This is a genomic window from Paenibacillus sp. SAFN-117, assembly GCF_051966115.1.
Lineage (GTDB): Bacteria > Bacillota > Bacilli > Paenibacillales > NBRC-103111 > Paenibacillus_L > Paenibacillus_L residui.
The window spans coordinates 1-57671 of record NZ_JBQCLK010000027.1 but is presented as its reverse complement, the minus strand read 5'-3'; the positions used below and the strand labels follow the sequence as shown (position 1 = coordinate 57671).

At 49.6% G+C, this 57671-nt stretch carries 51 protein-coding genes (1 of these 51 running past the window's edge); 11 read left to right on the top strand and 40 right to left on the bottom strand.

What is annotated here, in order from left to right; genetic code table 11:
- On the bottom strand, positions 1-347 hold the 5' portion of the coding sequence (fosB, locus tag ACTHRH_RS17525) for a metallothiol transferase FosB (RefSeq protein WP_440416805.1). Its footprint begins 82 nt before the window's first position; only the first 347 of its 429 coding nucleotides appear in the window; its start codon is at positions 345-347; the stop codon falls past the left edge of the window.
- 330 nt (positions 348-677) lie between these two features.
- Between fosB and ACTHRH_RS17520 the strand changes: the two genes are divergently transcribed.
- Positions 678-1274, top strand: coding sequence for a hypothetical protein (locus ACTHRH_RS17520; RefSeq protein ID WP_379286369.1), 597 nt, complete (start codon positions 678-680; stop codon positions 1272-1274).
- Positions 1275-1423: 149 nt separating this feature from the next.
- Positions 1424-2182 carry a (S)-benzoin forming benzil reductase gene (locus tag ACTHRH_RS17515; RefSeq protein ID WP_440416803.1) on the top strand — a complete coding sequence of 253 codons (759 nt, stop codon included), beginning with the start codon at positions 1424-1426 and terminating at the stop codon, positions 2180-2182.
- A 369-nt stretch (positions 2183-2551) separates the two neighbouring features.
- Here ACTHRH_RS17515 and ACTHRH_RS17510 read toward each other — a convergent pair whose 3' ends face one another.
- A complete protein-coding gene (locus ACTHRH_RS17510) occupies positions 2552-2872 on the bottom strand; it encodes a hypothetical protein (RefSeq protein WP_225312782.1) in 321 nt (106 codons plus the stop codon).
- A gap of 153 nt (positions 2873-3025) precedes the next feature.
- Positions 3026-4756 (bottom strand): hypothetical protein, encoded by a 1731-nt coding sequence (locus tag ACTHRH_RS17505; protein WP_144940429.1) that lies wholly within the window; start codon positions 4754-4756, stop codon positions 3026-3028.
- A 327-nt stretch (positions 4757-5083) separates the two neighbouring features.
- On the opposite strand from ACTHRH_RS17505, the gene yqeK reads away from it, so the two are divergent.
- Entirely contained in the window at positions 5084-5698 is a 615-nt protein-coding gene (gene yqeK / locus ACTHRH_RS17500) for a bis(5'-nucleosyl)-tetraphosphatase (symmetrical) YqeK (protein WP_440416800.1), read from the top strand.
- A gap of 181 nt (positions 5699-5879) precedes the next feature.
- Complete coding sequence (locus tag ACTHRH_RS17495; protein ID WP_440416798.1) at positions 5880-6794, top strand: stalk domain-containing protein; 915 nt, start codon at positions 5880-5882, stop codon at positions 6792-6794.
- A 45-nt stretch (positions 6795-6839) separates the two neighbouring features.
- On the opposite strand, the gene kapB is transcribed toward ACTHRH_RS17495, so the two are convergent.
- The 5 genes from kapB to ACTHRH_RS17470 all read right to left on the bottom strand — a co-directional run bounded on the left by kapB (position 6840) and on the right by ACTHRH_RS17470 (position 9788).
- A complete protein-coding gene (gene kapB / locus ACTHRH_RS17490) occupies positions 6840-7235 on the bottom strand; it encodes a sporulation phosphorelay system protein KapB (RefSeq protein ID WP_440416796.1) in 396 nt (131 codons plus the stop codon).
- A 35-nt stretch (positions 7236-7270) separates the two neighbouring features.
- Complete coding sequence (locus ACTHRH_RS17485; RefSeq protein ID WP_440416794.1) at positions 7271-7585, bottom strand: thioredoxin family protein; 315 nt, start codon at positions 7583-7585, stop codon at positions 7271-7273.
- Complete coding sequence (locus tag ACTHRH_RS17480) at positions 7578-8327, bottom strand: DUF6483 family protein (RefSeq protein ID WP_440416792.1); 750 nt, start codon at positions 8325-8327, stop codon at positions 7578-7580. Before ACTHRH_RS17480 ends, ACTHRH_RS17485 begins: the two co-directional genes overlap by 8 nt.
- A gap of 348 nt (positions 8328-8675) precedes the next feature.
- Positions 8676-9197, bottom strand: a complete 522-nt coding sequence (locus ACTHRH_RS17475; RefSeq protein ID WP_150960337.1) for a hypothetical protein — start codon at positions 9195-9197, stop codon at positions 8676-8678.
- 111 nt (positions 9198-9308) lie between these two features.
- Positions 9309-9788, bottom strand: a complete 480-nt coding sequence (locus tag ACTHRH_RS17470) for a glutathione peroxidase (RefSeq protein ID WP_144940419.1) — start codon at positions 9786-9788, stop codon at positions 9309-9311.
- Between the two features lie 204 nt (positions 9789-9992).
- Here ACTHRH_RS17470 and ACTHRH_RS17465 point away from each other — a divergent pair, with 204 nt between their 5' ends.
- Complete coding sequence (locus ACTHRH_RS17465) at positions 9993-10193, top strand: hypothetical protein (RefSeq protein WP_144940417.1); 201 nt, start codon at positions 9993-9995, stop codon at positions 10191-10193.
- 537 nt (positions 10194-10730) lie between these two features.
- On the opposite strand, the gene ACTHRH_RS17460 is transcribed toward ACTHRH_RS17465, so the two are convergent.
- From ACTHRH_RS17460 to ACTHRH_RS17450, 3 genes are all read right to left on the bottom strand, one after another.
- A complete protein-coding gene (locus tag ACTHRH_RS17460; RefSeq protein ID WP_150960335.1) occupies positions 10731-12347 on the bottom strand; it encodes an ABC-F family ATP-binding cassette domain-containing protein in 1617 nt (538 codons plus the stop codon).
- Positions 12348-12464: 117 nt separating this feature from the next.
- A complete protein-coding gene (locus ACTHRH_RS17455) occupies positions 12465-14399 on the bottom strand; it encodes an ABC-F family ATP-binding cassette domain-containing protein (RefSeq protein WP_440416789.1) in 1935 nt (644 codons plus the stop codon).
- Between the two features lie 6 nt (positions 14400-14405).
- Positions 14406-15452, bottom strand: coding sequence for a M42 family metallopeptidase (locus tag ACTHRH_RS17450; RefSeq protein WP_440416787.1), 1047 nt, complete (start codon positions 15450-15452; stop codon positions 14406-14408).
- Between the two features lie 155 nt (positions 15453-15607).
- Between ACTHRH_RS17450 and ACTHRH_RS17445 the strand changes: the two genes are divergently transcribed.
- Complete coding sequence (locus tag ACTHRH_RS17445; protein ID WP_144940408.1) at positions 15608-15940, top strand: ASCH domain-containing protein; 333 nt, start codon at positions 15608-15610, stop codon at positions 15938-15940.
- A gap of 120 nt (positions 15941-16060) precedes the next feature.
- A complete protein-coding gene (locus ACTHRH_RS17440) occupies positions 16061-16492 on the top strand; it encodes a hypothetical protein (RefSeq protein ID WP_440416785.1) in 432 nt (143 codons plus the stop codon).
- 1017 nt (positions 16493-17509) lie between these two features.
- Here the strand turns inward: ACTHRH_RS17440 and ACTHRH_RS17435 are convergent.
- The 20 genes from ACTHRH_RS17435 to ACTHRH_RS17340 all read right to left on the bottom strand — a co-directional run bounded on the left by ACTHRH_RS17435 (position 17510) and on the right by ACTHRH_RS17340 (position 38081).
- Positions 17510-17797, bottom strand: a complete 288-nt coding sequence (locus ACTHRH_RS17435; protein WP_144940404.1) for a Dabb family protein — start codon at positions 17795-17797, stop codon at positions 17510-17512.
- Positions 17798-17931: 134 nt separating this feature from the next.
- On the bottom strand, positions 17932-19491 hold the full coding sequence (locus ACTHRH_RS17430; protein WP_440416783.1) for an ABC-F family ATP-binding cassette domain-containing protein: 1560 nt from the start codon (positions 19489-19491) through the stop codon (positions 17932-17934).
- A 332-nt stretch (positions 19492-19823) separates the two neighbouring features.
- Positions 19824-21344 (bottom strand): DUF6382 domain-containing protein, encoded by a 1521-nt coding sequence (locus ACTHRH_RS17425; RefSeq protein WP_440416781.1) that lies wholly within the window; start codon positions 21342-21344, stop codon positions 19824-19826.
- A 19-nt stretch (positions 21345-21363) separates the two neighbouring features.
- Positions 21364-21876: an A24 family peptidase gene (locus ACTHRH_RS17420; RefSeq protein ID WP_144940398.1), complete on the bottom strand. Its 513-nt coding sequence runs from the start codon at positions 21874-21876 to the stop codon at positions 21364-21366.
- 37 nt (positions 21877-21913) lie between these two features.
- Positions 21914-22537: a hypothetical protein gene (locus tag ACTHRH_RS17415; RefSeq protein WP_144940396.1), complete on the bottom strand. Its 624-nt coding sequence runs from the start codon at positions 22535-22537 to the stop codon at positions 21914-21916.
- Between the two features lie 46 nt (positions 22538-22583).
- Positions 22584-24893, bottom strand: a complete 2310-nt coding sequence (locus ACTHRH_RS17410) for a DUF5702 domain-containing protein (RefSeq protein WP_440416779.1) — start codon at positions 24891-24893, stop codon at positions 22584-22586.
- Between the two features lie 16 nt (positions 24894-24909).
- Positions 24910-25923: a TadE/TadG family type IV pilus assembly protein gene (locus ACTHRH_RS17405; RefSeq protein WP_440416777.1), complete on the bottom strand. Its 1014-nt coding sequence runs from the start codon at positions 25921-25923 to the stop codon at positions 24910-24912.
- Between the two features lie 4 nt (positions 25924-25927).
- Positions 25928-26146, bottom strand: coding sequence for a Flp1 family type IVb pilin (locus ACTHRH_RS17400; protein ID WP_144940390.1), 219 nt, complete (start codon positions 26144-26146; stop codon positions 25928-25930).
- 115 nt (positions 26147-26261) lie between these two features.
- A complete protein-coding gene (locus tag ACTHRH_RS17395) occupies positions 26262-27047 on the bottom strand; it encodes a type II secretion system F family protein (protein ID WP_379286404.1) in 786 nt (261 codons plus the stop codon).
- Between the two features lie 11 nt (positions 27048-27058).
- On the bottom strand, positions 27059-27895 hold the full coding sequence (locus ACTHRH_RS17390) for a type II secretion system F family protein (RefSeq protein WP_440416774.1): 837 nt from the start codon (positions 27893-27895) through the stop codon (positions 27059-27061).
- Positions 27896-27947: 52 nt separating this feature from the next.
- Positions 27948-29210: a CpaF family protein gene (locus tag ACTHRH_RS17385; protein WP_440416772.1), complete on the bottom strand. Its 1263-nt coding sequence runs from the start codon at positions 29208-29210 to the stop codon at positions 27948-27950.
- Positions 29159-30265, bottom strand: a complete 1107-nt coding sequence (locus ACTHRH_RS17380; RefSeq protein ID WP_440416770.1) for an AAA family ATPase — start codon at positions 30263-30265, stop codon at positions 29159-29161. Before ACTHRH_RS17380 ends, ACTHRH_RS17385 begins: the two co-directional genes overlap by 52 nt.
- A gap of 255 nt (positions 30266-30520) precedes the next feature.
- Positions 30521-32149 (bottom strand): serine/threonine protein kinase, encoded by a 1629-nt coding sequence (locus tag ACTHRH_RS17375; protein WP_440416768.1) that lies wholly within the window; start codon positions 32147-32149, stop codon positions 30521-30523.
- Between the two features lie 1068 nt (positions 32150-33217).
- Complete coding sequence (locus tag ACTHRH_RS17370) at positions 33218-33640, bottom strand: hypothetical protein (protein WP_379286414.1); 423 nt, start codon at positions 33638-33640, stop codon at positions 33218-33220.
- Positions 33637-33873 carry a hypothetical protein gene (locus ACTHRH_RS17365; RefSeq protein WP_186328459.1) on the bottom strand — a complete coding sequence of 79 codons (237 nt, stop codon included), beginning with the start codon at positions 33871-33873 and terminating at the stop codon, positions 33637-33639. The genes ACTHRH_RS17370 and ACTHRH_RS17365 overlap by 4 nt, the downstream gene beginning before the upstream one ends.
- A gap of 49 nt (positions 33874-33922) precedes the next feature.
- The gene (locus ACTHRH_RS17360; RefSeq protein WP_440416766.1) at positions 33923-34639 is read right to left on the bottom strand and encodes an ATP-binding cassette domain-containing protein; all 717 of its coding nucleotides are present in this window, start codon (positions 34637-34639) and stop codon (positions 33923-33925) included.
- A complete protein-coding gene (locus tag ACTHRH_RS17355; protein ID WP_440416764.1) occupies positions 34636-36066 on the bottom strand; it encodes a hypothetical protein in 1431 nt (476 codons plus the stop codon). Before ACTHRH_RS17355 ends, ACTHRH_RS17360 begins: the two co-directional genes overlap by 4 nt.
- A 15-nt stretch (positions 36067-36081) precedes the next feature.
- On the bottom strand, positions 36082-36855 hold the full coding sequence (locus ACTHRH_RS17350; protein WP_440416762.1) for a hypothetical protein: 774 nt from the start codon (positions 36853-36855) through the stop codon (positions 36082-36084).
- Between the two features lie 47 nt (positions 36856-36902).
- Positions 36903-37280, bottom strand: a complete 378-nt coding sequence (locus ACTHRH_RS17345; RefSeq protein WP_440416760.1) for a GntR family transcriptional regulator — start codon at positions 37278-37280, stop codon at positions 36903-36905.
- 408 nt (positions 37281-37688) lie between these two features.
- A complete protein-coding gene (locus ACTHRH_RS17340) occupies positions 37689-38081 on the bottom strand; it encodes a VOC family protein (RefSeq protein ID WP_144941312.1) in 393 nt (130 codons plus the stop codon).
- 341 nt (positions 38082-38422) lie between these two features.
- Here ACTHRH_RS17340 and ACTHRH_RS17335 point away from each other — a divergent pair, with 341 nt between their 5' ends.
- The gene (locus ACTHRH_RS17335) at positions 38423-40729 is read left to right on the top strand and encodes a helix-turn-helix domain-containing protein (protein WP_440416758.1); all 2307 of its coding nucleotides are present in this window, start codon (positions 38423-38425) and stop codon (positions 40727-40729) included.
- A gap of 70 nt (positions 40730-40799) precedes the next feature.
- Here ACTHRH_RS17335 and ACTHRH_RS17330 read toward each other — a convergent pair whose 3' ends face one another.
- The 8 genes from ACTHRH_RS17330 to ACTHRH_RS17295 form a co-directional block, all read right to left on the bottom strand.
- Positions 40800-42323 carry an extracellular solute-binding protein gene (locus ACTHRH_RS17330; RefSeq protein ID WP_144941315.1) on the bottom strand — a complete coding sequence of 508 codons (1524 nt, stop codon included), beginning with the start codon at positions 42321-42323 and terminating at the stop codon, positions 40800-40802.
- A gap of 40 nt (positions 42324-42363) precedes the next feature.
- The gene (locus ACTHRH_RS17325) at positions 42364-43245 is read right to left on the bottom strand and encodes a carbohydrate ABC transporter permease (RefSeq protein ID WP_440416756.1); all 882 of its coding nucleotides are present in this window, start codon (positions 43243-43245) and stop codon (positions 42364-42366) included.
- Between the two features lie 3 nt (positions 43246-43248).
- Positions 43249-44211 (bottom strand): ABC transporter permease, encoded by a 963-nt coding sequence (locus ACTHRH_RS17320; protein WP_379286430.1) that lies wholly within the window; start codon positions 44209-44211, stop codon positions 43249-43251.
- 447 nt (positions 44212-44658) lie between these two features.
- Positions 44659-45441, bottom strand: coding sequence for an ABC transporter ATP-binding protein (locus ACTHRH_RS17315; RefSeq protein ID WP_379286432.1), 783 nt, complete (start codon positions 45439-45441; stop codon positions 44659-44661).
- A gap of 67 nt (positions 45442-45508) precedes the next feature.
- Complete coding sequence (locus ACTHRH_RS17310) at positions 45509-46363, bottom strand: deoxyribonuclease IV (protein ID WP_440416753.1); 855 nt, start codon at positions 46361-46363, stop codon at positions 45509-45511.
- A gap of 29 nt (positions 46364-46392) precedes the next feature.
- Positions 46393-47202 (bottom strand): Fpg/Nei family DNA glycosylase, encoded by an 810-nt coding sequence (locus tag ACTHRH_RS17305; protein ID WP_440416751.1) that lies wholly within the window; start codon positions 47200-47202, stop codon positions 46393-46395.
- A gap of 68 nt (positions 47203-47270) precedes the next feature.
- A complete protein-coding gene (locus ACTHRH_RS17300; protein ID WP_440416749.1) occupies positions 47271-48635 on the bottom strand; it encodes a ribonuclease H-like domain-containing protein in 1365 nt (454 codons plus the stop codon).
- A complete protein-coding gene (locus ACTHRH_RS17295; RefSeq protein ID WP_440416747.1) occupies positions 48632-50917 on the bottom strand; it encodes a DEAD/DEAH box helicase in 2286 nt (761 codons plus the stop codon). Before ACTHRH_RS17295 ends, ACTHRH_RS17300 begins: the two co-directional genes overlap by 4 nt.
- 379 nt (positions 50918-51296) lie before the next feature.
- On the opposite strand from ACTHRH_RS17295, the gene ACTHRH_RS17290 reads away from it, so the two are divergent.
- Together ACTHRH_RS17290 and ACTHRH_RS17285 are read left to right on the top strand one after the other, a co-directional pair.
- Positions 51297-53081 carry an ABC transporter ATP-binding protein gene (locus ACTHRH_RS17290; protein ID WP_440416745.1) on the top strand — a complete coding sequence of 595 codons (1785 nt, stop codon included), beginning with the start codon at positions 51297-51299 and terminating at the stop codon, positions 53079-53081.
- Between the two features lie 17 nt (positions 53082-53098).
- Positions 53099-54907 (top strand): ABC transporter ATP-binding protein, encoded by a 1809-nt coding sequence (locus ACTHRH_RS17285; protein ID WP_440416743.1) that lies wholly within the window; start codon positions 53099-53101, stop codon positions 54905-54907.
- 644 nt (positions 54908-55551) lie between these two features.
- On the opposite strand, the gene ACTHRH_RS17280 is transcribed toward ACTHRH_RS17285, so the two are convergent.
- Entirely contained in the window at positions 55552-55746 is a 195-nt protein-coding gene (locus ACTHRH_RS17280) for a hypothetical protein (protein WP_440416741.1), read from the bottom strand.
- Between the two features lie 1137 nt (positions 55747-56883).
- Between ACTHRH_RS17280 and ACTHRH_RS17275 the strand changes: the two genes are divergently transcribed.
- Positions 56884-57483 carry a nitroreductase family protein gene (locus ACTHRH_RS17275; protein WP_150960314.1) on the top strand — a complete coding sequence of 200 codons (600 nt, stop codon included), beginning with the start codon at positions 56884-56886 and terminating at the stop codon, positions 57481-57483.
- Positions 57484-57671: the final 188 nt, after the last annotated feature.

Genomic DNA, 57671 nt, shown 5'->3' with positions numbered 1-57671 from the left:
AATTTATGTCCATCGGGATCCGTAAAATAAATGGACCTTTTATCCCTCTCATCCCGTTGACGGCCTGGGAGAATATGGACTCCCAGATCTTCAAGTTTTTTTACTATGGAATCAAAATCTTCCTCTTCCACGGTAAAAGCTATATGCGTATATGAATACTGAATCTCATTACGTGGAATGCTGTCCTCCACGTTCAATGCCAGCCATAATCCGTTCAAATCAAAATAAGCCAATTGTCTGCCTTTGACCAATAGCCTTGCGCTAAACACCTCCTTGTAAAACTTGATCGATTTTTCTAAATCAGTTACAGAAAAAAGCAGATGGTTAATGCCTCCGATTTTCAACATTCTTTCCCCCTCCGCCAATCTTGCGGCAAGCCTTTCAGCATAACCACTCCCCCATTATCGACTATCAATCCTTCTTCAAATTGTATCATGGATTTGGCTTATTAATTCCCGACATCGCCGCATGGCGGCATAATATTCCCCTGGCTTTAGCAGCAAGGAATTTGCCCAAGCTTCCCGGACCGTTTCGCATAAAGACGGCACGATCGCCTCCGCTGTACCTTTTCAACGACAAGCCGTAAACAATCGTCCGGGCGAATGCCGTGCGCGTTTGGCCCGAAGGGGCATAGGTTATAGCAACGGCATACGTCATAATGACAAGGAGGTCCGACGATGAGCCGACAACACCGCAGCCGCAAACGGAACGGTTATGTCACGGTTCCGCTCTTAAGACGGATGGCCGCCTCTATGGTCCCTTTCTACCGAAAAATTGCCGCCAGCCGCAGTTATGCCAAAACCTGGTCGTCCGCCGTGCGCAAAGCCGACCTGGACCGTCTGGAAAAGATGTTCTATAAGACCGCTCCGGTGACAAGAAGAAGGGCGTCCCTATCGACGAACGGCATCGGGTATATGATAGGCTTCAATACCAAAGCCCCTATCCATGAATATGTCAACGCCACCTCAATCCGCCCGGGGCACGTCCAATTCACTTTCAGCACCCCTATTCATCGTTTCATTTCCAGGGCTGTCCTTCCCCTTTACCGGGAAATCGCCTGTAATCGTAAATTTGCCGCGAAGCTGGTGAGAGCTATCCGTTGCAATGACAACCGGATGGCCGATTGCCTGGTTCGCTGCTGCGTCCGCACCAAAGCGCTGCATTTTGTTAGAATTGAAGATTCCGGCATTCTGATGGCCTTTAAGTTCTCCAAAGTCCCTTATCATTACTATAATGAATTTTACCGGTTCGATTTTGAACATATGGAAAAATAAGCAGAGGCGGCCTCTGGCCGCTTCTGCTTTAGCATGATCCCGTACTTAAGGGGAACGGAATAGCGTTCCAGCAATTTTGCGGCGATAGCCCAATCCGCCTTAATTTGATACACTGGTGCTTAGAATATCCATAGACAGGGGGACTTGCTTTGCAAAGAGCCATCATACTGACAGGCGCTTCCAGAGGGTTGGGACAAGCCTTGGCCAGTCAATTGCTGGAACCGGACCATCACTTGATCTGCCTGTCCAGAAGCCGTAACGATTCGCTTGCCCGGGAAGCCGCAGACAAAGAGGTCAAATTGGATTGGGTGACTATCGATCTGAATGAGGTAGACCTGCTGGAGGAACGAATCCGGGACATCATCGCTTCTATCGATCTGAGCCGCTTGGATTCCATTTATCTGATCAATAATGCCGGCGTACTGCAGCCTATTGGCCCTGTGGAAAACAACGACGGCGTGCAGATCGCGGACAATATCCGGATTAACCTGATCGCGCCGATGATTATTACATCAAGCTTTATCCAGCAGACCCGCCATCTCAAAATAGACAAGCGGATCCTTAACATTTCCTCGGGAGCAGGCAAGAAAACTTACTACGGCTGGAGCGGATACTGCACCTCCAAAGCGGGGTTGGACCATTTCACTAGATGTGTGGGAGCCGAGCAAGAGGAGCTGGAGCACGGGGTGAAAATCGTTTCCGTCGCTCCGGGGGTGGTAGATACCGATATGCAGGCGGAAATCCGGGCTTCCAAAGAAGAGGATTTTAAACAGGTGCAGCGGTTTATCGATTATAAGAAGCAGGGACTTCTGTACTCTCCGGAAGAGGCGGCCGCCAAGCTGCTCAAGGTTTTGCTGAGCGAATCTTTTCCTAACGGGCAGGTTATGGATGTCCGCGACTTGGAATAACCCAATGAAGTGCCGCTAGGCCTTCGATCACCATCGGGAGCGAAAATTTTAACGTTGTGCCGGCTTCGTTTACTACGACCTTCCAGCGGCAATCTTACATTGGGCGGCTTTTTACGATGACCACTATTGTTGTGTTCACACCATGCTTTTAGCCGTTGAGTCCCGTGTCCGCAGCAAAACCTGTGAAAATACATCTTTTTACTCGGTCCAAGGGTGATTGGGTGATTTTTTTTAGAAATTAATGTATTTTCTCTCCGCTTTTCTCCCCGAGTATTCTGAATCGCTTCTAAATGATGTATAATCGCAGGAATTCGTCCCGCGGTAATAGCGTAAAGGGTTCCTCCGCTTGGAGGAACCCTTACTTACTGCCTACCAGCTCCATTTACTGCTTTTCAGTCCGGCCTTCACTAGAATGGTATCGAGCAGAGACATTTTCTCCTTGCCCAAAGCTTGCTCCGTACATGCCGATTCCGGTTCATACTTTAGCTCCTGCGCCTTGCTCAAGGTGGAATCTGCCAAATTATTGGTCACCTTGGCTTGTTCAAAGCAAGAGGGAGCAATGTAAGTCTTATAGGTATGCTCCAATATGATTCTGGTTTTGCCTGGAGGCGATACATTGACCTTAATGAGGGTCAGGCAGAGGATCACCACTACTACCGCTACCATCACCAACATGGATTTGCTTCTCAAATTTGTCACCTCATATGTATCAAAGTCTTCTAAACGGCCAATCCCGCGTATAAGCAAGACACTATTCCATTTTTGACTTCCATAGTTTCGAATGTCAATCATTTTATCAAATATTCATTAATTGTTCAGAGTTATGCGGCCCAATTCCTTCCACTAATCCGCTATCAATCTCGTTTCCCATTCGATTACGGTACCGATTGCAGACGGAATGGGGATATTGATGATGCCGGATGCGGCCACTCCCGAGGCGGATAGCAGACTTCTCTCCAGGCCGATTTCGATTCCCGATGCCTGCCCGCATTCAAGGCGATAAGTCTGGCCCGCCCAGGACAACACCAACTGCTGCCTCGAAATCTCCCTTACCCGCAAGCCTTCCCGTCCATCGTGAATCAATAGGGGCAGCCTCTGTTGAAGGGAATGGATCATTCGCTTTAAGTGCAGGCGATATCTCCAAGAAAACCCTCTGTCCAGCATAACGATTTCTTTCCGACAATCCAGAGCTTCCGTTTGCCAATGCATGCTGATTCCTGTTGCATTGACCTCTGCTTCAACGTTCTCCGCTGTATCGGGAAAGCAATACCCGCCATTCTCGTCAACCAGCAGCACCCCTTCCCATACTCCATCTGCAAAGAATCGTTGATCCCGGGCTTCGTAGGCCGGCAGTCTGGGCTCTGCCAGAGGGAGCGGGTAACCGTCCAGCCGATAATGAAAGCCTTGCATGGCCGGAGTATATTTCCAGCTGTGCATCCGCAATGTACTGGCGAAGGATTGGCCCGGCCGCTTGATGAAGGCGAACCCGCTGTGGAAATCGAGCACACGACTCTCTTCGTGTATCCTGTACCCGCCCATTTCCGGAGTAAAAAACTTCCCGCCCCGGGCAAGCCAAAGCTCCGCCAATGCGATCCCGGTCATGCCCAAATTATTATACATATTAACGTGAGTATAGGTTTCAAATCCGACTCTCAGCCCGTGAGGCAAATAATTGGGGGTGCAGCTGTAGCTGCCGTCTTCTTTGCGGAATTTCAGCCAATATTCCCACGTTTTTTTGAAAATCGGCTCATTCTTTAAATTGGTGAGACTAAGAAGGACAGTGAGCGCCCCCCAGGTAAACATCTGATGACTGCTGCGTTCCGTCATGGCCAATGTCCCATCGGAAGCCATCGCGGGGAGCATCCAATCGATCCCCCGTGCGATCACGGATTCCGCCCGGGCTTTGAATTGTGCATGAACCGGCTTCCACCGTTCGATCGCTATGAGCGTCCCGGCTAGAATAAAAACAATGAACAAATGATAAGCAATCGGCATCCCGTCGAGAGAAATTCGCTCATGGGTCAGTTCATCGTTAATGAAATGACTGGGAAGCTGGGCCATTTCAACCATAGAGAGAAGGCTTTCCAACTTAACAGCATCCGCCTCCCGGAACCCGAGGGCATCCAGAAACAGCTCCATCCCCCATTGCAGAGCCGCACAATTCGTATTGATCTGCAAGCAGTCATCCTCGTATTTTGCATAAAAACCCTCGAATTCCATCCGACAGCGTTCGCGCTCCTCCTCCGGCAGAAGCAGCAGAGACATCAAGCTGTAATGGAATAAGAAGACCCGGCAGAAAGGCGAGACCCCTTCCCGGTCCTTAAGCAGCTCGACCGATCTGCGCACCATGTCCAGGCATGCTTCCAGATCTTCTGCACGTCCCTGATTCCGGTATGCGGAAGACAGGAGAACGGCCGCATTGCCGGGAGCGTAATTTTCACTGTAATGGGTTTCGAATGGATCCAGAACCCGGTTATCTTCTTCGGTCGTCCAGGAGCGAACCACTGGAATAAACTCGGATAAAACCTGTTTCATCGAAGCATGGACCTCTCGCCAGTCGGCTATAGCAGACATGATTATTCCTCCCTATTGCACCGTACGCCATGGTTACAAGTGCATTTTTCTTTTGTAGTTTTCGACATGCGGGCGGAGATTCCTTTGAGCTAAAGAGTAATGGACAATTTTTCGACGAGGAAGATGCGAAGAGCCAATGGAGCGGCAAGAAAAAGGACAAGCTTGCCAAGCAGGCGGCAATGCAAAAAAAATAATATCAAACAGATCGCTAAACCTGTGGTAAATTGTATACAAGGGGACTCGAATTTCCAGATTAGTGCATTATTCAATAGAGGCAACGGTGTCTCCAAAACCCCCAATCCATTAAAAGCAAGGAGGAAAATGACAATGAATCCTGTTCTTGAACCGTACACTGTTCTGGAAATGACGGGAAGCCTGGAGAAAGACGTCGCCGGCTTTCTCACCCGGCACCGGCGTCCCAAAACCGCAGAGCATTCCATAAACGTAGGACGCAAAGCCAGAGAACTGGCCGCCCGGTTCGGTGCCGACCCCGATCAGGCTGAAGCCGCGGGTTACCTGCATGATATTAGCGCCATATTTCCCAATGAGGAGCGGATAGAAGTTTCCCGGCAGTTGGGAATCGAGGTGCTGCCCGAGGAGGAGCTCTTCCCTATGATTATTCATCAGAAAATGTCCCGGGTGATGGCACGAGAACTGTTCCATGTAACGGACGAGCCGATTTTAAGCGCAGTGGAATGCCATACCACCTTGAAGCCGGGCTCCTCGCTAATGGACCGCATCGTTTTTGTCGCCGACAAGATTGCATGGGACCAACAGGGCATACCTCCTTATTTGGATAGCCTGCTTGATGAGCTGGATCATTCAATAGCCCATGCTGCATTGGTATATTTGGAATTTCTGTGGGACAGAAGGCATAATCTGAAGGTTCTCCATCCTTGGGCAGAAGCCGCTTACAAGGAATTGCTTGCGGAATGCAGATGAGATAAACTATCGGCCGGAAATCGGAAACTGATATGTTTAGTGAATTTCCAAAATAAGCAGAACAAGAGAAATGGATTAAAGCGACTGCTTTAAGTAATAGGTGAACGTACCTCCCTTAAAAAGCTCTTTTTCTTCGAAATCTTATAGGACAACCAGATCGCAATAAGAAGGTGGAGTAGAAATGAAGAACATAGGAAAATGGATCACCTGCTGGTTCACCCTTTGCCTGACGGCATTCATGCTGTATCCCGGAGGCTCAGCAGCCCAGGCAGAGCAAATTACAATCAAGATTAATGGACAACCCGTTTCTTTTCCTGACATGGGGCCGGCCCGGATAGACGGCAGAGTACTAGTGCCAATCCGACCGGTGATGGAAGCTATGGGTGCCGAGGTGAAATGGAATAATGAGAGCCGGTCCGCAGAGGTTGCATTGAATGAGACCTCTGTAATGATCATGCTGAATTCCCGATATATTCAAAGCTCGATGCAAGGGGAAGCGTTCTCCCTTGTGGCTCAATTGGATGTGCCGGCCATGCTGCTGGAAGAACGAACGATGATTCCTCTCCGGGCAAGTGGAGAGCTGCTTGGTTATACCGTAAACTGGGACGAGTCCACCTTGACCGCGGAGCTGACGCCGAATGGAACGGAAGCCACAGCTTTCTCCTTCCCCAGCTATCCGGCGAAGGGAGATATTAAACAGATGAAGGAAGCCGAGCTGGATGCCTTCTTCCTGACGAACGGCGTCAGAACCAAGCATGGAGCATCGTTCCCCCTTGGGCTTCACGTGGAATTAAGCAAGGTCGCAAGGGAGAAATCCAAGGATATGAGCGACAACGGATATTTCGATCATACTTCTCCTTCCTATGGGAGTCCCTTTGATATGATGAGGTCGTTCGGCTTGAAGTTTCAGAGTGCCGGCGAAAATATAGCTATGGGCTACCCGTCAACGGAAGAGGTCATTTGGGGTTGGGAGCAGAGTCCCGGTCATCTGATCAATATCGTTTCGGAAGATTTCGATTATGTTGGCATTGGCAGCCACGAAGGCTCGAGCAGCACTTATTGGACTCAGCAATTCATGCATGAATTTGGCCATTAGAAGGAAAAAAATCCCGAGTCAGAACGGACTGACCGGGATTTTCGTTTATGATTCATCCGGAAAATATTCTTTTTGCAGTGCTTCCAGCTCCGCCAAGCATTTCTGCGAGAAACGGATCGTTTTATCCAAAGCGGCCATATCCGCTCTTAGCGCATCTTTCAAAGAAGATTCGTAATCAGGGACTGTGCCGGAATAGGGCTGGATAGTATCTATCGGCATCAATGCGATTTCCTGGTCGGCCAGAGCCCTTCTTTGATGAAAATACGAAACATCGGGACTCATCGGATGATGCAAGTTGCCCTGCATAGGATGCTTAAGCACGGCCAGAACTTGAACAGCCGCTTTGGTCCCCTGCGGATTCCAGTCGATAATCTTGCCGATATACCGGCCCGTTTTATATTCCGCCTGCACAATTTCTCCAATCGGATAAACCTCTGCCATAAAACCATCTCCTTTCTACTTTCGTCAATTGCTTCTTATTCCTTGGCTTGCATGAGAAACCGGTACAACGTATCTGCCGATTCGATCCGGTTCAGCCGCCGGGTACATTGCCATTTGTCAAAAAGCAGAACGCACGGAACCGTTGCAATCCGCCATCTGCTGACCGCCATCGGGGCGAAGTTCAGGTTGCACCGGTAGACGGGCAGACCGGGCAGCGCTTCGGACGCGATCTCAAGCATTCGTCCGGCCAGCTTGCAGGTCCCGCAGAACGGGGTATACAGGAAGACGGCGAATGCATCCTCCGATGCGTTTACCTTCTGAAACCATTCCTCTTCTGTAATCTCAGTCATGACCATTCGCTCCGCTGTGTCTATCGGATTGAGAACAAGATGCGAGGGCAACGGATACCACGTTCTCACCCTGCCGCTGCTCTTCGATCGCTTGAAGCTCCCTCACAGCTTCCAGTACTTCTTCCCTTGGCAGATCGCCTTGTTGAAGCGCATCGTCCGGAAGCTCCAGGAGACGCTCATACATTGCTTTTCCGAATCGGATGGCTTTAGCTTGATCCATGGCAGCATTCTCCAACCATTCAAACAACCGGTCCTCCGCCCTCGAATAACGTCCCGTTTGCTCGTAATACAGACATATTGCCTGCAAGCAATCTTCTTCCAAGGAGTAGGAGTCCAGGCGCCCCAGCAGTCCGTCGGTTTCCTCAGCCAAGTCCATATAATCGCAATGGGTAATTCCCAATCTGCGAGCCGCCAGCAGCAGCATGAGCGATTTGACATACAGCGGATATGCGGCATCCCGCCCGTATCTGCTCTCGGTCAGCTCACCGTCCTCTCGCAAGACCCGGGCTACAATCAACAGCTTGTCGGTGTCGGTCCCGTTGCCGCTGGTCAACAGCCGGATCAAATCCTGGTACGACAATGCCCGGATCAGCTTCAAGCTCATGCCGAGGGAGCGTCCCAGCCACTCCTCCATGATCGCTTCCGCCTGCTCGTGCTTCTGCTCCTTTCGCAGCCCGGCCATCCGGCCAAGCATCTGGGTCATCTGACCGATAAGCCGCATCAAATAATCTCTGTGATACACATCCGGTCCCCCTCATTATGCAGCGGTTGTCTAAAAATGTGTTGGGGCTTATTAACATCCGCGCCGTAATCGGACTCCAATTGCTCCGCCAGTAATATGAAGATGGCGGCCAATACAAGCAATAGATAGTGCATGTCAATTGGCAAAAACCGGGCAAATTGTGTAAAAGACGAGCAAAACTGCAGGTCTATCGCCGTAAAAATTGCCAAATCAGATAAATGGAGAATTCACCTGCACAATTGCATGTCTGTAGCCAATTTTAACCAATGTCCTTTCCAAAGACCTGTACTTTTGCAGATGTTTGTCAGCACATTAACCCGGACGGAAAGCCAACCCAGTCTCCCCCGTTCATCTGCCGCAAAGGTCATTTAATTGGCTGAGCGATTGCATAATATTCTCGATCAGACGCGGAATATCTTCTATCACTTCTTCCCCGAACTTCCTTCCGAAATCAATGGCCGTCTCATTCCGGTAATCCCGGGAGGGCTCACCGTATACGTAGGAAAGGGTTTGAGTTATACGGTATTCGGTGCCCCACAGCTCTTCCAGAATAGACCTTATGGCGCGGCAGGCTTCTTCGTCCTTCACTCTGGAGAAGAACCGGACCGTCAGATTGCAGCCGGGTTTCATCGTTTCTATTTCCATTATCTCGGAAGCCAGATCGGCCGTGCCGGCATGCAGCTCCATTTCTGCGCTGACAACTCCATCCCGGTCCCGTTCAGTGAAACGAACAGAGTAGGAACGGGCCAGCACGGCCAAATCTACGCGGTCGCTTCGGTCTATAATTGCAATCCTTCCGGCCAAATCCCAATCATAGACGGCCCCTTCAAGGACGACTTTAATATTGTCATAAATGGTCGGGTCAAACAATTTTTCTACCTGCCTTTAATCCCGTGATTGAATTGCATAGTCTATTCGATTATATCCGTTACACTACGGGAAACTGCGAGCACTACCGCCGTCCCATTGCAGCGCGAACGATTACAGCGCCTTCTCGACATCGGACAACAGAACGGGGTCCTCCGGGCCCGTCCGGCTGTCGTAGCGAGCCAGCAGTTGGCCATCGCGCGAAATAAGGAATTTCTCGAAATTCCACTTCACTTCTTCGCCGGACTCTGAAGCGTCCGTAAGCCATTGATAGAGCGGATGCTTCTGCTCTCCTATCGCATGTACCTTCTCCATTACTTCGAAGGTTACATCGTATCTCGTCCGGCAGAAGGTCATGATTTCCTCCATCGTTCCGGGCTCCTGTCCGCCAAAATCGTTGGAAGGGAAGGCCAGCACGGTTAAACCGCGGTCCTTGTATTCCCGATGCAGCTTCTCAAGCCCTTCATACTGCGGTGTAAAACCGCATTGAGACGCCACATTGACAAGAAGCAGCACCTTTCCTTTATACTCCGCCATCTTTACAGGCTGTCCGTCCGCTCTATTCACAGTCAGATCATAAATACTCTCTTTCATATAGAATCCCTCCTGAAGGTTTATGTAATATCATCCATACTTGCAGAATTACTGTTTTCCCTATTATACCAGCAACAAACCGTCGAATCTAATCCGGGCAAAACATAAAAATACATAAGAAAATCCGTTAAGAATAGTTGATGATCGCCACCAAAACCATTAAAATGGTGACAAAAACGTAGAAGACAAGGAAGGGATACGACAATGACGGACTCCACCCAATCCGAAAATCCGCAGCAACCGAAAAAAATCAGCTTGGCGGATGCCGTACGCAATAAGCTCGCTCAGAAGAAGCAGGCCCAGAGCCAGAGCAACAAAAACTTCGGCCCGCAAGAAAATCAGGTCCTGAAGAGCCAAATGACCAAGAAAGTCAACAATCAGCGGCGGCGGACCGGAGGCAGTTAATGTTCCCCGAAAGTTAGATAATCAAACCGGGGGGCGTGACGTGAAGAGTGCCGATCAGTACTTTTCACGTCATTTTTTTGTGCAGGATGAGTATGAGCCCTGTAAAATCCACCTACTGTGACGTATGCAGGGGAAAGCCACACGTCGCATCCGGGTCGGTAAATACATCGCAAAGACGAGCAAAAATACATTAAAATCGCGCCTTTTTCCAAAAAGAGGGTGAAAGACGCTCAAATGTGCCGGTCTTTTCGGCAAAATGCGGCCATTTCGCAAAAATCGCTCCAAAGACCTGCATTATCGCTTTAGAATAGGGCACTACGCGGCTTTTTCCAGAAAAGACCTGCAGTTTTGATTGTCTTTTACACCATCCGGTGGACAACCGAGGCTGTCTCATAAGTCGATTTATGATTTTTCAAGCCCAACCTAGAGTTAAAGTTGGCTGCTAAAAAAGGACCCCGTTCCCACTCACAGTGGGATTTGAGGTCCTTTTTGCTTCCCCGTTTAGCCCTTCCTACCGGGACCACCCGGTCGTGCCTATTATACGCCCAGAAGCTGCTCCCTCTGTTTTTTCACATCGGGATGATCTAGGTACTCATCATAAGTCATCTGCTTATCGATCAGGCCATTAGGCGTTATTTCGATAATGCGGTTCGCGATCGTCTGAATGAATTGATGGTCGTGGGATACGAAAATAAGCGTCCCGTCAAAATCAATCAGGCCGTTGTTTAACGCGGTGATCGACTCCAAATCCAAGTGGTTGGTCGGCTCATCCATCAGAAGAACGTTGGCCCCCGACAGCATCATCTTGGAGAACATGCAGCGCACCTTCTCTCCTCCGGACAGTACGCTCGATTTCTTCAACGCCTCTTCCCCGGAGAAAAGCATCCTTCCAAGGAATCCGCGGATGAAAGACTCGTCCTGCTCCTTGGAAAACTGTCTAAGCCAATCGACCAAAGTCAGGTCGTTCTCGAAATAGCGGGCGTTATCCTTCGGAAAATACGCCTGGGTAGTGGTGACCCCCCAAGTATAGCTTCCTTCATCCGCTTCCATTTCTCCCATCAAAATTTGGAACAGCGCCGTCTTGGCATTGCCGTAGGGTCCGACTAAAGCGATTTTGTCCCCTTTATTTACGACAAAGCTAACTTTGTTCAACAGCTTCTCGCCATCGACCTGCTTCGAAATGCTGTCCACGGTCAACAACTGCTTGCCTGCTTCCCGCTCCGGCTTGAAATGGATGTACGGGTATTTACGGGAAGACGGCTTGATGTCATCCAGCGTCAGCTTCTCCAGCAGCTTCTTCCGGGAGGTCGCTTGCTTCGATTTCGAAGCGTTGGCGCTAAAGCGCTGGATAAAAGCTTCCAGCTCCTTCCGCTTTTCCTCCACCTTCTTATTCGCTTCCTTGGCCAGCTTCAGAGCGAGCTGACTGGATTCATACCAGAAGTCATAGTTTCCGACATACATCTGAATTTTACCGAAATCAATATCGGCGATATGCGTACAAACCTCATTCAGAAAATGCCTGTCATGGGATACGACAATAACGGTGCCTTCATAGCCGTCCAGGAAATTCTGCAGCCAGCGGATCGACTCGAGATCCAGATGGTTGGTCGGCTCATCCAGCAGCAAAATATTCGGCCGTCCGAACAAAGCCTGAGCCAGGAGTACGCGAACCTTCTCGTTCCCGCTTAGCTCCTTCATCTTCTGATCGTGCAGCTCCTTGGGTATCCCGAGACCCATAAGCAATTCAGCGGCATCCGATTCGGCTTCCCAGCCGTTCAATTCCTGAAATTCGCCTTCAAGCTCGGCCGCCCTCATCCCGTCCTCGTCGGAGAAATCTGGCTTGGCATACAGAGCATCCTTCTCTTCCATAATTTCGTACAGCCGGGTATGCCCCATGATGACCGTCTTTAACACTTCAAATTCATCATATTCGAAATGGTTCTGCTTCAAAACAGCGAGTCGTTCGCCCGGCGTTATATGAACTTCTCCGTTCGTCGGCTCGATCTCTCCGGACAATATTTTAAGAAAGGTCGATTTGCCCGCGCCGTTAGCGCCGATCAACCCGTAGCAGTTTCCTGGAGTAAATTTAATATTAACGTCTTCAAAAAGTGCCCGGCTGCCGAAGCGCAGCCCTAAATTACTTGTGCTGATCATTTATAGGAACCCCCTTCGCAAGGATCATTCTTATTCCGCAACAGCCTTCCTGTCCCAAGCCGAAAATATAGGGCGAAGGCCGCAACTTCTATCATAACATAAGAGGACGGTTTAAGCTCACTTTCTTTTTTCCTGCTCGATCTGCTCCACCAGCTCGGAAAGCTCCGCCCAGCGGTTCATCGCCCTCTCCAGCTCCTCCGATGCGATTCGCTCCTCTTCATAAAGCGACTGGACCTGAGTAAAATCACTTCCGGCCCCGGAGATTTTCTCCTGAAGCTGCTGAACCCGCTCCTCCAGTTCAGCAATAACCTCTTCAATTTCCTCCCATTCCTTCTGCTCCTTATAAGAGAGCTTTCGTGGGCGGTTGGAGGAAGAATCGGCCGACCTGCGGTTGTCGCCGGAACGGAGCGATTCTTCCGGCAGCCTTTTCTTCTCCGCTTCCTCTTCTCTGGCTTCTTCCCGCTTCAAGGATAAATAATCGGAATAACTGCCTTCGAAGTTTCGGATACGGCCTCCCCCTTCGAAAGCAAACAACCGATCTGCTGTCCGGTCAAGGAAATAGCGGTCATGAGAGACCGTTACGACCACTCCGGGGAAGCTGTCCAAATAATCTTCCAGAACGGTCAATGTCTCGACGTCCAGATCATTGGTCGGCTCATCCAGCAGCAGAACATTCGGCTCCCCCATCAAGGTCCGCAGCAAATACAGCCGTCTGCGTTCGCCTCCCGACAGCTTGCCAATGCGGTTCCATTGGGCGGCCGGCGGGAAGAGGAAGCGTTCCAGCATCTGTGCTGCGGAAATCGTCTGGCCGTCTTGGGTGCGAATCATCTCCGCCCCTTCTTTAATGTAATCGATCACGCGCATCTGCTCGTCCATGTCCTGGCTTTCCTGGGTATAGTACGCCAGCTTGACGGTTTGTCCGATTTCGATCCGTCCTTCATCCGGCTGCATACGGCCGGCCAACAGTTGGAGCAAGGTCGTTTTGCCGCTGCCATTCCGGCCAATGATTCCGATGCGATCCTTAGGCAGCATGATGTAGCTGAAATCTGAAATCAAGGTTCGCCCGCCGAAAGCTTTCGACAGGTGCTCGATCTCAATGATTTTCTTGCCCAATCTGGAGGCGGAAACCGATAGATCCAGTGACTCCGCTTGTGCTCCGGGCCCCCTCTCCTTAAGCTCCTCCACCCGCTGAACACGGGCCTTCTGTTTCGTCGTTCTCGCTCTGGCCCCTCTTCTGAGCCAGGCTAATTCCCGGCGAAGCATATTCTGTCTCTTGGCCTCACTTGAAGCCTCCTGCTCCTCCCGCTCCGCCTTCTTCTCCAGAAAGACGCCGTAATTTCCTTCGTAGCTGTACAGTTGGCCTCTGCTGATTTCGAAAATTCTGTCGGTAACACGGTCAAGAAAATAGCGGTCATGGGTGACAAGCAGCAGGGCCCCTCTGTATTTGGACAAATGCTCTTCCAGCCATTCCACCGTATCGTTATCAATATGGTTCGTCGGCTCGTCCAGAATAAGCAGATCGGCGGGTTGGATCAATGCGGCAGCCAAAGCCACCCTTTTGCGCTGGCCTCCCGACAATAGAGCGGCCGGTTTATCGAATTCGAAAATTCCCAATCGGGTCAAAATGGTTTTGGCCTGTGTTCCCGCTTCCCATGCATCCGCTGCATCCATCTTGCCCTGCGCCTGAAACAGCCGGCGTTGAGCGGCCTCATCCTCGGGGCTGCGCTCCAGATCGAGTAAGGCCGACTCGTATTCCCGGACGGCCTGCATGATGGGGCTGTCGCCTTTATACAAGTATTCGAGAACAGTCGTCCCTTCTTCGAAATCCGGATTTTGCGGCAAATATTCGACACGGAATTGCCGCGAATGAATGACCTCGCCTTGATCCGCGGTCTCCAAGCCCGCCACGATTTTCAGCAAGGTCGATTTGCCGGTACCGTTCACCCCTATTAGGCCTATCCGCTGCTTCTCGGCAATCGAGAAGGTTATATCGTTAAACAGTATTTTATCGCCATAGCTTTTGGATAAATGCTCTGCTGTTAAAATGTTCATTATCGGTCAACTCCCGGCTTCGTCCGTTATATAAGCAGCCAATAAAGCTGTCGTATTCCATAACGCCTTCTCATGAGTTCTTTCTACCGCATGGGAAGCCTGAACTCCGGGGCCGACCAGAGCAGCCCGGATGTTGCTGCCGCCGCGCAGCGCAGCAGATGCATCGGAGCCGTAGAAGGGATACAGATCGACGGCAAAATCCAGTTTGTCACGTTCGGCCAAACGAATCAGCTTCGAGGTCATTTCATAGTCATAGGGACCGGTCGAATCCTTGGCGCAGATGGACACGTCCTTCTCCGTACAGGTCAAATCGTCCCCGATGGCCCCCATATCGACAGCGATCAGTTCCCGAATATCTTCCGGGATATAGGAAGAGCCGTGGCCGACCTCTTCATAGACGGAAATGAAGATTTTAACTGTTTTTGGCAGCTCTATGTTTCTCGCAACAATCCATTCCAACAATCCGAACAGGCAGGCTACTCCCGCTTTATCATCCAAGTGCCTGGACTTGATCCATCCGTTAGGCAGAAAACGGGTTCGGGGATCAAAGGAAACATAGTCTCCCGCCCGAATGCCCAGCGCTTCCACATCTGCCCTGTTGGCGACTTCCTCATCTAGCCGGATCTCCATATTTGCCTCTTCGCGCTTCAAATCCCGGGCATCCGGATAAACGTGAACGGAAGGACTGGTCGTTAGAATGGTGCCCGAGTACTGTCTCCCGTCACGAGTATGTACCGTACAGTACTCTCCTTCAATGGAGCTCATTGCAAAACCGCCTACGGGGGATAAGCGGAGACGCCCGGAATCTTTGACGGATCGGACCATCGCCCCCAAGGTATCCACGTGAGCCGTCAGCCCGATCGGCGGCCCGCTGCGGCCTCGGACCGTGATGACTCCCCCGCCCTTGGGCAGCGGCTCGAACTGGCCGCCTAGCTTCAAAGCTTCTTGAGCGATCAGTTCCATGGCTTCCTTGCAGTAACCGCTCGGACTTGGAATAGACAGCAGACGCCGCAGAAAATCCAGCACATAGTCACGGTTGATTTGATCCATCATTGAAATCCCTCCTGGAATATGGAATACATTGTTCGCGAAATGTTAATATAACGGGTAAAAACAGCGCGAAGTGGTTACAGTTATTGTGGTAAAATGATTGAACAGCCAGCATTGATTTATGGCCTTAAGGCCGATAACGGAAGGAGGACTAAGCTATGTCGGAAACACTTCCCCCTAAAACTTGTTCAATAGACCGTTTGATCACTGTTGAGGAAGATATTCAAAAAGTGCTGAACGGCACAAAATCCGCACAAAGGCGAAACGGACGCTACGCCGATCCGGGAGAGATTATGGAGCTGAACGGCCGTTCCTTCGAAGTCTATAATGTCTACAGGCAATCTCTGGGCGAACTGACCGATGCCCAAGCTCAAGCGGAAGGCTTCGAGAGTCTGGAAGCATACAAGCAATATATTTTGTCCATGCATCCAGGAATGCCCTGGTCAGCGAATATGAAAGTATGGGTGCATGAATTCCGCCCCATCGCTTAAGCTTCTGACAACTTATGGCCGTCAGCCCGCGAACCTGCTTTTTCAACTTTGCAGTGTAGTTCCATTTAGGATACTACACTGTTTTACTGTATTTTTCAAACGTTCCGGAGGATAAACCGAATGTATTCATTGTTGTTGTATGTACATATATTAAGTGGTGTTGCTTCCATCGGCCCTTTCCTGATTCTCTTCCCGCTGCTGCCCAAAATGCGCCGGGCTACGCAAGAGAGCCTTTCTCACTATGTGCCCATGTTTAAATATGCCGTGCGTCTGTGCAAGCATGCCGGACATGTGCTTGTCATATCAGGGGCTCTTCTTATTTGGATCACTCACTGGACATGGCTGACCTCTTGGGTAGTGATGACGCTGGTTGTCATGTTCGGCTCGTTGTTTTTTATCGCCCGTGCCTTCTCTCCCGCCCTGCGCAAAATTATGGAGCCCGAAGCGGATAAGGAAGCGCTGACCGCGAAGCTGCGGTTGAACCTGATCCTATATCTCATTCTCATGCTGCTTATGATGTGGTTCATGGTCGCCAAACCCGAGCTGTGGTAATAGGACCCCAGGAATCACATGATTGGGCCTCGCTTATCGGTTATTGAAAATTATTGCAATATCCGACGGGGCCTCAACTCTCTTTTCTCCCCGCCCTTCTGACAGCTATCCCTTCGACTCAGTTTCTTTTGTGCCGGACCGGATGCTCTTACTGACCTTCTGACTGTTATCCCATTGAATCAGTACCTTTGTGCGAATAGTTCTCCTTCCCGCCCTTCTGACAGCTATCCCTTTGACTCAGTTTCTTTCAAGCCGGACCGGATGCTCTTATTGATCTTCTGACTGTTATCCCATTGAATCAGTACCTTTTGTGCGAATAGTTGCCCTTCTCCGTTCTTTTGGCTGTTATCCCTTTGCCTCAGTTTCTTTTGTGCCGGACCGGATGCTCTCACTGACCTTCTGACTGTTATCCCATTGATCAGTACCTTTTGTGCGAATAGTTGCCCTTCTCCGTTCTTTTGGCTGTTATCCCTTTGTCTCAGTTTCTTTTGTGCCGGACCGGATGCTCTCACTGACCTTCTGACTATTATCCCATTGAATCAGTACTTTTCAGCTCGGACCTACAATCTCTTTCTTCTGACTGTTATCCCTTAGGCTCAGTGTCTTTCTGGGACAAGATTCCGGCGTAAATGATTTTTAAAATTAGGCAAATAGGGTCGAAGCTTATTATCTCGGTTGACCGATGAGAATCTCGGCAATTGCGCCTTTCTGAGTAAAGGGGATAACAGTCCAAAGCATCGACCGGGAGGATATTGAATGAAAACCGGAAGTGTTTTTTTGTTTCTTCAATGCCCAAATCACTATATATTTTTTCAGCTAAATAGAGTATGCAAAATCACCAGAAACATTAATTCGGGCTCATCCGTAGTAATCATCCCCCTCCCCGGCAAAGCGTGCTCTACCTTGAAAATCGTCTATTTTCATTTTCTGATGGTGCCGTGCAAGCGGAATGGCCGTCTAACTAGAAAAAGGAGCCGCTTATAAAACGGCTCCCTCATACTAATCTTAGGCAAACAATCAGCTCTCGTAATCTACTGCAACGGAGGATTCCCTCACGTTGTTCATATGCCGGATGACTTCCTGGTGGACAGGATGTACCTGGTACGCCTGCAGATCGTCAAGAGTGTCGAACTTAGTAATCAAGGCGATATCATACGATCTCTCGGTATGGAGAACGTCCACACCAACTTCAATGTAGCGCAGCTGCGGGATTTTTCCTTCCATATTTCTTAAGACGTTAACTGTTTCGGATACTACCGCTTCCGATCTTTCCTTCAATTTAAAAAATACAATGTGGGTAATCATAACCGATGGCTCCTTCTCAAAATATAGTTAATTTCATCGTGCTGCTTCAACCCGTAAACCGAAGCTGCACGACGAAGCTTAAACTCTTGGCGATCAGCCCCAGCCGCGAAGCCGGAAAATATGGCGGAAGGTTATCAGGAAATGACCTGACGATGAGACCATTCCTCCACATTCCAGACCTTCGTAATCCAATTCTCATAGAAGTCCGGCTCATGACAGACTAACAGAACCGTGCCTTTGTATTCCTTGAGGGCTCTTTGCAGCTCCGCCTTGGCCACTACATCAAGGTGGTTGGTCGGCTCATCGAAGAGGATCCAGTTGCTCTCCCGCATGAACAATTTGCACAAGCGGACCTTAGCCTGCTCTCCTCCGCTAAGCATATTTAATGGCCGGGTAATATGCTCGTTCTTCAGACCGCACCGTGCAAGGGCTGCCCGAACCTCGTGCTGGTTCATATGCGAGAATTCGTTCCACACATCGTCGATCGGTGTTAGATTGCCCGGCTTCACTTCCTGCTCGAAATAAGCCGGATACAGATAGTCTCCGGTGAAGGTCCTGCCGGATAACGGCTCGATCTTGCCAAGAATGGTCTTGAGAAGCGTCGACTTTCCTACCCCGTTGCTGCCGACAATCGCGATCTTGTCTCCGCGCTCGATGGTCACATTCAGCTTCGGCAGCAAAGGACGGGTATAGCCAATTTCCAGATCCTCCGCTTCGAAGACGATTCTTCCACTGGCCCTCGATTCCTTGATCGTGAAAACCGGCTTCGCCGCCTCCTCGGGACGGTCAATCTTCTCCAATCGGTCAAGCTGCTTCTGCCGGCTCTTCGCCCTGCCTGAGGTGGAGTATCTAGCCTTATTCCTTTGGATGAAATCCTCCTGCTTTTTAATAAACTCCTGCTGCTTTTCGTAGGCTTCGATATGCTGGCTCTTATTGATATCCGCCATCGTCAGAAATTTCTCATAGTTGGCCGAATACCGGGTTAATTTCGCGAACTCCAGATGGTAAATCACATTAACGACCTTATTCATAAATTCCGTATCATGGGAAATGAGGATAAACGCATACGGGTATTCCTGTAAATAGGACGTTAACCACTCAATATGACCGACATCCAAATAGTTGGTCGGCTCGTCCAGCAGCAGCACCGTCGGCTGCTCCAGAAGCAGCTTGGCCAGAAGCACCTTCGTTCTTTGACCTCCGCTCAGGCTGGCGACATCCCGGTCGAGTCCGATCGCGTCCAGGCCAAGGCCGTTTGCGGTCTCCTCGATTTTCACATCAAGCATATAAAATCCGCTATGATCCAGTCTTTCCTGAATTTCCCCCATCTGCTCAAGCAGGGTTTCCAGCTCTTCAGGTGAAGCATCGGCCATCTTCTCGGTAATGGCCATCATCTCTTTCTCCTGCTCGTATAGGGGAAGGAAAGCTTCTTTCAATACATCGCGGACCGTCTTGCCTGGCTGCAGATTGGTATGCTGATCCAAATAACCGTAACGGACATTCGGAGTCCACTCCACCTTGCCCGTATCCTTCAGAAGCTGCCCCGTTAATATATTCATTAACGTCGACTTCCCGACCCCGTTGGCACCGACCAATCCGACGTGCTCACCCGCCAGCAGCCGGAACGAAACGTTCTTGAACAACATCCGGTCGCCAAAACTATGACTTAAATCTTCAACTGTCAAAAGGCTCATACTCTATTCCAAATCTCCTGTCTATTCCTAATCATCGGTCTAACCCGTCGGTTTATTATAACACCAACTGAATCGGACAGGAAAGACGGCAGATTTTTTACAATAGAAATTTTTACATTTTACAGTAATTCCTACTGTCACAAAAAGCTTCTACTAATGCCGGGCGTCTTCAGTTCCTGGACTCCCTTCAAAGTACTGTATAAACCTTTATCGAAGTAAAGTCATGAAGAGCGACCGCGTTTAGAGGAAGGTTTAGACGCCGACTTTGTTGGAGTGCGGACGGAATAAGCTTCGAAGGTTACGTCACGTGGGGTATTGATATGGCCCCAGTTTTATGACGGATTTTTAAAGATCATCTCCACGGTGGCGATCTTGATTCGGTCCTCTGCCTGCACTGCGTATTTCCGATATGGAATAAGCCGTTCTTCATTTAAGTAGCTGCCGTTCTTCGAGCCCAAATCCTGAACAAAATAGCCCTCCTGCTCCTCGCTGCGGCTGATTTCCAGATGAATTCTGGAGACCCCGATCGTATCCTCCACGTAATGGACCGCTTCCTGGCTTCTCCCTATTCGGAAGACATCGTCTGAAATCGGCACCTTCTCGGTCTCGTCCTCTCTTTTCACCTCAAGATAAGGTCTGGCCGGGCCCGAAATCGCTTCAATGCCTTCCGGCGTAAGCAGTACCGTTGCATCCTGCGGTACAAGCAATGTAGTTTGTTCAGTCAAAGTCGAAGAATGATTCGAGTCATCGGCCGTATTTCCTCCCGGACTTACGCTCGAAAACGTAAGCTCCTCCCGTTCCGCTCCCATCCCCGAAGAAGCCCGAAGCTCCCAATGGCTCTCTTTGGATAAGGTCCGCGAGAACCCAGGTACAGCCGGCTCTAACGCGGTTGAACGGAAAGACTCCATGATATCGGCTGCACTCTCCGAGCCCACTGTTGCATCCTTGCCTTCCTGATGTTTATTCGATCGGAAAGTTAAGGATAGCCTGCCCATTTTATGTAAAATATAAATTCCGTCCACCAGCAGCAGGCTGGTCCCCAGTCCGATATACAGCAATCCTTCGGACGGTTCCGTCCAATAGAAGGCCCAGACCGCTATCAGAAAGACCGTACCAAGCAGGACAATCAGCTTGCCGGACGACGTGGATAAAGCGCGCTCCGTTCCGAAGTTCAGATCGTCTTCGGGCACAACAGGGCTATCAATTTTCCTGTTTTCCGTTATTTGTGGAGCCGGGAGCTCGATTTCATTCGGCTTTGATTCCTGTAGCAGCTGTCGTTCCATGGCTTCGAGCAGAACGGACTTCAACTCCATCAAGCTGAATCGCCCGCCGCTAAGCAGCATTTGCAGCTTGCGCCAATTTTCGCTCTGCTCCACGTATGTATGCTTCGCTAAATAATCTGCCAAGCGGACCAAGTCCTCTTGCGCACTCCCTTTACCGGATAATTGCTTAAGCGGCAGATAAAGCAAATGAATGTCATCATGCCGCTGCCCGATATAGATAAACTCTTCCTTAAGTACGTAGCGGTCTTCGCTAAGCATATAGATTTTGCAATCGTCCAAAGCCGCAACCAACGTATACAGAAACGTATAGAACTGCTGTTCAGAAAGTCTGGATTGCTTAACTGCCTCCGAAAGCGGAATGAATGAGGTGGTTTCATATCTTAACCGGATCTTTCGATTCTGTTCTTCAAATTCTATTGGAAGCTGCCGGGGAACGGTATAGGTTTCCAGCATTTTGTGCTCTAACAGGACAACATCATCAGGTGTCAACGGCGGTTCCCCGGATAAAACCAGATAACAGCCATGCTGTCTGTCCATTTCACATTTTAAACCATACAGCAAGGTAGTCATGATTCACTTCCTTTCTATCCTATAGGTTAAATACCTCATACAGTGCTGTTAAATAACCTGGAAATGCGGCATAGAGAAAAGGATATCGAATAACGTCTTTGCCTGTAAACCTAACTGCTTTCCGGTTTTTCAGGATAATAAAATCCATGATCCGAAAACCGAGACCGGCTGCCTTGGCCGCCCACTGCTTGCGGACCAGCAGGATGACCACACCGATAATTCCGGCGTAGAATAGGGAATAAAAGAGGAAATAACAGACAAACTCCGCACCCGTTAGTGCACCTATAGCCGCAAAAAGCTTGACATCCCCCGCCCCGATTGCCTTGAGCAGGTAAAGCAAAAACATTAAAGCAAAACCGGCACCCATTCCAGATAAAGAGTAGAGAAAGCCGGACCAGCCGTCCGACCAGCTAAAGTAACCGAATCCCGCGGTCAAACCTATCAGCACGATGGAATTCGATATTTTATGCCGCGTCGCATCTGTATAGAAGGAAGCGGCCATAAGTATGGAAGCAACTGACCATGGTACCATTGACTTCCCCCTTTCCACGATTGCCGGGGCCCTGTCCTCAGGCCCCGGTCCATATTCTCTCGTAAGCTCTTTTGCGTAAATACACCGTTTTATTAACGAAGGGAATGGGCAGCTTGAAGGCAACTTCCGCTTCAATCCCCAAATAAGCCTTTGACGGATCTCCTAGAGTCGGAAACTTCATATCCGTAATGCGGAAGCGGTCCGGTTTAATAACGGACTGATTAACATGGTGCAGAACAATCGGCTTAAAAGCTTCGTAGATAAGGGGGGCTATAGTATTGTTGTAATATTGATGATAGGCTTCCCTGCCCATCTCTTCCCCCTTCTCTCTCATCGTCTGTTCCCACTGCATCCACTTTACGATGGATTCAGGCAAGAAAGCGGCGTAGTCTTCCACCCACTCCTCCGCCTGAACGAGCTTATCCCTTGCCTGACCGATCTTCTCCACCAAATCACGCCACACAGCAGCGGCCTTGGTTCCCGCAGCCTTATCCCTGGCCTCCACATACAGCAGTTCTACCGGATACATGTAGGCAGCCATTTGTTTAGTAGATTCGGTAACTGCAGTTTTCAACGATAGCTCGAGAATGGAAAGCTGAACAAACATATTTAACGCTAATGCGAACACGAGAAAGACAGGCATGACAATCGCCGCTTCCAAGGCTATTCCGCCTTCCTGACAATGGGTCAGCCTCCGAATAAATGCTTTAATAGGACATCACCGCTGTCTTTGTTATTTGGCATCGGTTATTTTTATTGCCGCAATCCAGCAAGCCAAGATCACTCATTAACCTCATGGCTGCCGGCATAAACCAGATTCGAACGGTTGAAGAAGTGGTTGCCTGCAAATAAGTCGTTCTTTCTGTCAGATCCTTCCCCGTGTTCAACTCGATTAAAGCCTGCATGCGAGACATCATTTTACTGTCATTGCTATGGAGCAGCATAAAAAGCCTAAGTAAATCTTTATAATAGACGGTTAATGACTTCACCTTCTTTAGTACGGGCACCGCCTCACCCTTCACCAGCTTCTGCATATCCTGCACTGCCTCAATGGCCGCCTGGGCAGCTACGACAGTAAATAAAAGCAGGGGAGATCCGATATTTAAAACACTCTTCTTCGGATCCATAAGTCCTTCGACAATATGGACCGCCATAAAAAATACAAACATCTCGCCATATGCTGCGGAATAATTGGACGCACAGGAATTCATTCCATAGAGAATATACTCCGCTTCCTGATCTGCAAGAGGGTGATCCAACGGCTTAGACGGCACATGAGAAGCCGGCGGCACCCCGCCTTTACCCGCTTCCAGCTTGGCTGTCCGATAACTGAATTTCGTTAATGCATACTCGTTCATATAGATCTCATCACGTATTCCGGTAAGCACATTCGAAATCCGTTCCGAGAAGCTTACAGCCTGCTTGATCGCTTGATCCGGGCGATCGGCCGCGTACACCTCAGACATCTCCGGGGGTTGATCGGAATTATATTGATAATATTTAGAATACAGCCCCGGGTTCCCGTTCGAATCCCCTTCGAGCCTCTGATATAACGCTGTATAAGGGTCCTGGCTGCCCCACATGCCGCACTGGCCCAACATAGAATTCAATTCCTTGAGAGCATCCCCGAGCTTTTGTTTATGTTCCTTATCGCTAACCTCCAACTGATTCATCCGCTCCTGACGTTCCCGTTCTTTCTCTCCCTGCTCACTTTCAAATCGGACAAGCAGCTCTTGCATCTTCTCCAACTGTCTGGAGATTTCTCCGTAGTCATCCCCGATGAAAAAAACAGTAGATTGCCATTTTTCCTTCAGCCAGAAGAACTGCGCCAGGCTTTTGGCTGACTCTGTTTTGTAAATAGAGAAGTATTCGAGGGAGTACACCGGAATTTTGTCCAGCACGTCATAGCCCTGGAATGAGTCGTTGTCCAGGCTGCTCTTCAGCTTTTCCTTTTCCGCGCGGAGCTCCTCATTTAATACTCTGGCATTCTCTACCTTCTCCAACAAGCGCTCATGCTGCTCGGCAAATCCGGCGTAATCCTCCTCCAGCGACACTTGAGAAGATGCCAATAAAGCAGTATAGGCCAAAATATCCTTCAAGAGCTCCTCCAGTTCATATTTTCGTTGTAAAAACTCGGAAATTTGCCGCTGAGTTTCGGAAATGGATTTCTTCGTAGATTGCAAGGATTGATAGAGCGAATTTATTGCCTCGGCGTTCCCTTCGGGATTCATCAGTAATAAGGCGATAGTGCTGCCAAGCGAATCCGCAGATTGCTGCAAAGAATCCAAAGCTTCCTCGGCCTTCTCCAACCCTTCCTCCACCTCGTGAATCGACTGTCTGACACTATCCGCTGTATTTAGACCAATGCGGTCCGCCCGTTCGTGAAGCTCGCCCAAAGTGCCGCTGTACTTCAGTTGCAGCCGTTTGCCCCTATCGATGAAGTCCTGTGCGGCTTCCCATGCCTCCTCCAATGCTTCATTCCATGGCTTTATTTTTTCCTCCAGTATATTTGCATGCTCGTGGAATTTAGCGGCTTGCGCTAACTGCTTGGTCAAGCCGGAGTTTTTGAACCGGTCGAGAAGCTCCATCGTAAATTCAATCGGGGCCTGATACTTCATATCTTCCAGCATCTGCTGCCGAAACACGACATGATTGGCTAGTGTAAATAGAGGCCGTATATAACTGTCCTCCGGCTCGGAGCGGATATCCAAATAATTGAAAATAGAATCTTCGCTGGAAGCCGTCAAATTGTGATCCAGGACGGTTTGAAATACTTGCCTGCTTTCTTCCTCATTGCCCGCAATTCCGAATAATCCGTAGGATTGCAGCTCTCGATCAAAGCGGGAAAACATCGAGCGGTTGGCGGCCCAAAGAGCGGCCTCCGTCTCTCTTTCCGCAAGCTTAACCCGGACAAAATCGATCAGAACGGCATGGAACAGAAAAATTGGTACGATGATCACGATCAAATAGACGGAAACAGACCCGTCACTGGTACGTAGAAACCGCTTCAGCTTCATTCCATTCCTCCATCCTTCAGTTATGGACGATCACAACGATGCCATTCCGTTCCAGTTCTCTTCTGAGCGATGGAGTGAGGGCTGTCTTTCCAGTCTTGACATGCCGGAAAAAGTGCCACACTACCCCCTTCACTTCTCCCCTTTTCATAAGTTCGACATCCTTTTTTATTTGATCCTTAACATTTTTGGAGTTGATTGTATACTTCGCTTCATGAGCAACGCCATCCCGGTCTAGTGCATCTATTATCCTATACTGGCCCACCGTATGAGTTTCGATTTCTACCGACTTCCCATTGACGAAATTCCGTAAATATTCACTTGCTTCTTTTTCTGAGCGAATGATTACTTCCGGCGGGTCCGAAACACTCTCCAGCCATGTTTTCTTCACATCTGTTGCAGGAGCTTTACCCTTAATCCTGCTTAGATAGGACTTGGTTAAATCTACCGCGCGAATCCATTCCACGGGATCCGTCACTTGTGCGACCGACTCTCCCGCCGCCTGGTCCATGGCAAACCAGTCTTGAACTAAAGAAGGAATACCCAAAAACTGGTTAAGCTTGATCTGCACGGTGCGGTCGAGACCGTGGTTCGAATAGCTTAACTGACCCTCCAAGGAGACGGGAAGTTGTTGAGCCGCCTGTAAAAGCTTCTTATTCGGGCCGGACCCGGAAGGCTGCGTTCCTGATTGAGGCAGCTCGACGACTGCCGGATTACCCAATCCGATGATTCCCAGCAAGTCTGACGCCTGATCGTTAAAAACTCTCCAGTACAGCCCGTCATTCTTGTCCAAGGGGTATGATCCGGTCACCGGATCTTTATACGAATTGTCCCAATGAGCCGCCGTTCGATCCGCACTGACTGCCGCCGTATGGAACACTACCGCCTTCTGGTACATAAACAGCGCGAAGAACAGAATGGCGATCGTGCATAGAAAGATCACCGGAAGCACTAAAGAAGCCTCTATAGTAAAGCTTCCGGCCTCACTCAGGCAGAAACGCCGCAGCCTTCTCCCTTGCATTACGTTCCGCATCGGCTTATTTTCCTTTAGGCATGATATTGCCCGTATCATCACCAGTGTGGACATTAATTTCTTTATCCGCTTTGTTAAACAAGCCTTCCACCCACTGAAAAATCCACTTCCTGAAAGCTACTGCCACAATGACGATCACCGCCAGAATCAATAAAATCTCAAGCGTTCCTAACCCTTCCTCATCCTGCCAAAAACGAATAATAGCTTGCTTCAGGTTCCGCATAGTTTTTCCTCCAATTTTCTATTTTCATATACTGAGTTTTGCAAATATCGACTTCACTTCTGTTAGGCCGTTATTGAAAGGCATGGCCGGTTCGGTCTCATCCGTGATTCCGCACCTAGCCCATGATTAATATGGCAGGAGTGGCAACGATGACCATGACTATTCCGAAAGTAATGACCATCGGAAACACAAGCTTGGAAGAAGCTTCCTCGCCCATAGTTCTTGCCAGCGCTTTGCGCTTCTCCCAAAGGTTTCTCGTCAATTCTCTTAGGGCAACAACAAAGTCGTCTCCGCCTCTTCGATAATTAAGCAGCACAGTAGTCGTAAATAACGATATTTCGGGAAGAGCGCACCGCTTGCTCAATTCCTCCATTGCCCTGGCAAAAGAACGGTTATTCTTTAATTCGTTGGACATGATCGATAATTCCCGGAAGAGCGGAGATAATTCCTCTTCCCGGCGGGAATCTACACAGCGGATGATCGCCGCCTGTACCGTCTCCCCGGCATTGACCAGCAAGGTGAGCTTATTCAGAAATTCCGGAAGCTCAATAAGCATGCTTCTCTTCTGCAGCCTTATTCGCTTACTTAAACCGCGCACTTCTATCCAAGGCGCCAATACAGCAAGCAGCAGTCCGCACAGCGAAACCGATAACCATTCTCCCGTTACAGCAGCCAGCAAGAGCGTCAGCATAAATACCAGTATTCCGCTCGTAATCATCCTTGCGATGAATTGTTTGGTCATTTCCATCGTCGCTCTCCGCCCATAGCAGGAGACCATCATTAAATGCAGCTTGGTGACGAAAGCGGGCATCCTTTCCATCAGTCCCGATTTGGTCACCACTTTCATCGCAAGAGGCATTAGCCATTTGTATATTGAAGAGTTGCTGGGTGTCTCCTCCAAATTCATCTCCCCTAAACCTTGATATCCATTATTTTTTTGACAAGCCAGTGACAGCCTAACAGCAGTACTAAACATAGCGTCATAATAAGCGGTCCGGTTAAACCCGAATATAGCGGAGCCATATAATCCGGTGAGCTGATCGTCAGCAAACCGATAACAGCCAACGGGGCAGCGCTCAGAATCGCCGATTCGAACTTCTTTTGCGCGATCAGCACCGCTATTTCTTGCTGAATTTCGATTTTCTCACCGATTATGTTCGCGGTTCTGCGGACGACTTCGATTAAATTTCCTCCCGATCTTTTACAGGTAACGAAAACGTCTACGAAATTATGAATATCTTCGAGATCGGCTCTTTCATCAAATTCTCTCAGCACGGCTTCAATCGTCTCGCCGTTCTGGATTTTTCTGTTCATCCGATCGAACTCTGCAATAATATAGGTATTAGGATTGGAATACAGGGTTTTTAAATCGTTAACCGCCTCCGCCAAGCCGCTTTCCACCGATTTTCCGGCTGTTAGCGATGAGGACAATGAAAATAGGGCCTGCCGGAATTGATCATTAAGCTCCGCTTTGCGTTTAATCATCTTTTTCCTCGATATCCATTTCGGATAGAATAATCCGAGTACCGCCATAATGAGAGAGATTAACGGCTGCTTGTAAAAAAGATATCCGACAGCATAAAGACTCCCGCTTGCTACGACAACCGCCATAACCCTCTCTTGTACGGATAACCGGTACACCGAGTAATCTATGACCGTTTCCGCCCTCGACACTTTGATCTGAGATATGTCCCCCTGTTTGGACTTGCGGGTGCGCTCCAGCAAATAGAGCAGTCCCCATACGAACAATCCTATCCCTGCGGCACAGGCTATGATGATGATCGTTCACACCACCCTCTTCTTAAAATCCTGCTGCGTGCAGCTTATCCGTCCGGGTAAGCTTATGCTCCGTAGGCTGCAGCTTGCCTATGATCTTGCCCTGCTCCGTGCCTTCTTCCCGAAAAATAAACAGCGGCTGCAAGTGCACCTCCCCTCCCCGCATTCCGATCACCTCCGATATTTCCGTTACCCGCCTGGATTTATCGCGCAATCGGGTCAAGTGAATCATGATATCAATGGCCGAAGCGATCTGCTTCCGTACAACATCAAGCGGCAGTTCCGCCCCGCTCAGCACCATCGTTTCCAAACGGCTGATCATATCGGCGGTGGAATTGGAATGGCCGGTAGAGATCGAGCCTTCATGCCCGGTGTTCATCGCCTGCAGCATGTCCAGAGCTTCCGCCCCCCGTACTTCTCCCACAATGATCCGGTTAGGCCTCATGCGGAGGGATGCCCGAATCAAGTCGCGAATCGTGATTTCACCCTTGCCTTCGGTATTCGCGTTTCTCGTTTCCAAGCTTACCAGGTTAGGCACATTCCTTATTTGCAGCTCTGCCGAATCCTCTATCGTAATAATCCGTTCATCGGCAGGGATAAAATCAGACAGGGCATTCAAGAAGGTCGTCTTGCCCGAACCTGTTCCTCCCCCTATGAAAATGTTGTATTTCGCTTTGACGAGCTGCTCCAGTAAACCAGCCGCCTCTTCGGTCAGCGCCTCCTTGTCAACCAGTTCCTTCATGGACATGGGCTTGTCCGGAAATTTCCGGATGGTCATCGTCGGTCCTTTCAGCGCAATGGGCGGCAGAACGACATTGACCCGCGACCCGTCCGCCAATCTCGCATCTACGATAGGAGACGCTTCATTCACGACACGATTTACTTTGGAAACGATAGACTGAATGATATCCTCCAGCTTCTGTGGATCCTCGAACACTGTAGGATAAGGAAGAACCTCTCCCGCCCTTTCGATAAAAATCTCTCGATGGCTGTTTATCATAATTTCCGAGATGGAACGGTCATCAATCAAGGGCTGCAGGACATCCAATCCGCGAAACGAATGAAATAATCGTCTGACAGCGTAAGCCTTCTGCCGCGCTGTCCAGCCGGCGCAGCTCTCGGAGGAGAAGACTTCCTCTTCGATCATTTCCATTAATTCATCATCCGATTTGGCCTCCGAATAATCCAATTGTTCAGCGATAGATAGACGGAGCTTCCGAATCAGTTCCTCCTCGATCAGCAGGTCATCTCCTCCCCTCTTGCTTCTGGCGCCAGCTTCGTCAACCATCTCATCAATTGAACGCGATAGCTGTTGTCCGCAAACAACTGAGAGGCTGAGTGCAAGCTGCTCCAATCCGGAACGTACGGCAAATGCCCGAATAATGGAAATCCAAAGCCGCCGATGTCGTTAACCAAACTTCCCGTATATTTGTTAAGAATGAACGAAACCTCGGGCAGCTTCCCTTCTGTTACGGATTTGCCGGCTTCCAACCGAAACCGCTCATACACCTGCTTAGTTTTCGTTAAATGATTGAGTTCATCTTCAATCAGCCACAAAATTCGATCGCTCGCCATCAGGCTTGCCATAGCCCTTGTGTGCATGGCGGAATCTCCATCAATAATGACGTAATCGTAATCCGATTGCTTCAGAAGCCAGAGCAGCCTCTGCGTGTCCTGTTCCGTCATGCCTTCCATCTCTTCCATGCTCTCGCAAGGATCCAGATATTCCACCTTGCTTACAGGATCAATACTTTTATACTGCTCCAGCTTGGATTGGATGTAAGGAGACTCCGCCTGCAAATAATAGAGCATCCGTTCGAACGAACGCTTCTCCGGCTGCCGGGGAAAGTATGGAATGGAGCAAACTGTCTCCAGACTCAAATAGAATACTTTGGAGCCCTGAAATGCCAGAGTCGCGGCCAAATGGACAGCCAAAGCGGTCTTGCCGCCGCCCCCGACAGCGGAATAAACCGAAATCAAGCTCGGTTCGGCTTCCTCGCCGCCGGCCAGCCGCCACGGATTGGGCCGTTCCATCATGATCGCTGTTAACTGCGAAAACAGTTGATTAAGCGGCTGAAACCGATAAATCTTCAGCTCGGCATTATCCGCCGTAACCGGTTCGTCTACGAGGCTGGCTACCGGTATTGCTGACGGTATTTGTTCGGGCAAGAGGTCCGAACCGGCCAGAATCAGATCAAAGCTGTCCGGCTCCTCCAGCATGCCGGGTTCTGTAAAGATTTTAACGATCATCTTGGTCCTGTATTCCGATGTTCGTACATAGTTAAGCAGCATATTAGTATAAGCGAGATCGTTATCCAGAATTGCAATTCGTCTTTTCTCCATATTTCTTCCTCCTTCCCGCTTTACTACGACAGTAATCCGGCCATTTGCAGCGCCCCGCCGGCGATCAGCAAGAGAGACAACACAGCAATCCCGACCGCTAATCTCATCTCTTTTCCGATTATTCATCTCTCCCTTCCGACAAAAAAAGAAGCACCACAAAGCAAAATCAATTTGCTCTGCGGTGCTTCCGCTTGAAAATGAAATCTATTAGAATTATACCATAAAATTATAACTATTCAATATATTTACATAAATTTATTTAAACCATTTGACCAACCATTTGCCGAGCTTTCGTTCGCTCCTGTCTCCTGGATGGCAGATAGCGGATACAAGAGACCCGCAATGCTGCCTTAACGAATCAAGTATACCCGGATGATCCTGTGCTATCCTCCCCTTCCAGTGAGAGTCCAGAAGATGTTTCCCCGCATAAGCGGGAAGACAAACCGGCTGCCGCGGAAACGTGCCCAACCACTCTCTTCTGCCTGAGAAAGTCTCATCACGATTGGCAATCCAATGGACTTCTTTATTCGAAAGGCCGCTTATGAAGCGAAGGGAAGCCTGGGTTTGCGGCATATTTAATTTGGAAGGATAAGGGTCGGCGACAATGATCACATGATCGGCCTCCCTGCACATTTCTTGAACCGTAGGGTCGCCCCACTGGCTGGAAATATCGAGGAGGACAACCGGGTAGTCCAGTAAGTACAGCAGCCGGAAATAGTGATCCGCCGTCCACACTCTCTCCGACATACGCTCTGGAGGAAGCGGCAGCCACTCGGTGTATCCGTCCTGCCAGCGCATTCCGGTCGAGCGTTCGGTCATGAAGTCCTGCTGTGTGTAGTAACGATATTCCTGCGGTGCATTTTGCTCTCCGAACAGAAGGGAATGAAGCTCGGGCAAATTGCCCGAGTGCTCAATAAGAGCGTGGGGAATCTTGCTGTCGTGCAGCAGTCGGGCCAGAGAAACCGCGACGAAGGTGGCTCCGGCACCGGGATAAAGTCCCCCGATGACGACAAGCTTACGCTTGTCGGGATGCTTGTCGCCCGGCGAATGACCGTTCATCGGCCGCTGGTTATCCGGAAGCTCCATCCCTTCCTGAAGCAGACGCTTAACCTCTAACGCGGTTTGAATTCGTTCGTCAGGCTGGTCTGCCAGCAGCCGAAACATGACATGCGTCAATGATGCGGGCAAATTCTTGGGCAGTTCCCTCACCGCGCGGTCGCGGGTATCGATGCTGTAATACTTTCCCCCGCTCAGCAGATAGTACATCATCGCACCCAGCGTATATAAGTCCGTCCTCTCGTCTGTCTGGCGATTCAAAAACTGCTCCGGCGCAGCAAATCCAATCGTGCCAAGCTGAATCGTATCGGCCGTACGCTCGGCATTATATTTGCGGGCAATGCCAAAGTCAATCAAGCGAACGTTATTCTGCTCATCGATCATTACATTGCTGGGCTTCAAATCACGGTATATGATGGGGCGTGGCTTAAAATGATGCAAATAATCGAACAGCTCGCAAAGCTGAATCGCATATTTGATCACATCGTTATAGGGCAGAGCTCCCACTCGTTGAAATCTCTGCTGAAGGGTTTCACCATGAATATAATCGGTCACCAAATAGCTTAAGCCTTCCTCATTCGGCGGGAAAAAATCGACGATCTTGGGTAAAAACGGGTGGTCTAAACGGATTAGCAGGGCCGCTTCCTCATGAAACAGCTTCTTATGACCGGAATGCTTCCGCGATTCCTTGACAGCCCAGCGTTTGCCCGGAAGCTTCGTATCTTCCGCCAAATAAACGTTGCTCATCCCCCCTCTGCCGATGACGGACAGAATCCGATAACGCCCCGCCAATAATTGTCCGGTGAGCATGGGCTCGCACGTGTTCATTCTTCTCCTCTTCCTTTCTGGCCGCAGTAAAAAAACAAACACCGCCCCTATGCTTGCTAAAGCATAAGGACGGTGCTTCCGTCTCGAAATGAGCCTATATTTTCAAATAATATATCTTAATGGTAATAGGTTACTTTTTACTATAAAACAAACGGAAATTAATGTCAACTATCGCATTTAAAAATTGACCTGCCGGCGTTTAATTCAAATTATCACCTTGTTCATGCTAACAAAGGAGTTTTTATAGCCAATAATAATCCCGCGATGGTCAACCCAACTATGAGAAAAGACATCACTTTCTTCAGTTTCATTAACTCCTTGGAAAATCAAAAAAGAACTTTCAAATTTGAAGGTTCTTTTTTCGATCAAACCATAATGAGTGCTTAGATTCCCATTTCCGCTAAACTAATTAGAGGTTTGAGAGATTGTAGTGCGATAAAGTGCAAAAGCACCTCAACGAAATCATTAGTTTACGAAAAACGTTGTGAACAGGGAGCATTTTCGCACCCTAATTATAAAAATAAAATGGATACAATCCCAAACATGTGGTGCGGTTTTGCACCATATTCTAGTCTGGCATGGCAAAGCAGCTATGCAGAATCACCAATTTCAGAGGGCCGTTTCGTCAAGAACAGGTTGCGGTTTTGATCCCTTTTTATTATTTTATTTTTTATCGTGGTGAGCCATTCACTTGAATGGCTCACCACGATTAGTTTATCTACATCATTTTGCGAATCGCATGACACTCGTTCCTACATGCATCACTTACTAAAAATTTTAATAAGCAGAACCAGAAATAGTATAATAATCAGGTACCCAAGAATCCCTTTGACAAAACTGTCGCTGGTTCTATCCTTATTACTGCTTTTCTTCTTATTACTTTTATTGTTCAAGCTTACCACTCCCATACCAAATTTTTTTTGGACGTAGTGATAAACTAATCGTGCTGGCCATATTCCACTGTATTGTACTACAAACAAAACGTGTTGTCACTTGATTTATTTTGACATTGATTAAATTTTGCTAACTGCAAGTGGTGATGTGTGATCAATGATTATTTACAGTTTATTATAAATCAAGAAGACTCACCGAGTTTTCCTCAATCATTTCGATGACTTTGGTCATTCCTTGTCGCTGCGCCAACTCTAATGGGGTCATTTCGAGCTGGTTCTTTGAGAGCAAGTCAATCTCGGGATGATCGAGCAGCATCTTTATAATATGGTGTTCCTCGTCGAAATTAATGACAAAATGCAGTGAAGTCATCGGCTCCCCTTCCTGAGCCCACCCCTTTTCATTCGGATCCATACCTTGCTCTAGTAAATATTGAACCATCTCCCTATATCGTGCACCAATCGCATTAAGTAACAATGTCGCACCATCCGAGCTCTTGACATGAAAATATAACACTTCTGCCGTTCCCACCTTGAATAAGGCATCGTTGCTGTCTACTGCGTTAGGATCGCCGCCCTTTTGAAGGAGAAGTCGATTCAACTTGCGATCTCTCCCCTGGGGATATCTGTATAGATGCCATCCTTCCAATACATCGTCCAGCATTTGATTGAGAACATTTTCGCCCATTCTTCCAATAAGTTTTCAACCTGGGAGAATTCATATTGAGAAGCGCCTTCAAGTAGCATGGAGACGATTGCTTCGCGCTTATTTGTATTTGGGTTGCTCTCACAGGCTGTCATTGCTACCGAGGATACAAGCAGCAATCCAATCACCAACTATCTCTTAACATTCACCTCCTTATGAAACATCGAGAAATTCCCCTCACTCAAATATCTCCTTATATTGGTTCTCCTCATATCCTGTTATTTCGGCCATAACATCGGCCAAGGTTCTGCCTTCCTCCCGAATGTCATCAATATAAAAGTCGGCCTTCACCCGCCCGTAGCGAAGAATGATGGCCCGGTCCAGCACATTTTCGATTTCATCTATAATATGAGTCGTCAGAAGAATCGTTTCGTCCCCTTTCAGACTGGATACCATCAGCTTCAGAAAATCCCTCCGGGTAAACATATCCTTGCCGAGAAAGGGCTCATCCATCAGAATGTACTTGGCCCCTTTGGAAAAACCGGCGCAGATCTCCAGCTTGGACTTCTGCCCTTTGGAAAACTTCTTGATTTGTCCGTGGCTCTCGATGTTAAAAAACTTCAAGAGCTTGTTATACCGTTCCCAATCGAATCGAGGAAAAAAATCCGCCAAAAACTGGCCGTATTCATAGGGAGTCAAATCAGGAAGGAAGCTTCCTTCTTCAGTAATAAAAGCCATCTTCTCATATTGCTGCGTGACCGGAAGCCCGTCAATCCGGATTTCACCGTTCTCAATGTCTCCAATTCCCATGATCGCTTTGAGCAGGGTTGTTTTGCCGCTGCCGTTCTCCCCTAATATACCTACGATTTCTCCAGTAGGGATCGTTGCGCTTTCCCAATACAATCCGTAATGGCCTCCGGCATATCGCTTGGTAACGAACTTCATCTCAATCATGCTTCTCCCCCCTGCCCGATGCGAACGTTATCGAAATTTCTGTATCTGACCTCATCATATCCGAATCCTCCGGTCGAAGGAGGCAAATTACGGACATGGATGACATCATCATTCATATCTGTCACCAGTTCACCCTGATAGACCAGATTTGCATTCTCATAAACATAGATCATGAGATGTTTAGGACGTACAATATCATAAGGTATTTGACTCTTTTCTTCACTGTCCCTCAACGTTTTCACTACATAAAGCTTGCCCTGTCGGTGGCTGATCAGAGTCGTATCATAGAAACGGTCGATTTCCTCTCTCGGATAGCTCTCCTTAACCGTGCCGATTAACATGACTCCGTCGGACAAATCAAAGCTCAGCATCGTAGTTTTCACTTCATCGGGCTCCGCAGGCCCTCTGCTGAATATCAGATTAATCACTTGCACATCATGATCGATAAAAGCTTCATAAGCGGCATAATGCGTTTCTTCCTTGGAATCAGACGGATCCTGTACATTTTCCCGCCCCCCGATTGCGATATCCTCCATTGTGACTTTGCCCAGATCTGCTCCACTATGGCTGTCGAACCCCCGAAGCGTCAGTTTGTTATCTTCGGACAGGATCAGCACCAATTTATCGCCGACCGCCTCCAATCCAAGCACTTCAACCTTGGGGGCCCCTTCTTTCCCATTGTTATCCAGATCGATAGCCACCAGCTCTCGAGCAGCTTTTTCAGCGGGACGCAGGAATCCTCCAACAGAAAAATCCGTAATCTCATATATCCCGTTCATTCCCGTATATCCACTTGTAGTGGGCACTGTAAAGTAGACTTTGTCACCAATTCTTGTAATCCCGTAATTGAGGTCATTCGCGAAGAAGTACTGCCTGGACGAAACATTAGTACTCCCAGCCCCCATCGTTCCAGACCCGGCGTTCGTATTCGTCCCCGTGATCATTTCGGTATCCGTATAATCCATAATCATGTCGGTATTCGTACTCTTGTTTGGATCGTGAAAGGTCAAACCTGTTTTTACATAGCCCGTACCTGTGATCATATGTTTAGGATTCCTTCTATCCTGATATGTGATATCGAAATCATATTCTCCCACAAGTGAGGGTCTTGCCTCATGCTGAATCCCATCAATGATTTTTGCTGCACCGACTGAATGTCTATGCGAGAATCCTCCCGGGTTTTTCTCATAAAAATCGGTAGCAGTTACGACCTGACTTCCTTGAATGGAAAAATGAGTGCGGTGGTACCCATCCCGCAAATCCCCGCTTATCGTTACGTCCTCAAGAACGGAGCGGTCACCGTACAGGTCCTGCAAGTAAAACGTCCCCTCGTCCTTGGACAAATACAGCTTTGCAAACATCCCCCCAATCATCGCTAAAGCGATAATGAGCAGCGGAATGGCTAAATGCTTCTTCAAATGATCCAACTTATTCTCCCCTTCCTACGCGATGGCGCCTTTTTGAATTAATCGAATGCTGTGCCACATGAAAAAACCGCTTAAAGCAAGCAAGAGGACGCTGGGCAGGTACAGATCGTGGTGGACGCCGTAATAAGCAGGCGGGGCTAACCGGTGAGTAATGACATAAATCAATACCACAATAGCCGCCGCTACCGGAACAAATCCCCAATAACGCTTACTGCGCTCACACAAAACCGCATAGTAAATTCCGGTTAGAACGGTTATCCAAAGGCTGGCCGATGACAGCAGCCCGCTTATATTCATGGGGAGGATGATTCGTAAAAATTCGGAGCGGATGAAGGCCAGAAATAAGCCGTTCGCCATTAGAAATTGCCCCTCGTTCAAATGCTTCAGCTTGGAGGCGACCCAGCCGTATCCCAGCCACACGCTGAGGATCTGCGCCGCCAGCAGAATGGTAAGACCAATCGCAAAAGCCAGCAATTTGCTAAAATAAACTGTTTCCCGTCTTACCGGAAGAGTGAGTAAAGTATAGATGCTTTTGCTCCCCCAATAGTTGGCGTATACGGATTTCACAAAAAAAGCGAACAAGGCCGCCAAATAAATCAAAAAAACAATGACACAGCCGGATGAAACATATAAATCTTCAAACCGCTCATGAACGGAATAAATGCTCAAATCCCGGATGGCTGTATTCAGAAACAACAGCGGCGATATAAGGGTGCCCAGACAAAGCAGCAAAACAGCCCGGAGCATTGTTGAAAACTCATAATTCAATAATCGATAGAATCCTTTCATACTCCAACCCCCAGTTGTATTAATCGACTAGTACACTATATCCAAACTTAATCTTGTTCCCAAAGATCGCTGATCAGATCGATCACCTTCTTGAATGATAGGTCAATCTCTTTGGCCGAGGCAATAAATTCCCGGACCATCTGGCGGGTCAGTTCTTCTTCAATGGAGGCAGCGATGGCCGCATCCACGTAAATGATACTGCCCTGATTGCCGCTTGTATGCACATAGCCTTCCTCTTCCATCAGTCGAAAGGCCTTCTGTACGGTATTGGGGTTAACATTAAGCTGTGCCGCCAATTCCCGCCTCGACGGCAGTTTATCACCGGTGGCGGCTCTTTTCAGCAGGATTTGTCTCTTGACATACAAGGCAATCTGGATATATACAGGCTCTTTGTTATTGAGCTTTAGATCATGGAAATTCAGCACACGAGGCTCACCTGCCTTCTCTCTTATGTGTATTATCGGTATAGTACACATTATTGTCAATAGTAAAAAAAGCTCCTAACGGAGCCTCTTCGAAGACGAATAACCCGGTATTAGAGGAAGCTTTTTATGCCAATTAGAAATTTTGTTCCATTTTAATGCTTTAATCAACTTAAACTTTCTAATGTGGTAAAAAAAGCTCCTAACGGAGCCTCTTCGAAGACGAATAACCCGGTATTAGAGGAAGCTTTTTATGCCAATTAGAAAGTTTGTTCCATTTTAATGCTTTAATCAACTTAAACTTTCTAATGTGGTTAAAAACCGCCCTCGGATTTTTACCAAGGGCGGCTGCGAATTATCTATAGATCGTACAAGGCCTGCGTGCTCACATGCTGGACGAATTGAGCGTTCTTAACGTCCCGGCTCGAAAAATTCAATCCATTCCCCGTCCGGTCCGTGGAAGAAAAAATATTTCGAACCGTTGGGCAGTGTCGTAATCTCCTGATCAATCAACTTTACATGCTCCAGACTCTTGATTCTGGCAAACTCCTCTTCTATGCTGTCTACGGTGAAGGCTAAATGATGGACCTTCCCTTCCTGCGGCAGCCCGGCATTATATCCTTCAATCAGCTCGATCTCCGTTTCCCCGTCGACATTAAATCCGAGAAAAGCCAGCTTCAATACCCCGTTGGAGTGATCCAATTTCCCTTTCAGCCGCAGACCGACCACTTCCTCGTAAAAAGAAATGGACTTGTCCATATCGGCCACCATTAATCCAACATGCTCTATTTTCGTTCTTGCCATTTGCTTCCCCATCCTCTTCTTATGATTTTCTTTTATCCTATCATAAAAGCCGTGTATTTTCATCTGAAAAATTGGATATTAGATCATCTTTTGCAAATGCAGGAGAATGAGACTTTAACCATACTAATCCATTTGACAATTAATGTTTCTACCCTGCGGTAATCCGATCCAATGTTTTCGCGCTCAAGATAATCCCGGAGGTTTCTATATACGCATGCTCAAGGATTACCGACAACAGCTGCACAGCGCAAAGGTCAAAGAAAGCCTTTTCACAAATAATGAAATGTTGGTATACTAGAAATATTGTTCCGATTTTTCGGGAGAGGTGTGAAGCTTTATTTATGATCAATCTTGGAATGGTTAAGGGGAGCTTTTACCGAAAAAGCTTAATTCTTGTCCTCATCATTACCTGCCTGCCCGTGACCCTGATCAGTATCGGTCTCTACTACACCGGCAGTGATCGGATCGTTAACGAATTGAACAAGGCACATCAAATCCAGCTCAAGCAATCCATCCAGAGGCTGGATGACTACTTGTCGCATTTGGAGCTATATTCCGCCCAGCTCGGGTTCAATCCGGGCTTTGACATATCGCTGACGGAGATCGACTTTCACCAGCAATTCCAGAGAACGGACGAGCTGCTTCGTTCGTTAGCCTTGATGCAGAACTCCAACCCTCTTATCAGCTCAGTCGCTTTATATCTCAAGGATTCCAACAAAGTCATCGGAGACGATTCCGGCGTCCGGACGTTGTCCGATGAAGCGGAGCGGAAGCTTTTCCAATCCTTGTTGGACCCGAATAAAGGAATTTATTGGATTCATTCCATTCATCCCGTTCACCTGCCGGATATGGCTCGTCATGGAGTTATCATCAAGCTTCCGGGAGGGACTCAGAAGGAAGCTTATGGCGCATTCATCATCTATATTAATCAGTCGGCTCTGAATAACATGGTACAGAAATTGACTTCCGGTGCGGGCGTCGCTTTTCTTATGGACCACCAAGACCGGCAGGTCACGGATTCCTCCAATACGGAAGGAATTCGCGGGCTGGAAGAGGAGTTACGAGACTACGTGCGAAACGATAATCTCCTCGAGAATACGTTCGTTTATGAATGGCAGGGAGAGAGCTTCTCCGTCTCTTACGGCAAGCTATCCAGGCTTGGGGATGAATTTACTTATATTTCGGCTACCCCGCTCTCCCAAATCATGGCCCCTGTATCCGCCATGGTGAGGACGATCCTTCTGGTAAGCACCTTCGGCCTGTTTATGGCCTTGCTGCTGTCCTGGTTCGCCTCGCGAAGAATCTACCATCCGATCCGAAGGCTGACCAAAGTATTTCAGTCATTCAAGGACGGGGAACCCGTAGCCAACGATGAATTGGCCTACATCGAACGGCAATGGCAGCGGCAGCTGGAACAGAGCGAGCAGCTTTACCGCAAGGTCAAGCAGTCCATACCCAGTCTGAGGGAAGGGTTTATGCTGCAGCTTCTGGAAGGCCACTTATACTACTTAAGCGACAAGGAATTGGCCGGCAAAATGAAAGAGCTGGATTGGGACACCGAGAACAAACAATTCGCTTACGTCGCTGTACAGCTCTCCGGAATGTCCAGCTATGATGCGGCCTCCGAGAAGGACAAGCAGCTAATTTCCTTCGCTGCAGCGAATATTATCGAGGAATTATGCTCCTCCTCCCGGGAACTGTTTCATGTCATTAACTTTCAAGATTTGTCCATCGGTCTGTTCCTGATCGTCGACGGTTCGACAGATCCCATTGAAATCAAGGAAAAGCTGACCAAATTGGCCAACGACTTCATCTCCGCCTTGAATAAGGTCCTCCGGATGAATGTGACGATTGTAATCAGCAGAACGTCCCGCCATATTTGGGAGCTTCCCGAGTTGGCCGCCCAAACGCGGCAGGCCCTTCGTTACCGGGAAATCGATCCTTGCAACCAGCTGATCGATATGGATGATTTCCTCTTGGCCGGACATCAGCCGGTCCGTTTTCCTTTTGAATTGGAGAGGGAGATCGTCCACGCCTTCAGCATCGGAATGGAAGAAGAGACGCTTGAGCGGATTTCCCGGTTTATGCAGGCCCTGCAGAAAGAATCCAGCACCGAGCTCATCGTCCATCAAGGCATGATGAAGCTGTTAGGAAGCATGTGGGACGCTGTCCTTAAGTCCGGAGCAAATCCGTATATCCTGTATCAAGGTGAAGATTTGTATGAGCAGCTGCAAGCGATCAGAGAGCCCGGGGAAATGCTTGACTGGTTCCGAAACAAGCTGGTGGCCCCTTTTATTCAATCTCTGTCTCCGTCCTGCGACCCGGAACTGAAAGCCGCCATCGATCAACTGCTTCTACGAATCCGGGAGGAGGTTCAGTCAGATATCTCCCTGGAGGGGTATGCGGAACAAATGCAAATGAGCCCGTATAAATTAAGCCGGGCCTTCAAGCAAATCACCGGAGAAAATTACGTCGATTACGTTACGAGGCTGAGAATAGATAAATGCAAGGAGCTGCTCCTTAAGACCGATCTGAAAATAAACGATATCGCGGAAATGCTGCGGTACCAGCCTTCCCACCTGATCCGCCTGTTCAAGAAAAGTGAAGGAATGACGCCCGGCCAATTCCGCAAACGGCATTCCTCCTAGTGTCTGTCCTATTTCATAGACAAAGCAAAAGGCCCGGCCTTCCCGATTGGAAAGCCCGGCCTCTCTTTCATTACTGGCTGGCCAGCTTTTGCTGATAAGCTTCGTTCATCTCTTTCACGATCTTCTGCAGATCGGCATCCTGCTTTAGCTTCTCGATGAATTCATCATAGGCTTCAATCGTGACCTGTCCCAGGACGACTTTCGTTCTCATGTCGTCCACCTTCTGCTTGATATCCGGCATTAATTTCGTATTCGCATCGGATACCAGGCCCAGGGACGGATAATCCACCTTCACCTTCTTCCTCTCTTCCAGAATCTGAACATTCCGTTCGAATATTTCCGGGGTAGTTGTCGAAGGATCTCCCAAGACGATTTCATCGCCGAGCGGATGGAAGAAATAGTGCATCGCATCCGCCACCAGATCTTTCTTGGCTTGCTCGGTCGGGATTCGTTGGCCGTTCTCCATCTTGTAATGTACATCGGGGATACCGTAGGTGGCCAAATCCGAGCCTTCCTGGCTGTATCCGAAATCCATGAACCCCAATATGGCCTTCAGCTTCTCTTCCGGCACTTTCTTAGGCACGAGGAAATGTCCGTAGAAGGGAGCGCCAGACGGGACATATTCATTGCCTTCCGGCCCTTTTAAATAAGCCAGCGGAATCAAATTCGCCTCGGGATCGATCTTGCGGATTTCCTGGGTACGGGTCAACGAGTTGTTCATGGCGTAGCCTCCGCCGCCCGCTTTTCCGCTGTGAAGAATATCGTTTATCTGTGAAAATTTCAAAATCGCGAAATCAGGCGGGAACAGACCGTCCTCGTAAGCTTTCTTGAGCCACAGCAGAGCGTCTCTCGATGCATCCTCGGTAATGATCGGATACAGCTTGCCGTCTCTAAGCTTCCAGGCTCCCTGGGTATCGTTGAATACGTTATAAATGAATCCCATATAGGCGAGACTGGCGGAATAACCGATCGTATCGTCTACCCCGTTGCCGTCCGGATCCTTCTCTTTAAATGCCTTCAGAGCTTCGTAAAATTCATCCAGCGTTTCCGGAACCTCCATTCCCAGTTTATCCAGCCAATCCTTGCGCAGCATCGGAAACACTCCGCCTCCGTGAGTCGGATAATAGCGGGGAATCGAATAATTTTTGCCTTCAATTTTAGCGATCTCCCACATTTCCGCCAAATTCGGGTTCATCAAATTCGGATAATCTTTAATATATGGGGTCAAGTCCCAGAAGACGCCCTGCTTGATCAGCCCCCGGATTTGGGAATCATTCAAGTCCTCCACGAAAGTGACGTCCGGAAGATTTCCGGAGGCATACAGCACTTTGAACTTGTCCTCTGAAGTGGTAACAGGAACCCAGTCAATCTTCAGCTTGGTATTCGTCCGCTTCTCAAATTCCTTGACCACCGGATTATTATCGTCAGGAAATTGCGTTCCGTAGCTGAGGGTGTTCAACGTAAGCTCTACCGGCGCCTGGTCTTTATCGGTCGGCTGTCCACCTCCGGAGCTCGTGCTTCCCCCGCAGGCAGATAATACAAGTGACGAAGACAGAAGCACCGAGAACGGCAATGCTATCGATTTTTTATTCATATCACAATACCTCCCTTTTTGATTTTAACTTTGTATGTTCTCATTCCTTGACGGAGCCCACCATGGCTCCTTTGGCAAAGTGCTTCTGCAGGAATGGATACACCAGCATAATAGGTAAAGTCGCGATGACGACGGAAGCCATCTTCAGTGTTTCGGTCGGCATCTGCCGATTCGAACGGAAATCCATGGCGGAGCCTGCATTGACCGAAGATGTCGGATCGACCAGCATATTTTGCAGGAGCACCTGAAGCGGCCATTTCTTATGGTCATTGATAAACATGATTGCGTTGAAAAAAGTGTTCCAGTAGCCGACGGCGAAGAACAGTCCGAAAGCGACCAGAGCCGGAACGGATAACGGGAGAATGATCCTCAGCCAAACTCCAATTTCATTGGCTCCATCTATTCGGGCGGCGTCCTCCAGGCTATCGGGGATGCTGTCGAAGAAGCCTTTCATCAGCAGCACGAACCATCCTCCGGTCAAAGACGGAATAATAAGGGACCAGAGGCTGTCGATCAATCCCAGCTGCCGGACGATCAAATATTGCGGAATCAATCCGGGCTGAAACAAAATCGTGAACAGGATAGCGAACATGAACACTCTGCGGAAACGCAATCTTTTGCGGGAAATCGCATACGCCAACCCGGAGGTGACAACTAGGCTCAGCACGGTTCCAACCGTTGCCAGGAAGGTGCTCACGCCGATCGCGTTAATCATGGTATCCGTGGACAACAAATATTGGTAAGCGCTTAAGGTCCACTTCGTCGGAAATAAAATGAGCGGTTTCTGATAATATTCGACCGGATCGGTGAAAGAAAGGACGAACGTATAATAAATCGGAAAAAGGCAGGCCAAACTGATCAGCAGCAAGAACAAAATGTTGCAGATGTCGAAGATCCGGCTCCCCAAGCTTCTATTCCCCATAGATCAGAATACCCCCTCTTCGCCGAACCGCTTGGCCATTTTGTTGGCAAGGACGACGAGAATGACGCCGACCACCGATTTAAATAGGCCGATGGCCGTGCTGTAGCTGAATTCTCCCTGCTTGATCCCTGTTCGGTATACGTAAGTATCGAAGACGTCCGCCACATGGGAAACGGCCCCGTTCATCATCAGATAGACCTGCTCGAAGCCGGTATCCATAATCGAGCCGAGCCTGAGGATAAACAGGATGACTACCACATTGCGAATCGCCGGCAGCGTAATATGCCACATCTGGCGAAAACGGTTGGCCCCGTCCATTACGGCCGCTTCGTATAGCTGGGGATCGACACCGGCGATAGCCGCCAGGAAGATGATCGTCCCCCACCCGGCTTCCTTCCACATGGATTGCGCGGTGAGCATGGTCCAGAAATAATTCGGCTCGGTCAGAAAGCTTACCGTCTTCATCCCCATCGCCGCCATCAGCTTATTAATCAGCCCTTCCGACTCGGAAAGCATCAGGAAGGTGAGCCCCGCAATAATGACCCACGACAAAAAATGAGGGATATAAATGATCGTCTGGACAAGCCGTTTGTAAAGCACACTCCTCAATTCATTAAGCAGCAGCGATAAAATAATCGGAAAGGGAAAGAAGAAAGTAAGATTCAATAAATTGATCGCCATCGTATTGCGAAATAACAAATAGAAATCTTCATTGGAAAAAAAACGCTGAAAATGCTCCAGCCCAACCCACTCGCTCTTCCAGATTCCGAAATAAGGCGAATAGTTTTGAAACGCCACCAGCAATCCGCCTATAGGCAAATATTTGAAAACAAGAAAATAAAGCAATCCGGGAAGCGCTATCAAATATAAGTATTTGTCCCTCTTAAGATCCAGCCACAGCCTGCGTTTTGGGGACGAGGGCTTTTTCCGCTTGGCGGCTAATTCTGAAGAAGCTTCTGCATGCATGATTCATCCCTCTCTTTTTCGGTTAGTTTGAGCCATCGTTGTCTCCGGTGAAGATTGGTCGCAAGCTTTGGTGAGCTGCCAGTGATGCTTACCTTGGCCTGCTGAAATTTTCAAGACCATTTGAATGCGGCCTGCCGAAGTCACCGCTGTTTAATAAAGTATCGGAACCGCCCATTTCAAGCAATGACGGATTTTTGCAGGCGAATTTCCGGGGATCGTCATTTTTTGCACGGCGGTAAAAAGAAGCAAGGATAAACGGCTATCGCCGTCCTTAGGACGTGCGCGTTTACCGATGAAATATGAGAACAGGTATAGATGAAAACTTATACTTTCTTATATTTTGAAAAAGCCTGCTCCAGGGAGTTCTGTAACAAGAAAAACCAGCCATCTCCAGAGGATAGCTGGTTTCGAATGCTTATATCCGATCAGGCTGTTTGGCGATGAGAGTTAAGATCCAATGGGATTAGCCGCCACTTTGATCCACGGACGGTTTCCGCTCCACTCCAACGAGACGGGCACGTCATAAACCTGGAGCAGATGCTCTTCCGTCAGCACTTCATTCTTGGGACCGGCAGCCACGATTCTGCCTTCGTGTATAAGTGCAATATGAGTAAAGATCGGCATAATTTCTTCAATATGATGGGTGACATATAAGATGGTGATGCCCGAGTCTCGAAGATCGTCGATCGACTGAAGCATCTTCTCCCTCTCATATAAATCCAGCCCGGAGCAAGGCTCGTCCATTACCAGAATGGTCGGGTCCGTCATTAGGGCTCGCGCCAGCAAAATCTTCTTCCGCTCTCCCTGAGACAAGGTACCCAGCGGCTGATCAGCCACATAGCCCAATCCTACCTTATCAATCATGATGCGGGCCTTGTCTATGGCCTCTTGCGGGATCTCTTCATAAAATCGCAAAAAGCCGTAATTCGCGGCGGCAACCGCTTCCCATACCGGGTCTCCCGGAGTCAGCTTCTCAAACAGCGATTGGCTGATATAGCCAATTTGCTTGCGGACCTCCCGCACATCACATTGACCGTACCGATGACCGAGTACTTCAACCGTTCCCTTACTAGGGAAATGGTAACCGTTGATCATCTCCAGAATAGTCGTCTTTCCGGAGCCGTTCCTGCCCAGCAGAACCCAGTGCTCCCCCTTGCGGATGGAAAGATTAACGTCGTTAAGAATTCGTCTCTCTTCTCTCTTAAAATAAATCGATTTCAAGTCAATCATGAATCCGTTCACCAACTTGTCTATGTATTCCGTACTTGCTCTCCCCTATTGTAACTTGGAAATCGATTTATGACCATACCGCAGAACGGAATCCCGCCGCTTTATCGAGAATATAACGGATTTCCCCCTTATGGGTATGATCGGGACCTGCAGCAGTCTCCAGAATGACCGGGAGCCTGCGGATAGGGGGAGACATTAAAAATTCCAGCATGGCTTCTTCACCAATCCTGCCCTTGCCAAAATTGGCATGCCGATCCTTCCTCGCTCCGCTCGGATAAACGGAATCATTGAGATGGACGACCACCAGATGATCGAAATAACCGAGCTCCCCGCCCCTCTCGACAAGCTCCGGCCAATTCTTCCCGTTCCATAGCCCGCTGGCATAAGCATGACAAGTATCCAGGCAGAAACCGATCTTGTCCGGATAATCCGTCAGGCTGCGGATTTGGACGAGCTCTTCGAAGGTGGTTCCCATCGCCGTTCCTTCTCCGGCCTGATTCTCGATCAGCAGCTTGGCCCTGCCTTTCCAGCCGGAAAGAATGGCGTTTAAGGTATCAATGATATAGCGGTAGCCTTCCAGAGGATCCTTGCTTTTCGATTTGCCGAAATGGACGACAATCCCTTCCGAGCCGCAGCATTCCGCAATTTCCAGATCGTTGATCAGCGAGGCGACAATCGCATCACGCAGCTTCGAAGGTTCTGCGGCCAGATTGCTTGGATACGGCGAATGCCCGACCGACAGAAGATCCTTCTCCCGGCAATAATCAGCGCAGGCCGCACCGTCCCCCGCGTCGAACGATTTAAGGGTCAGTCCTCTCGGATTTTTCGGGAAATATTGAAAGCAGCCGGCACCGATCGCTGTCGCTGTTTTGGCCGCCTGCAGGTATCCATGCCGTATGCTGATATGACTGCCTAATCGCATGGAGAAGCCTCCTTCCATGAAGATAGGGATTACCTCTGGCAGTGAAAGCAATAAAACACCTTCCGCGACCAGATCCGTTCGAAGACAATCGGGTGGCCGCAGCGAAAGCAAGCCTCCCCTCCGCGATCATAGACGAGGCAGGCATCGTTGTACCCTCCGGTCAATCGGTCTCCGTTATATAACGGATTCTCCATATATCCGCCCTTAAGGATGGCCCGCTGAAGCACATTGGCGATCGATCGGTACAGCGCTCTAGCGGCATTGGCCTCAAGCTCCCCGCATTTACGGGTAGGCAGCAGACCGGCGTCAAAGCAAATCTCGTCAGAATAACAATTTCCGATTCCGGCTACCCAGTGTTGGTCGGTTAACAGCGGCTTTAACGCACCTTTCTTGCCTGCGAGCCGCTCCCGGAATTCCTGCTCGGTATAACGGGCATCCAAAGGCTCGGGGCCCAGCTCCCTTAACTCTTCGGCCAACGCTTCATCTGACAGTAAATGCAGGAAGCCGAGCCTTAACCCGATGAAATACAGGGTCTTGGGGCCAAAATCTATCTCCACCTGTGTGTTTCGATCCGGCTTATCCTCCTCGGATCCGAAATGCATCCATCCTCCCAGCATTAAATGAAGGAGCAGGTTATATCCCGAGTCGAGACGGAAGATCAAATATTTGGCTCGCCGGTGCACCTCCGTAACCGTCCGGCCAACCAGCTCCTTGCGGAACGGATCCGGCGGGATATTGATCGACTTCGGCCGATTTACCCTGGCGTCGGTTATCCGTCTTCCCGCTACAAGCTCCGTTAACAGGTTGCGATAGGTTTCCATTTCCGGCAATTCGGGCATCCGGGACTCCCCCTTTGTCTTATCTTCTATTCAGGTATGTCCCCTTTTTCCCGAGAATAAACGTGGTCTTAGCCCATTTCCTCGGTATACAGCTCCGCCAGAGCATAGTTAAGCTCCTTGAGCTTAAGCCTTTCGATCCTCTTGCGGATGTCTTCCAAAACGGGCTGCCGCTTCTGATGACGCCGCACAAGCGTTTCTCTTCTCCAGGCGATTTGATAGGCCTCTTCCGCATAAGCGAGTGCCGTGCCATAATCTTTCACCTTATGCTCATAATACTTCGCAAGCTCGATGAACGGCTCTATCGCTGTCAGGCCGGTTGAGGCCGCCCCCGCAGCCAGTCCCTTCCATAGGGCCAAGGCGGAGTCGTAATCTCCTTTCTTCTTATATAAAGCAGCAAGCTCCAGACGAAATTCGTCCGCCTCGCGGGAGCTGCATTGGAGCAGCCGTTCGAACGCATGGGCGGCCTGCTCTGCACATCCTAATCTGTCCAGCCATTTGCCCAGCCGGTACAGCTCCTCCGCCTCCATCCCGACCAGCTCGAGCTCTCCGCGCAGCGCCCTCCCGAAATGGATAGCCAAACCGGCCAGCGACAGCACATCCTGCTCATTATGATCCAGGACCCCCGCCAGAACGGCGGGATCTCCTTCCGACAAATAACGGAAATATAGAGTCGGGGCAAGGGACCCGGGAATATCGTCCACACGGGTATGTCCAAGCCGGCTCTCCTCCACGATTCCCAGTCGGCAGGCCGGCAGCGTGTTGCGCCACAGGCTTCGTGATGCATACAAAAAATCCAACTGCACCGATGGCTCGCGCTCCAGCTCCATCCGATTAAGGACGAACCGGTTCCTAACAATCGGCCAATCGAAGGTGCGGCCGTTATATGTAACAAGGCAGGAGAAGCGGAGCAGCAGCCGGTTGAAATAGGCGAGCATCGCCACTTCCTCGGCCGGATTGCGGATAAGCATCTGCTCGACAACGAAGGCGCCGGAACGGTAATAACCCATCCCGAGCATAAACGGCACGTTGCCGGCGCCAATCCCCAGTCCGGTCGTCTCGGTATCGAAAAACAGCAATTCCTCCGGATGAAGCTCCTGCCCCCCTTCCGTGCCGGCCATTGCCGACAGGGAGGGACAGACGCGGTACAGATCTCCTATCGGATACCTGCCATGCAGGTAATCGGCCGGGTAAGTCCGCTTCCGGATCAGGAAGGAGCCCCATTCGTTGCTTTCGTACTGCACTCCCATCCGTTCCCAGCCGTCAGCGGACAACCCCTTCTCTTCCTCCTGCGGCAGCATAGTGGAATACCCGGACGGATCGGCCTGGCTTTCCTTACCGTCGGGAGGTCCCATTTCTGACGCTGTCTCTGTTGGGAGGGACCCGGTCGAATCCTTCTTCTTCAGACGATTCAGCCGTTCTCTCAGCATGCTCATCCGCCGTTCACCATCCCCGACAGCAATTCCATGGCCAAAGCTTTGCCGGTCAGGCCGACCTCCTCTATCGGTCCGACACAGGAAGGACAGCCGCTCAGACAGGTACAGCGGCCGATCAAATCCGCTGCCTGCCGCAGCAGTTCGCCATGCACTTCATATAGGCGTTCGCTTAAGCCGACTCCTCCGGGATACCGGTCATAGAAGAAGATGGTCGGCTTATGATTATGTACCGCCTTCACCTGCGGCACGACACGAATATCCAGCGGATCGCACATCAGATGCAGTGGGGCAATATGAACAAGCACATTCGACAACCCGAGCAGCGCATACTGGATATCGTTAACCGACATCGTGGCCGCCAGCTCGTCACTGATCGTAAACCAATACGAGCTCGTGTGCATCTCTTCTTCCGGCAAGTGAATGGGTCCGGAGCCGATATTTTCATGCGTGCGCAGTTTGATTTTCTTGAAAATAGTAGGCTTGGCGTTGACGGTCACTTCCCCGAACTGCCGCGAAATTCCAGGCAGAGACTCCTCCTTGTGGACATGAAGAACCTTAAGCTGGACAGCCAGCGAAGCATCCGTGAAATAATCGACATTCACCTCGCGGACATAAGCTTTCTTCTCTTCCCAATCCAGCTTCTCGACCTGATACTGCACCCCTTCATGAATATAAATGGCCTCCTCATGAATCAAGGTCGGGGCGCTGAAGCGGTCGACTTCCCCGATCACCCGGCTCCCGGAGGTGGTGTCGATGATGATGAAGTTTTCCTGCGCGGCGGATCTCAGCGAGATATCATGCGCCGGAAAGGACTGCTCCATCCAATACCAGCGTTCCTTTACCCGGTGCAAAATCTTCTCCTCGGTCAGAAAATCCAGGATGTCGGCGAGCGATTCCTCTCCGAACGTCTCCCCCTCTTCGAAGGGAAGCTCGTAGGCGGCGCATTTGATATGATCGACCAGAATGATCAAATTGTCCGGATGGATCAGCGCTCTCTCGGGCGGCCTCTCAAAGAAGTAGCCCGGATTCTGAATCACGTACTGGTCAAGCGGGTTGCTGCTCGCTACCATAACGGTGAGAGAGCTCTCCTGCCGCCGTCCCGCCCGGCCGGACTGCTGCCATGTGCTGGCGATCGTTCCCGGATAACCGTTCAGGACGCAAGCCTGAAGCTGGCCGATATCAATGCCGAGCTCAAGTGCATTCGTGCTGACGACCCCGCGGATTTCCCCGCTTCTGAGCCCCCTCTCGATTTCCCGGCGCAGCTTCGGCAAATAGCCTCCTCGGTAGCCGCGAATCGATTTCGCTCCCAGCTCGTGGCGGATCGTATCCTGCAAATAGGTAAGCAGAATTTCGACCCTGACCCGGCTTCTGGCAAAAACTATCGTCTGAATTCCGTTGTTAAGCAGATGTCCCGCGATCTTCCTCGTCTCCAGCACGCTGCTTCGGCGGATGCCGAGCTGCCGGTTCACGACGGGAGGATTATAGAAGACGAAATGCTTCTCCCCTGCCGGAGCCCCGTTGTTATCAATCAGCTCGACCGGCTCCCCGATCAGTCTCTCGGCATGCTCCTTCGGATTGTCGATCGTCGCGGATGCGCACAAAAACTGGGGCGAAGAGCCGTAAAACCGGCAAATTCGCTTCAGCCGCCGGATCACGTTCGCGACATGACTTCCGAACACTCCCCGATAGGAATGCACTTCATCGATGACAATATAGCGGATATTCTCGAACAGCTTAACCCACTTCGTATGATGGGGCAGAATGGCCGAATGCAGCATATCCGGATTCGTCACCACGATATGACCGGCATTGCGGATCGCCTGTCTGACATTCGGAGGCGTGTCTCCGTCATAGGTATGGGTCTTGATGTCCGCATCCATCGCATCGACAAGCTCCTTCAGCTCGGCCACCTGGTCCTGGGCCAGCGCCTTGGTCGGAAACAAATACAGCGCGCGGGAGCTGTCGTCCTCCAGAATCTGCTGGAGAACCGGCAAATTATAGCACAATGTCTTGCCTGATGCGGTGGGCGTCACCGTAACGGTATGCTTGCCTGCGCGAACGGCCTCGAAGGATGCCGCCTGATGGCTGTACAGCCGGGAGATCCCCCTGTCTCTCAGTGCTTCCTGAATGTCCGGTCGGAGGTCTTCCGGAAACGGGGCATACTGCGCCTCCCTCGGCGGTATCGTATGCCAATGGGTGACTTGCTCCATGATTTCCGGGCTCTGCCGAAACCATTCGATCATCTCTGTCATGGAGGATAGCTTGCCGGTCAACGGATTCATGTTCGTTTCTCCTTTATCCTGTTATCCCTTATCGGGCCAAGATCCCGCGTCTATAGGCGGAATCCGATCAGGCGGAGCACAATCCCCGGCTGATTTCCCGATGATCTTCTTTGCATAGCGAGTTCAGTGCTTAATGTTGTACTCCATCCGATCCCTCTTGTACCTACACTCTATTTTACAGAATATACGTTCGTGTGACAATGGCTGGCCGAAAAAATAGCTATAACCGTATTTCCCTATTGCCGAATCGTCCAAAGCGGTGCTAATATCAGGATATATTTTCCAATCTTAAGACCACGGTCGCGGATGGGGCTTTGGTCTTTTTGTTCGTAGAGGGAAATAGTTAATGGGATTAAATAATGGAACAGGAGGGGTCTCGTTGCGTGTTTTTCTAAGGCTGTTCAAGTACATTTTTCCTTACAAGGGATGGGTGACGGCAGCCACTTTGACCATGATCTTCGGAATCGGGTTTGACCTGCTCTCCCCCTGGCTGCTTATGAAAACGATAGACGTGGGCATTTCCGAAGGGAATATGCAGGCCATCATCCTCTATTCACTCCTGCTTGCCTTCGGTCAACTGGTCAAAAGCGCAGCGATGTACGTTCAGGGCTACTCCCAGGAGAAGGTCGGACAGAACGTCATTTTCGATCTCCGCAAGCAGCTGTACCATCATCTTCAGAGGCTGTCCTTCGGTTATTACGATAAAGCGCAGACCGGGCAAATCATGTCGCGGATGACCGGGGATATCGAGGCGGTCAAAAATTTCGTCGGCTTCGGCGCCATGCAAATCGTTACCGGAGCCATCACCTTCATCGGGACCATAGTGGTCATGCTGCTCATTCAGTGGAAGGTGACCCTCATCAGCATGGCTACGGTCCCGCTTCTTGCTCTCGCCCTCTGGCAGTTCAACCGCAAGGTGGGGCCGGCCTGGAGCGATATTCGCGAGCAAATGGGCAGGCTGACCACGACACTGCAGGAGAATATATCCGGAATACGGGTGGTCAAAGCTTTCGCCCAGGAGAAGCTGGAAAAATCGAAATTCAGCGACCGGAATGAAACCAATTTCGACTCCAACATGAACCGGGCGAAAATCGAGTCGCGCTCTTTTCCTTTAATGAACTTCTATGGTGGCGTTATTTTCCTCCTGATGATTTGGGTGGGCGGAATTTACGTATATAAGGGAGAAATGACGATCGGCGAGCTGACCGCCTTCCAGTGGTATGCCTGGGGAATTATATGGCCCTTGAACATGCTTGGGTGGCTCGTCAATATTATGCAGCAAGCGATTAAGGCGGCCCCGAGAGTATTCGAAATCCTCGATACTCCCGTGGACATAGATTCGCCTTCCGAAGGCGGGATCAGCGCCAAGGCGCTTCAGGGATATGTCGATTTCCGGGAGGTCACTTTCCGCTTTCCGGGAAGCGATAAAGATAAGACGCAGCCTGTGCTGAAGCAGTTGAGCTTCAGCGCGCGTCCCGGGCAAGCGATTGCCATTCTCGGTCCGACCGGGTCCGGCAAAAGCAGCCTGATCCAATTGATGGCCCGATTCTACGATACTTCCTCCGGACAGGTGCTTCTGGACGGCAGAGATGTCCGGGAATACAACCTGCAGGAACTGCGGACGAAAATTGGTATTGTCCCCCAGGAAACCTTTCTGTTCTCGGCAACCATTCGGGATAATATCGCATTCGGTCAAATCGGAATCAGCCAGGAACAAATCGAATGGGCGGCCCGCAAAGCCCAAATTCACGATTTTATAACTACGATGCCGAACGGTTACGATACTCTGATCGGCGAACGGGGAGTAGGCTTATCCGGAGGGCAGCGCCAGAGGGTGGCCTTGGCCAGAGCCTTGTTAATGGACCCGCCGATCCTCATTCTCGACGAGGCGACGGCAAGTGTCGATACGGCGACCGAATCGGCCATACACGAAGCGCTCGACGAAGTGATGGAGGGCCGGACCACCTTCATCGTCGCCCAGAGGCTCTCGTCCATTCAGCGCGCCGACTGGATTCTCGTGCTGGATGAAGGCAGAATCGTCGAGCAAGGCACCCATAAAGATTTGCTGGAAAGTGACGGCTTCTTCCGTAAGCTCTTCCGTTTACAGATGGAGGCTGGTCATTCTTCAGAACTTCAGTCGTTCAAGCTGCCGGTTAGTGGTTGAAAGGATGGTGACAGTGAATGAGCCAACATGAATGGGAGGCCGAAGAAGAAAGGGAGAAGCCTTTTAACAAAGAATATATGCGCCGTATGTTCGGCTATTTGAAGCCGCATCGCCGAACGATGACCTTCGTCTCCGTTATCGTTGTCGTGAATATGCTGCTCAGCCTGGCGGAGCCGATCCTGATCCGTTACGCCATTGACGAAGGAATGGTCGCCCGCAATTTGTGGGCCATTCATATAGCCGGAATAGCCTTGCTTGGACTCCGGCTGGGCGGCTGGCTGCTCAGCACCCTGCAGATTCGGCTCGTTAACTTTACCGGCCAGCGCATTCTGTTTGCGCTGCGGCAGGAGCTGTTCAATCACCTGCAATCGCTCTCCTTCCGCTTCTTCGACGGGAGGCCGGCCGGCAAAATCATGTCCAGAATCACTAACGACACCAACGCAATCGGAGAGCTGATCAACGGCGGATTGATTACGCTGCTGATGGAAGCCACGCACCTGATCGGAATCGTGGTCATCCTGCTGTACTGGGATTGGAAGCTGGCCTTGATGGCTTTCACGGTCCTTCCGTTTCTCTATCTGATCGTATCCCGTTTCCGCCCGAAGATTGAATCGGCGTGGCTGCGTTCCAGACATACAATTTCGGCGATCAACGGCAATGTAAACGAGACGATCCAAGGCATCCGTGTCATTCAGGCCTTCTCCAGGCAGGAAGAGAATGACCGCCGTTTCCACGAAATAAACTCCAGAAATCGCAAGGCCTTCATGAAGGCCATTTCCCTGGAATCATTCGTCTGGCCGCTGGTCGAGCTGATCGGGATGATCGGCACATGCCTTGTTGTCTGGTACGGCGCCATGCGAGTGATTAATGGAGACTTGAGCGTCGGATTTATCGTTGCCTTCATCAACTACTTGTGGAGGTTCTGGGGGCCGTTAAGCTCTTTGTCCAAAGTATACAGCCAATTGCTGTCGGCCATGGCTTCCGCAGACCGCATCTTCGAAATTCTCGACACCAAGCCGGAAGTGAGAGACATGCCTGGTGCCAGACCGCTCCCCCCTATTCGCGGCTCGGTCGTATTCGATCAGGTATCTTTCCGGTATGCGCCGGATAAGCCGGAAGTGCTGCGAGGTATTCAGTTGGATATCAAGCCGGGACAGCGGATCGCCATTGTCGGCCCTACCGGCGCGGGCAAAAGCACGATCGTCAACATGCTGATGCGATTTTATGATCCGACCTCCGGCAGGGTTCTTATAGACGGCCACGATATCAAGGAGGTCTCTCTGGCCTCCCTGCGCAGCCAGATTGGAATCGTTCTTCAGGATTCGTTCATCTTCTCCGGTACGATTGAAGAAAACCTGCGCTATGGGAAGAAGGACGCCACGATGGAGGAAATCGAGAGGGCGGCCCGAAGCGTCCGCATCGACCGGCTGGTGGAGAAATTCCCCGACGGCTATCAAACGCAGGTGGAGGAAAGAGGCTCCATGCTGTCGGTAGGCCAACGGCAGCTCCTTGCATTCGGAAGGGTTTTGTTGGCGGATCCGAAAATCCTGATCCTGGATGAGGCAACCTCCAGCGTGGATACGGAAACCGAGCAGCATATTCAAGAGGCGTTAAATGTACTGCTGGAGGGACGAACGGCTTTCATTATCGCTCACCGGCTGTCAACCATACGCGATGCGGACGTCATTCTTGTGATCGAGCAAGGGCAAATCGCCGAGAGCGGTTCGCATGAAGAGCTGCTTGCACACGGAGGCATCTACGCCAACCTGTACTACAATCAGTTCCTGATGCAGCAGAGCCTTGCCAAGAAGGCGAGCGGAACCTAAGCGGCCCGCAATCACTCTGGATAGACGCAGAAGTCGTTCATCCGGATGCCATACCAAAAAAAGAGAACCTGATCGGTTAGGGTCGGGTTCTCTTGTTTATTTCTAGAGTTGAGCACACGTCTGGGGGATAAATGGATTTCAGAGGCTGTCGATTAATGGTGTACGATTATAACGGAACCAGATGACCTTAATCGCTCCAAAAGTGCCTTTCGGTCATTTTAACGGAACTAGATGACCTTATTGCCAAGAAATACAGGCGAAAGTAGGATAATTCTATGAAATAAGCGCGTCTGGTTCCGTTATTCTAAAAAAAACGCCTATTTTGACGAAATAAGATCTCCAAGTTCCGTTACGTTCCTTGAGAGCGAAAAAACGATATTTAAGTGGAAAAAGTCCATCTATTTTCCGCTAAAAGGGCGATATCAGCAAAAACCCTCCATTCTAATTCTAAAGTGTAAACCAAAATTGGACGGAAGACCGAGGAACAAGATCGTGTTGCGTCCAATTTCGGATACACCCTTTAGAGTTAACACCCTGCCGTTCTTAGCACTATCGGATGACGTAAAAAATGCTAAACGCGTGATACCTTAAAAACATTCACCTTGGTAAGTTGAATTGATCACAATCCAAGACATTTTCATGGGTCAGCGTATTCTCGTATATCCCCATGTGACAATCCCTGCCGCCAGAATGGCTGCAAGTGCAACGAACAACGCGTATCCGCTTCTGGTTCTGATAGACGTATGCCGATCATAAAAATCCGGGTTTCGGCCCAGCCCGATCCAAAGCTCCCCAATCAAATGAATAACGACCAGGGCGAAGCTTCTAACCATCCTCATTGTTATCCCCCCGCTATCGATCAGAAAATATCATAAACCCATTTTAACATTTTATTCCACCGTCCGCATCCAAAATGGCCTTATTAAGCATGAATCTAACCAAAGTAATAGGATCTAGGCATTAGATGCACTTTCTTCCTTTGATAGCCGCGAAGTGAATCCACTTTCACAGCTTGAAATCGCCTAAATACGATATCCACCATCTGATCCGGTATCCGGTTTCTATTTTTCGTTGCCTAACGGTTGCCGTCGTTAATTCGCTCATTTTATCCACTATGAAAATCTAACGGTTGTACGTGACGCTATTTCGTTGTTTTCCATAGATTTTTGAGGAAATGGCACATATAACGGTTTTACCCGGAAATATCGCTTACGGAAATGGCTTCATTTGAGAAAAATGCCGCGCATTATGGCGGAGAATGACGGATCCGGTATTCCCTCCCATTTCATTTCTTCGGTCCATTCGACAACACGCGCCAATCCCGGCAATTCTTTTGCCCGATCCTCCAGTGCATCTTGTTGATTTTACACGAGAGCTATCATATTCTGCGCTTTCCCAGGAAATGAAGAAAGGATTGCCTGTTGTTTTGAGCGGAAGCGGGGATTTGGGGGACCGGCGCATCCTGAAATAGAATCGAATGTGGCAACTGCCGGGGGCATGAAGGAAGGTTATCGCGACAGTCTCGTGAAGTGGAATGATGATTGGTTCTTCATTCCTTGGGCAAACCTAAATTCCTGCGATAATACATCAATTATGAAGCGAATTTAGATTTTCGGAAGAAAAGCCTGGAGAAAATATATCAATTCTCGTTTCCAGAAGCCAAAACCTCACTCCAACCGGAGAAAAGATGCACTTTGGCAGGTTTTCTTCGCTTACGGCTGTTGAACTGCTTTCTTTCCAAGTTTCATGGACTAATCTCTTCAATGCCAGCCTAATATAATATTCGTTAAAATCGTTTTACCGGAGAAACTGCCAAGCCAGCGCCGGTAACACACACTCTAGGGGTAACGTACCTTAAAAGGACTTTTCATGCTCTGCCACAAAAGCGTGAACATGGATCAAGAAATAGAATCTTATTGCTAATGTGGTAAAATAGAAGCGTTATTAGATGAAAATCAGCTGTAGGAGGAATACATATGATGGACAACCTGCTGCCGGAAGTAGCGGCTGCACGAAAATCGGAATACGGAATCGACCCTATTTTCTTAAACCGGTGGTCTACCCGTGCATTTTCCAGCAAGGCGGTGAAGGATGAAGATTTATACGGGGTGCTGGAGGCAGCCCACTGGGCCCCTTCGGGAAGCAATGAACAGCCATGGAGGTTTATTATAGCCAAAACACCGGAACAGCGTGAAACGTTCCTTCAGTTTATCAGCCCGTTTAACCAAGAATGGTGCAAGGAAGCCCCGGTGCTTCTGCTGCTGCTTTCCAGAAAAGTCAATGAAGCCGGCAAAGCCAGCCCATCTCATGCATTGGATGCCGGAACGGCATGGGGCTATCTGGCGCTGGAAGCCACCCGGAGAGGTCTCTCCACTCATGCAATGGGAGGCTTCGACCGGGCTGCCGCCCAATCCGCTCTGCAAGTACCGGAAGAGTACGAGCCCCAGATTGTCATTGCCTTAGGCTATCGTGGCGACGAAAACCAGTTATCGGAAAGAAACCGGTCCCGGGAAATTCCAAATACGCGGAAGCCGTTGTCGGAAATCGTTTTTGAAGGCCGGTTTCCACAGCCATAAACTTGGCGTAATTCGCCCATATCTGTGAACCTCCCCCACTTACTCGCTATCGCGAGTTGAAGTCGGGGCTTCTTACCACTGGCAACTTCATGTACCTATTGTAGATAGGGATTTGCCCCATCTACTCCATATCCAAGTACGGGGTATCTGTGAAGTTGTCTTAGTAAGCAACCGATGTCTCTTGTAGA

Bases quoted from the DNA above. Each gene is read 5' to 3' on its own strand.
- ACTHRH_RS17350 (WP_440416762.1), bottom strand. From the start codon at position 36,855: ATGAAAGGATTCTATCGATTATTGAATTATGAGTTTTCAACAATGCTC.
- ACTHRH_RS17330 (WP_144941315.1), bottom strand. From the start codon at position 42,323: ATGAATAAAAAATCGATAGCATTGCCGTTCTCGGTGCTTCTGTCTTCG.
- ACTHRH_RS17430 (WP_440416783.1), bottom strand. From the start codon at position 19,491: ATGAGCCTTTTGACAGTTGAAGATTTAAGTCATAGTTTTGGCGACCGG.
- ACTHRH_RS17380 (WP_440416770.1), bottom strand. From the start codon at position 30,265: ATGGAGAAAAGACGAATTGCAATTCTGGATAACGATCTCGCTTATACT.
- ACTHRH_RS17310 (WP_440416753.1), bottom strand. From the start codon at position 46,363: ATGCGATTAGGCAGTCATATCAGCATACGGCATGGATACCTGCAGGCG.
- ACTHRH_RS17320 (WP_379286430.1), bottom strand. From the start codon at position 44,211: ATGCATGCAGAAGCTTCTTCAGAATTAGCCGCCAAGCGGAAAAAGCCC.
- ACTHRH_RS17420 (WP_144940398.1), bottom strand. From the start codon at position 21,876: ATGGTACCATGGTCAGTTGCTTCCATACTTATGGCCGCTTCCTTCTAT.
- ACTHRH_RS17335 (WP_440416758.1), top strand. From the start codon at position 38,423: ATGATCAATCTTGGAATGGTTAAGGGGAGCTTTTACCGAAAAAGCTTA.
- ACTHRH_RS17300 (WP_440416749.1), bottom strand. From the start codon at position 48,635: ATGAGCATGCTGAGAGAACGGCTGAATCGTCTGAAGAAGAAGGATTCG.
- ACTHRH_RS17505 (WP_144940429.1), bottom strand. From the start codon at position 4,756: ATGTCTGCTATAGCCGACTGGCGAGAGGTCCATGCTTCGATGAAACAG.
- ACTHRH_RS17385 (WP_440416772.1), bottom strand. From the start codon at position 29,210: ATGGTTGACGAAGCTGGCGCCAGAAGCAAGAGGGGAGGAGATGACCTG.
- yqeK (WP_440416800.1), top strand. From the start codon at position 5,084: ATGAATCCTGTTCTTGAACCGTACACTGTTCTGGAAATGACGGGAAGC.
- ACTHRH_RS17325 (WP_440416756.1), bottom strand. From the start codon at position 43,245: ATGGGGAATAGAAGCTTGGGGAGCCGGATCTTCGACATCTGCAACATT.
- ACTHRH_RS17375 (WP_440416768.1), bottom strand. From the start codon at position 32,149: ATGAACACGTGCGAGCCCATGCTCACCGGACAATTATTGGCGGGGCGT.
- ACTHRH_RS17400 (WP_144940390.1), bottom strand. From the start codon at position 26,146: ATGCGGAACCTGAAGCAAGCTATTATTCGTTTTTGGCAGGATGAGGAA.
- ACTHRH_RS17425 (WP_440416781.1), bottom strand. From the start codon at position 21,344: ATGACTACCTTGCTGTATGGTTTAAAATGTGAAATGGACAGACAGCAT.
- ACTHRH_RS17450 (WP_440416787.1), bottom strand. From the start codon at position 15,452: ATGATGGATCAAATCAACCGTGACTATGTGCTGGATTTTCTGCGGCGT.
- kapB (WP_440416796.1), bottom strand. From the start codon at position 7,235: ATGGCAGAGGTTTATCCGATTGGAGAAATTGTGCAGGCGGAATATAAA.
- ACTHRH_RS17405 (WP_440416777.1), bottom strand. From the start codon at position 25,923: ATGCGGAACGTAATGCAAGGGAGAAGGCTGCGGCGTTTCTGCCTGAGT.
- ACTHRH_RS17315 (WP_379286432.1), bottom strand. From the start codon at position 45,441: ATGATTGACTTGAAATCGATTTATTTTAAGAGAGAAGAGAGACGAATT.
- ACTHRH_RS17465 (WP_144940417.1), top strand. From the start codon at position 9,993: ATGACGGACTCCACCCAATCCGAAAATCCGCAGCAACCGAAAAAAATC.
- ACTHRH_RS17455 (WP_440416789.1), bottom strand. From the start codon at position 14,399: ATGAACATTTTAACAGCAGAGCATTTATCCAAAAGCTATGGCGATAAA.
- ACTHRH_RS17340 (WP_144941312.1), bottom strand. From the start codon at position 38,081: ATGGCAAGAACGAAAATAGAGCATGTTGGATTAATGGTGGCCGATATG.
- ACTHRH_RS17285 (WP_440416743.1), top strand. From the start codon at position 53,099: ATGAGCCAACATGAATGGGAGGCCGAAGAAGAAAGGGAGAAGCCTTTT.
- ACTHRH_RS17445 (WP_144940408.1), top strand. From the start codon at position 15,608: ATGTCGGAAACACTTCCCCCTAAAACTTGTTCAATAGACCGTTTGATC.
- ACTHRH_RS17280 (WP_440416741.1), bottom strand. From the start codon at position 55,746: ATGAGGATGGTTAGAAGCTTCGCCCTGGTCGTTATTCATTTGATTGGG.
- ACTHRH_RS17435 (WP_144940404.1), bottom strand. From the start codon at position 17,797: ATGATTACCCACATTGTATTTTTTAAATTGAAGGAAAGATCGGAAGCG.
- ACTHRH_RS17495 (WP_440416798.1), top strand. From the start codon at position 5,880: ATGAAGAACATAGGAAAATGGATCACCTGCTGGTTCACCCTTTGCCTG.
- ACTHRH_RS17485 (WP_440416794.1), bottom strand. From the start codon at position 7,585: ATGACTGAGATTACAGAAGAGGAATGGTTTCAGAAGGTAAACGCATCG.
- ACTHRH_RS17305 (WP_440416751.1), bottom strand. From the start codon at position 47,202: ATGCCCGAATTGCCGGAAATGGAAACCTATCGCAACCTGTTAACGGAG.
- ACTHRH_RS17520 (WP_379286369.1), top strand. From the start codon at position 678: ATGAGCCGACAACACCGCAGCCGCAAACGGAACGGTTATGTCACGGTT.
- ACTHRH_RS17460 (WP_150960335.1), bottom strand. From the start codon at position 12,347: ATGATCAGCACAAGTAATTTAGGGCTGCGCTTCGGCAGCCGGGCACTT.
- ACTHRH_RS17440 (WP_440416785.1), top strand. From the start codon at position 16,061: ATGTATTCATTGTTGTTGTATGTACATATATTAAGTGGTGTTGCTTCC.
- ACTHRH_RS17360 (WP_440416766.1), bottom strand. From the start codon at position 34,639: ATGATTGAGATGAAGTTCGTTACCAAGCGATATGCCGGAGGCCATTAC.
- ACTHRH_RS17410 (WP_440416779.1), bottom strand. From the start codon at position 24,893: ATGAAGCTGAAGCGGTTTCTACGTACCAGTGACGGGTCTGTTTCCGTC.
- ACTHRH_RS17470 (WP_144940419.1), bottom strand. From the start codon at position 9,788: ATGAAAGAGAGTATTTATGATCTGACTGTGAATAGAGCGGACGGACAG.
- ACTHRH_RS17275 (WP_150960314.1), top strand. From the start codon at position 56,884: ATGATGGACAACCTGCTGCCGGAAGTAGCGGCTGCACGAAAATCGGAA.
- ACTHRH_RS17295 (WP_440416747.1), bottom strand. From the start codon at position 50,917: ATGAATCCGTTGACCGGCAAGCTATCCTCCATGACAGAGATGATCGAA.